The sequence below is a fragment of the Mycobacterium europaeum genome, from assembly GCF_002102155.1.
Taxonomy (GTDB): Bacteria; Actinomycetota; Actinomycetes; order Mycobacteriales; family Mycobacteriaceae; genus Mycobacterium; species Mycobacterium europaeum.
This window is the reverse complement of record NZ_LQOU01000065.1, coordinates 56,520-112,074: the sequence shown is the minus strand read 5'-3', so window position 1 is coordinate 112,074 and position 55,555 is coordinate 56,520. Positions and strand designations below refer to the sequence as shown.

Annotated in this window: 55 protein-coding genes and 1 pseudogene (2 of these 56 only partly in view); 30 read left to right on the top strand and 26 right to left on the bottom strand. The window is 69.8% G+C overall.

Annotation, left to right across the window (positions count from 1 at the left end; genetic code table 11):
• The 12 genes and pseudogenes from nuoD to nuoN all read left to right on the top strand — a co-directional run.
• Positions 1-14, top strand: partial view of an NADH dehydrogenase (quinone) subunit D gene (nuoD, locus tag AWC03_RS25370; protein ID WP_085243446.1) — the 3' end only. It extends 1,324 nt beyond the left edge of the window; the window shows 14 of its 1,338 coding nt (coding positions 1,325-1,338); the start codon falls outside the window, past its left edge; it ends in the stop codon at positions 12-14.
• Positions 11-769: an NADH-quinone oxidoreductase subunit NuoE gene (gene nuoE, locus AWC03_RS25365; RefSeq protein ID WP_085243445.1), complete on the top strand. Its 759-nt coding sequence runs from the start codon at positions 11-13 to the stop codon at positions 767-769. The genes nuoD and nuoE overlap by 4 nt, the downstream gene beginning before the upstream one ends.
• Positions 766-2,106: an NADH-quinone oxidoreductase subunit NuoF gene (nuoF, locus tag AWC03_RS25360; RefSeq protein ID WP_085243444.1), complete on the top strand. Its 1,341-nt coding sequence runs from the start codon at positions 766-768 to the stop codon at positions 2,104-2,106. The genes nuoE and nuoF overlap by 4 nt, the downstream gene beginning before the upstream one ends.
• A gap of 82 nt (positions 2,107-2,188) precedes the next feature.
• The gene (locus tag AWC03_RS25355) at positions 2,189-4,564 is read left to right on the top strand and encodes an NADH-quinone oxidoreductase subunit G (protein ID WP_244275523.1); all 2,376 of its coding nucleotides are present in this window, start codon (positions 2,189-2,191) and stop codon (positions 4,562-4,564) included.
• Positions 4,565-4,575: 11 nt separating this feature from the next.
• Positions 4,576-5,838, top strand: coding sequence for an NADH-quinone oxidoreductase subunit NuoH (gene nuoH, locus AWC03_RS25350; protein WP_167542800.1), 1,263 nt, complete (start codon positions 4,576-4,578; stop codon positions 5,836-5,838).
• The gene (nuoI, locus tag AWC03_RS25345; protein ID WP_085243441.1) at positions 5,831-6,376 is read left to right on the top strand and encodes an NADH-quinone oxidoreductase subunit NuoI; all 546 of its coding nucleotides are present in this window, start codon (positions 5,831-5,833) and stop codon (positions 6,374-6,376) included. The genes nuoH and nuoI overlap by 8 nt, the downstream gene beginning before the upstream one ends.
• Before the next feature lie 20 nt (positions 6,377-6,396).
• Positions 6,397-7,185 (top strand): NADH-quinone oxidoreductase subunit J, encoded by a 789-nt coding sequence (locus tag AWC03_RS25340; RefSeq protein WP_090423420.1) that lies wholly within the window; start codon positions 6,397-6,399, stop codon positions 7,183-7,185.
• Positions 7,182-7,481, top strand: coding sequence for an NADH-quinone oxidoreductase subunit NuoK (nuoK, locus tag AWC03_RS25335; protein WP_007168303.1), 300 nt, complete (start codon positions 7,182-7,184; stop codon positions 7,479-7,481). Before AWC03_RS25340 ends, nuoK begins: the two co-directional genes overlap by 4 nt.
• Before the next feature lie 21 nt (positions 7,482-7,502).
• Positions 7,503-9,389, top strand: coding sequence for an NADH-quinone oxidoreductase subunit L (gene nuoL, locus AWC03_RS25330; protein WP_085243439.1), 1,887 nt, complete (start codon positions 7,503-7,505; stop codon positions 9,387-9,389).
• Positions 9,389-9,466, top strand: a pseudogene (locus AWC03_RS28040) (16S rRNA (guanine(966)-N(2))-methyltransferase RsmD); the annotation flags it as partial. The gene nuoL and the pseudogene AWC03_RS28040, both read left to right, overlap by 1 nt.
• Positions 9,463-11,094, top strand: a complete 1,632-nt coding sequence (locus tag AWC03_RS25325; RefSeq protein WP_085243438.1) for an NADH-quinone oxidoreductase subunit M — start codon at positions 9,463-9,465, stop codon at positions 11,092-11,094. The pseudogene AWC03_RS28040 and the gene AWC03_RS25325, both read left to right, overlap by 4 nt.
• Positions 11,091-12,680, top strand: coding sequence for an NADH-quinone oxidoreductase subunit NuoN (gene nuoN / locus AWC03_RS25320; protein WP_085243437.1), 1,590 nt, complete (start codon positions 11,091-11,093; stop codon positions 12,678-12,680). The genes AWC03_RS25325 and nuoN overlap by 4 nt, the downstream gene beginning before the upstream one ends.
• A gap of 2 nt (positions 12,681-12,682) precedes the next feature.
• Here nuoN and AWC03_RS25315 read toward each other — a convergent pair whose 3' ends face one another.
• The 7 genes from AWC03_RS25315 to AWC03_RS25285 form a co-directional block, all read right to left on the bottom strand.
• Positions 12,683-13,075: a hypothetical protein gene (locus AWC03_RS25315; RefSeq protein WP_244275522.1), complete on the bottom strand. Its 393-nt coding sequence runs from the start codon at positions 13,073-13,075 to the stop codon at positions 12,683-12,685.
• 64 nt (positions 13,076-13,139) lie between these two features.
• Positions 13,140-14,405, bottom strand: a complete 1,266-nt coding sequence (locus tag AWC03_RS25310; protein ID WP_085243435.1) for a DUF58 domain-containing protein — start codon at positions 14,403-14,405, stop codon at positions 13,140-13,142.
• A gap of 7 nt (positions 14,406-14,412) precedes the next feature.
• The gene (locus AWC03_RS25305) at positions 14,413-15,390 is read right to left on the bottom strand and encodes an AAA family ATPase (RefSeq protein WP_085243434.1); all 978 of its coding nucleotides are present in this window, start codon (positions 15,388-15,390) and stop codon (positions 14,413-14,415) included.
• On the bottom strand, positions 15,387-15,869 hold the full coding sequence (locus tag AWC03_RS25300; protein ID WP_085243433.1) for a hypothetical protein: 483 nt from the start codon (positions 15,867-15,869) through the stop codon (positions 15,387-15,389). The genes AWC03_RS25305 and AWC03_RS25300 overlap by 4 nt, the downstream gene beginning before the upstream one ends.
• On the bottom strand, positions 15,866-16,801 hold the full coding sequence (locus AWC03_RS25295) for a DUF4129 domain-containing protein (RefSeq protein WP_085243432.1): 936 nt from the start codon (positions 16,799-16,801) through the stop codon (positions 15,866-15,868). The genes AWC03_RS25300 and AWC03_RS25295 overlap by 4 nt, the downstream gene beginning before the upstream one ends.
• 124 nt (positions 16,802-16,925) lie before the next feature.
• Positions 16,926-17,798, bottom strand: a complete 873-nt coding sequence (locus AWC03_RS25290; RefSeq protein ID WP_085243431.1) for an SDR family NAD(P)-dependent oxidoreductase — start codon at positions 17,796-17,798, stop codon at positions 16,926-16,928.
• A complete protein-coding gene (locus tag AWC03_RS25285) occupies positions 17,795-18,397 on the bottom strand; it encodes a TetR/AcrR family transcriptional regulator (RefSeq protein ID WP_085243430.1) in 603 nt (200 codons plus the stop codon). Before AWC03_RS25285 ends, AWC03_RS25290 begins: the two co-directional genes overlap by 4 nt.
• Positions 18,398-18,454: 57 nt before the next feature.
• Here AWC03_RS25285 and AWC03_RS25280 point away from each other — a divergent pair, with 57 nt between their 5' ends.
• From AWC03_RS25280 to AWC03_RS25270, 3 genes are all read left to right on the top strand, one after another.
• The gene (locus AWC03_RS25280; RefSeq protein WP_085243514.1) at positions 18,455-19,606 is read left to right on the top strand and encodes a phosphotransferase family protein; all 1,152 of its coding nucleotides are present in this window, start codon (positions 18,455-18,457) and stop codon (positions 19,604-19,606) included.
• On the top strand, positions 19,606-20,721 hold the full coding sequence (locus AWC03_RS25275) for an Rv3169 family protein (protein WP_085243429.1): 1,116 nt from the start codon (positions 19,606-19,608) through the stop codon (positions 20,719-20,721). Before AWC03_RS25280 ends, AWC03_RS25275 begins: the two co-directional genes overlap by 1 nt.
• Before the next feature lie 89 nt (positions 20,722-20,810).
• Positions 20,811-22,157: a flavin monoamine oxidase family protein gene (locus AWC03_RS25270; protein WP_085243513.1), complete on the top strand. Its 1,347-nt coding sequence runs from the start codon at positions 20,811-20,813 to the stop codon at positions 22,155-22,157.
• On the opposite strand, the gene AWC03_RS25265 is transcribed toward AWC03_RS25270, so the two are convergent.
• Positions 22,152-23,108 (bottom strand): alpha/beta fold hydrolase, encoded by a 957-nt coding sequence (locus AWC03_RS25265; protein WP_085243428.1) that lies wholly within the window; start codon positions 23,106-23,108, stop codon positions 22,152-22,154. The two genes, AWC03_RS25270 and AWC03_RS25265, sit on opposite strands and share 6 nt — an antisense overlap.
• Before the next feature lie 133 nt (positions 23,109-23,241).
• Between AWC03_RS25265 and AWC03_RS25260 the strand changes: the two genes are divergently transcribed.
• Complete coding sequence (locus AWC03_RS25260) at positions 23,242-24,594, top strand: flavin monoamine oxidase family protein (protein WP_085243512.1); 1,353 nt, start codon at positions 23,242-23,244, stop codon at positions 24,592-24,594.
• Here the strand turns inward: AWC03_RS25260 and AWC03_RS25255 are convergent.
• The 3 genes from AWC03_RS25255 to AWC03_RS25245 all read right to left on the bottom strand — a co-directional run bounded on the left by AWC03_RS25255 (position 24,591) and on the right by AWC03_RS25245 (position 27,723).
• Positions 24,591-24,986, bottom strand: coding sequence for an STAS domain-containing protein (locus tag AWC03_RS25255; protein ID WP_249025970.1), 396 nt, complete (start codon positions 24,984-24,986; stop codon positions 24,591-24,593). The genes AWC03_RS25260 and AWC03_RS25255 overlap by 4 nt on opposite strands.
• Before the next feature lie 424 nt (positions 24,987-25,410).
• Positions 25,411-26,499: a helix-turn-helix transcriptional regulator gene (locus tag AWC03_RS25250; protein WP_085243426.1), complete on the bottom strand. Its 1,089-nt coding sequence runs from the start codon at positions 26,497-26,499 to the stop codon at positions 25,411-25,413.
• Positions 26,500-26,541: 42 nt separating this feature from the next.
• Positions 26,542-27,723 (bottom strand): glycosyltransferase, encoded by a 1,182-nt coding sequence (locus AWC03_RS25245; RefSeq protein WP_085243425.1) that lies wholly within the window; start codon positions 27,721-27,723, stop codon positions 26,542-26,544.
• Positions 27,724-27,907: 184 nt separating this feature from the next.
• Here AWC03_RS25245 and AWC03_RS25240 point away from each other — a divergent pair, with 184 nt between their 5' ends.
• Entirely contained in the window at positions 27,908-28,798 is an 891-nt protein-coding gene (locus tag AWC03_RS25240) for a chemotaxis protein CheB (RefSeq protein WP_085243424.1), read from the top strand.
• 5 nt (positions 28,799-28,803) lie between these two features.
• Here AWC03_RS25240 and AWC03_RS25235 read toward each other — a convergent pair whose 3' ends face one another.
• Genes AWC03_RS25235 through AWC03_RS25225 form a run of 3 tightly spaced genes read right to left on the bottom strand, consistent with a single transcriptional unit; the run spans position 28,804 to position 32,413 of the window.
• A complete protein-coding gene (locus AWC03_RS25235; protein WP_085243423.1) occupies positions 28,804-30,645 on the bottom strand; it encodes a CheR family methyltransferase in 1,842 nt (613 codons plus the stop codon).
• Positions 30,646-30,699: 54 nt separating this feature from the next.
• Positions 30,700-31,458 (bottom strand): STAS domain-containing protein, encoded by a 759-nt coding sequence (locus AWC03_RS25230; protein WP_085243511.1) that lies wholly within the window; start codon positions 31,456-31,458, stop codon positions 30,700-30,702.
• Entirely contained in the window at positions 31,451-32,413 is a 963-nt protein-coding gene (locus AWC03_RS25225; RefSeq protein ID WP_249025969.1) for a chemotaxis protein CheB, read from the bottom strand. The genes AWC03_RS25230 and AWC03_RS25225 overlap by 8 nt, the downstream gene beginning before the upstream one ends.
• A 145-nt stretch (positions 32,414-32,558) precedes the next feature.
• Here AWC03_RS25225 and AWC03_RS25220 point away from each other — a divergent pair, with 145 nt between their 5' ends.
• Positions 32,559-32,816 (top strand): DUF7218 family protein, encoded by a 258-nt coding sequence (locus AWC03_RS25220; protein ID WP_085243509.1) that lies wholly within the window; start codon positions 32,559-32,561, stop codon positions 32,814-32,816.
• Here the strand turns inward: AWC03_RS25220 and AWC03_RS25215 are convergent.
• Positions 32,810-33,415: a nucleotidyltransferase family protein gene (locus AWC03_RS25215; protein WP_085243422.1), complete on the bottom strand. Its 606-nt coding sequence runs from the start codon at positions 33,413-33,415 to the stop codon at positions 32,810-32,812. The two genes, AWC03_RS25220 and AWC03_RS25215, sit on opposite strands and share 7 nt — an antisense overlap.
• 299 nt (positions 33,416-33,714) lie before the next feature.
• Here AWC03_RS25215 and AWC03_RS25210 point away from each other — a divergent pair, with 299 nt between their 5' ends.
• The 3 genes from AWC03_RS25210 to AWC03_RS25200 are packed head-to-tail and all read left to right on the top strand — an operon-like array spanning position 33,715 to position 36,260.
• Entirely contained in the window at positions 33,715-34,656 is a 942-nt protein-coding gene (locus tag AWC03_RS25210) for an acyl-CoA dehydrogenase family protein (RefSeq protein ID WP_085243421.1), read from the top strand.
• 8 nt (positions 34,657-34,664) lie between these two features.
• On the top strand, positions 34,665-35,438 hold the full coding sequence (locus AWC03_RS25205) for a PIG-L deacetylase family protein (RefSeq protein ID WP_085243420.1): 774 nt from the start codon (positions 34,665-34,667) through the stop codon (positions 35,436-35,438).
• A 57-nt stretch (positions 35,439-35,495) separates the two neighbouring features.
• Positions 35,496-36,260 carry an endonuclease/exonuclease/phosphatase family protein gene (locus tag AWC03_RS25200; RefSeq protein ID WP_085243419.1) on the top strand — a complete coding sequence of 255 codons (765 nt, stop codon included), beginning with the start codon at positions 35,496-35,498 and terminating at the stop codon, positions 36,258-36,260.
• Between the two features lie 10 nt (positions 36,261-36,270).
• On the opposite strand, the gene AWC03_RS25195 is transcribed toward AWC03_RS25200, so the two are convergent.
• Both AWC03_RS25195 and mbp1 read right to left on the bottom strand, forming a co-directional pair.
• Entirely contained in the window at positions 36,271-36,567 is a 297-nt protein-coding gene (locus AWC03_RS25195; RefSeq protein ID WP_085243418.1) for a DUF3349 domain-containing protein, read from the bottom strand.
• A 136-nt stretch (positions 36,568-36,703) separates the two neighbouring features.
• Positions 36,704-36,940: a microaggregate-binding protein 1 gene (gene mbp1, locus AWC03_RS25190; RefSeq protein WP_085243417.1), complete on the bottom strand. Its 237-nt coding sequence runs from the start codon at positions 36,938-36,940 to the stop codon at positions 36,704-36,706.
• 150 nt (positions 36,941-37,090) lie between these two features.
• Between mbp1 and AWC03_RS25185 the strand changes: the two genes are divergently transcribed.
• The 5 genes from AWC03_RS25185 to AWC03_RS25165 all read left to right on the top strand — a co-directional run bounded on the left by AWC03_RS25185 (position 37,091) and on the right by AWC03_RS25165 (position 42,550).
• On the top strand, positions 37,091-37,948 hold the full coding sequence (locus AWC03_RS25185; protein WP_085243508.1) for an SDR family oxidoreductase: 858 nt from the start codon (positions 37,091-37,093) through the stop codon (positions 37,946-37,948).
• Between the two features lie 239 nt (positions 37,949-38,187).
• A complete protein-coding gene (locus AWC03_RS25180) occupies positions 38,188-38,595 on the top strand; it encodes an STAS domain-containing protein (RefSeq protein WP_085243416.1) in 408 nt (135 codons plus the stop codon).
• Between the two features lie 279 nt (positions 38,596-38,874).
• Positions 38,875-39,270 carry a heme-binding protein gene (locus tag AWC03_RS25175; RefSeq protein WP_085243415.1) on the top strand — a complete coding sequence of 132 codons (396 nt, stop codon included), beginning with the start codon at positions 38,875-38,877 and terminating at the stop codon, positions 39,268-39,270.
• Positions 39,271-39,389: 119 nt separating this feature from the next.
• Complete coding sequence (locus AWC03_RS25170) at positions 39,390-40,445, top strand: DNA topoisomerase IB (RefSeq protein WP_169716555.1); 1,056 nt, start codon at positions 39,390-39,392, stop codon at positions 40,443-40,445.
• Positions 40,446-40,756: 311 nt separating this feature from the next.
• The gene (locus tag AWC03_RS25165) at positions 40,757-42,550 is read left to right on the top strand and encodes a thiamine pyrophosphate-requiring protein (protein ID WP_085243413.1); all 1,794 of its coding nucleotides are present in this window, start codon (positions 40,757-40,759) and stop codon (positions 42,548-42,550) included.
• A gap of 3 nt (positions 42,551-42,553) precedes the next feature.
• Here the strand turns inward: AWC03_RS25165 and AWC03_RS25160 are convergent, their stop codons facing one another.
• Positions 42,554-43,216, bottom strand: a complete 663-nt coding sequence (locus AWC03_RS25160; RefSeq protein ID WP_085243412.1) for a UdgX family uracil-DNA binding protein — start codon at positions 43,214-43,216, stop codon at positions 42,554-42,556.
• 71 nt (positions 43,217-43,287) lie between these two features.
• Positions 43,288-43,848: a hemerythrin domain-containing protein gene (locus tag AWC03_RS25155; RefSeq protein WP_085243411.1), complete on the bottom strand. Its 561-nt coding sequence runs from the start codon at positions 43,846-43,848 to the stop codon at positions 43,288-43,290.
• A 138-nt stretch (positions 43,849-43,986) separates the two neighbouring features.
• Here AWC03_RS25155 and AWC03_RS25150 point away from each other — a divergent pair, with 138 nt between their 5' ends.
• From AWC03_RS25150 to AWC03_RS25140, 3 genes are read left to right on the top strand one after another with little or no spacing between them, the layout of a single operon-like run.
• On the top strand, positions 43,987-45,024 hold the full coding sequence (locus tag AWC03_RS25150) for a hypothetical protein (RefSeq protein ID WP_085243410.1): 1,038 nt from the start codon (positions 43,987-43,989) through the stop codon (positions 45,022-45,024).
• A 59-nt stretch (positions 45,025-45,083) separates the two neighbouring features.
• Positions 45,084-46,085 carry a sensor domain-containing protein gene (locus AWC03_RS25145; protein WP_085243409.1) on the top strand — a complete coding sequence of 334 codons (1,002 nt, stop codon included), beginning with the start codon at positions 45,084-45,086 and terminating at the stop codon, positions 46,083-46,085.
• A gap of 9 nt (positions 46,086-46,094) precedes the next feature.
• Positions 46,095-47,063 (top strand): aldo/keto reductase, encoded by a 969-nt coding sequence (locus tag AWC03_RS25140; protein WP_085243408.1) that lies wholly within the window; start codon positions 46,095-46,097, stop codon positions 47,061-47,063.
• On the opposite strand, the gene AWC03_RS25135 is transcribed toward AWC03_RS25140, so the two are convergent.
• The 7 genes from AWC03_RS25135 to AWC03_RS25105 form a co-directional block, all read right to left on the bottom strand.
• Positions 47,060-47,827 carry an SDR family oxidoreductase gene (locus tag AWC03_RS25135; protein WP_085243407.1) on the bottom strand — a complete coding sequence of 256 codons (768 nt, stop codon included), beginning with the start codon at positions 47,825-47,827 and terminating at the stop codon, positions 47,060-47,062. The two genes, AWC03_RS25140 and AWC03_RS25135, sit on opposite strands and share 4 nt — an antisense overlap.
• A gap of 91 nt (positions 47,828-47,918) precedes the next feature.
• Positions 47,919-49,673 (bottom strand): sensor domain-containing diguanylate cyclase, encoded by a 1,755-nt coding sequence (locus tag AWC03_RS25130; protein WP_085243406.1) that lies wholly within the window; start codon positions 49,671-49,673, stop codon positions 47,919-47,921.
• Positions 49,674-49,820: 147 nt separating this feature from the next.
• Positions 49,821-51,980 (bottom strand): glycogen debranching protein GlgX, encoded by a 2,160-nt coding sequence (gene glgX / locus AWC03_RS25125; protein WP_085243405.1) that lies wholly within the window; start codon positions 51,978-51,980, stop codon positions 49,821-49,823.
• A 69-nt stretch (positions 51,981-52,049) separates the two neighbouring features.
• A complete protein-coding gene (locus AWC03_RS25120) occupies positions 52,050-53,231 on the bottom strand; it encodes a zinc-dependent alcohol dehydrogenase (RefSeq protein WP_085243404.1) in 1,182 nt (393 codons plus the stop codon).
• 53 nt (positions 53,232-53,284) lie between these two features.
• A complete protein-coding gene (locus AWC03_RS25115) occupies positions 53,285-53,947 on the bottom strand; it encodes a GAF and ANTAR domain-containing protein (RefSeq protein ID WP_085243507.1) in 663 nt (220 codons plus the stop codon).
• A gap of 436 nt (positions 53,948-54,383) precedes the next feature.
• Complete coding sequence (locus AWC03_RS25110) at positions 54,384-54,920, bottom strand: DUF1360 domain-containing protein (protein ID WP_085243403.1); 537 nt, start codon at positions 54,918-54,920, stop codon at positions 54,384-54,386.
• A 79-nt stretch (positions 54,921-54,999) separates the two neighbouring features.
• Complete coding sequence (locus AWC03_RS25105) at positions 55,000-55,383, bottom strand: MerR family transcriptional regulator (protein ID WP_085243402.1); 384 nt, start codon at positions 55,381-55,383, stop codon at positions 55,000-55,002.
• A gap of 146 nt (positions 55,384-55,529) precedes the next feature.
• Between AWC03_RS25105 and AWC03_RS25100 the strand changes: the two genes are divergently transcribed.
• Positions 55,530-55,555, top strand: the 5' portion of a protein-coding gene (locus tag AWC03_RS25100) for an Hsp20/alpha crystallin family protein (RefSeq protein ID WP_085243506.1). It continues 424 nt past the right edge of the window; the window shows 26 of its 450 coding nt (coding positions 1-26); it begins with the start codon at positions 55,530-55,532; its stop codon lies beyond the right edge, outside the window.

The window sequence follows — 55,555 nt, the reverse complement described above, 5'->3', positions numbered from 1 at the left end:
GGGTGGACCGGTGACCGGCCCGCAAGGACAGCCGGTCTTCCTCCGGCTCGGGCCGCCGCCCGAGGAGCCCAACGCCTTCGTCACCGAGGGTGCGCCGCAGACCTATTCGCCGGAGGTGCGGGCGCGGCTCGAGGTCGACGCCAAGGAGATCATGGGCCGCTACCCCAACAAGCGCTCGGCGCTGCTGCCGTTGCTGCACCTGGTGCAGGCCGAGGACTCCTACCTGACCCCCGCGGGATTGGAGTTCTGCGGCGAGCAGCTGGGGCTGACGGGCGCCGAGGTGTCGGCGGTGGCGAGCTTCTACACGATGTACCGCCGCGGACCCACCGGCGACTACCTGGTGGGAGTCTGCACCAACACGCTGTGCGCGATCATGGGCGGCGACGCCGTATTCGACGCCCTCAAAGAGCATTTGGGCATCGGCAACGACGAGACCACCCCCGACGGCTCGGTCACCCTGCAACACATCGAGTGCAACGCCGCCTGCGATTACGCGCCGGTGGTGATGGTCAACTGGGAGTTCTACGACAACCAGACGCCGGAGTCCGCGCGCGAGCTCGTCGACTCGCTGCGCTCCGGGCAGCCGAAGCCGCCCACCCGCGGCGCCCCGCTGTGCGCCTTCCGCGAGACCTCGCGCATCCTGGCCGGCCTGCCCGACCAGCGCCCCGACCAGGGCCAGGGCGGCGCGGGCGAGGCCACCCTGGCGGGCCTGAGGGTGGCCAAGGAACTCGGCATGGCCGCGCCGACCCCCCCGGCGGGCCGGTCATGACCAGCTCGCAGGCCACGCCGCTGACCCCGGTCATCAGCCGATTCTGGGACGACCCGCAGTCGTGGACGCTGGAGACCTACCGGCGCCACGACGGCTACGAGGCGATGAAGAAGGCGCTGGCGATGGCGCCCGACGACGTGATCGCCGCCGTCAAGGACTCCGGGTTGCGCGGGCGTGGCGGCGCCGGCTTCTCGACCGGGACGAAGTGGTCGTTCATCCCGCAGGGCGACACCGGAGCGGCCGCCAAGCCGCACTACCTGGTGGTCAACGCCGACGAGTCGGAACCCGGAACGTGCAAAGACATTCCGCTGATGCTGGCGACGCCGCACGTGCTCGTCGAGGGCGTCATCATCGCCGCCTATGCGATCCGGGCCAGCCACGCGTTCATCTACGTGCGCGGCGAGGTGCTGCCGGTGCTGCGCCGCCTGCAGAACGCGGTGGCCGAGGCCTACGCGGCCGGATACCTGGGCCGCGACATCAACGGCTCGGGCTTCGACCTGGAGCTGGTGGTGCACGCGGGGGCCGGCGCCTATATCTGCGGCGAGGAAACGGCGCTGCTCGATTCGCTGGAAGGCCGGCGCGGCCAGCCGCGGCTGCGGCCGCCGTTCCCCGCGGTGGCCGGGCTCTACGGCTGCCCGACGGTGATCAACAACGTCGAGACGATCGCCAGCGTGCCGTCCATCATCCTCAACGGCGTCGAGTGGTTCCGGTCGATGGGCAGCGAGAAATCCCCTGGCTTCACGCTGTATTCGCTGTCCGGGCACGTCGCCCGGCCCGGTCAGTACGAGGCCCCGCTGGGCATCACGCTGCGCGAGTTGCTCGCCTACGCCGGCGGGGTGCGGGCCGGGCACCGCCTGAAGTTCTGGACGCCCGGCGGGTCGTCCACCCCCCTGCTGACCGACGAGCACCTCGACGTCCCGCTGGACTACGAGGGTGTGGGCGGCGTCGGGTCGATGCTGGGCACCAAGGCGCTGGAGATCTTCGACGAGACCACCTGCGTGGTGCGCGCGGTGCAGCGCTGGACGTACTTCTACAAGCACGAATCGTGCGGCAAGTGCACGCCCTGCCGGGAGGGCACCTTCTGGCTGGACCAGATCTACGAGCGGCTGGAAAGCGGCTCAAAAACCAACCCAGCCACCACCGAGGACATCGACAAGCTGTTGGACATCTCGGATTCGATCTTGGGAAAGGCGTTCTGCGCGTTGGGAGATGGGGCCGCCAGCCCGGTGATGTCGTCGATCAAGTACTTCCGCGACGAATACGTGGCTCACGTCGAAGAAGGCGGCTGCCCGTTCGACCCCCGGGACTCCATGCTGACGCCCAACGGAAAGGCTTGACGCGCCCATGACCCAGGCGGCCAAAACCGAGACCGGCGACCCCAAGGACGGCCCCGAGAAAGACGGGGCGCGTCCGCCGGACATGGTGACGTTGACCATCGACGACAACGAAATCAGCGTGCCCAAGGGCACATTGGTGATCCGCGCGGCCGAGCTGATGGGCATCCAGATCCCCCGGTTCTGCGACCACCCGCTGCTCGAGCCGGTCGGAGCGTGCCGGCAGTGCCTGGTCGAGGTCGAAGGACAGCGCAAGCCGATGGCTTCGTGCACCACCGTCGCCACCGACGACATGGTGGTGCGCACCCAGCTCACGTCGGAGGCCGCCGACAAGGCCCAGCACGGCGTGATGGAGCTGTTGCTCATCAACCACCCGCTGGACTGCCCGATGTGCGACAAGGGCGGCGAGTGCCCGCTGCAGAACCAGGCGATGTCCAACGGCCGAGCCGATACTCGCTTCACCGATGTCAAGCGCACCTTCGCCAAGCCGATCAACATCTCCGCCCAGGTGCTGCTGGATCGCGAACGCTGCATCCTGTGCGCCCGCTGCACGCGGTTCTCCGAGCAGATCGCCGGGGACATCTTCATCGACATGCAGGAGCGCGGTGCCCTGCAGCAGGTCGGCATCTACGCCAATGAGCCGTTCGACTCGTACTTCTCCGGCAATACCGTGCAGATCTGCCCGGTGGGCGCGCTGACCGGAACCGCCTACCGCTTCCGGGCCCGCCCCTTCGACCTGGTGTCCAGCCCCAGTGTCTGCGAGCACTGCGCGTCGGGATGCGCCCAGCGCACCGACCACCGGCGCGGCAAGGTGCTGCGGCGGCTGGCGGGCGACGACCCCGAGGTCAACGAGGAATGGAACTGCGACAAGGGCCGGTGGGCGTTCACCTACGCGACGCAGCAAGACGTCATCACCACTCCCCTGATCCGCGACGCCGACGGCGAGCTGGTGCCCGCCTCGTGGTCGCACGCGATGGCGACGGCGATCCGGGGCCTCGACGCGGCCCGCGGGCGCACGGGAGTGCTGGTCGGCGGCCGCGCCACCCTGGAAGACGCCTACGCCTACTCCAAGTTCGCCCGAATCGTGTTGGACAGCAACGACATCGACTTCCGCGCCCGCCCGAGCTCGGCCGAGGAGGCCGATTTCCTGGCGTCGCGGATCGCCGGCCGGCGTGACGTCAGCTACGCGGATCTGGAAACGGCGCCGGTGGTGTTGCTCGTCGGCTTCGAACCGGAGGACGAGTCGCCCATCGTGTTCCTGCGGCTGCGCAAGGCCGCGCGCAAGCACCGGCTGCCGGTGTACGCGGTCGCGCCGTTCGCCACCCGGGCGCTGGAGAAGATGTCCGGACGGCTCATCCCCACCGCCCCCGGGGCCGAGGCGGCGGCGCTGGACGGGCTGGCCACCGGTGAGGTGGGAGACCTGCTGTGCACCGCCGGCGCGGTCATCATGGTCGGCGAACGCCTGGCCACGGTGCCCGGCGGGTTGTCCGCCGCCGCCCGGCTGGCCGACGCCACCGGGGCGCGGCTGGCCTGGGTGCCGCGGCGGGCCGGCGAGCGCGGCGCGCTGGAGGCCGGCGCGCTGCCCGCGCTGCTGCCGGGCGGCCGCCCGCTCGACGACGAGACCGCCCGCGCCCAGATCGCCGCGGCGTGGAACGTGTCCGAACTGCCCTCGGGCGCCGGGCGGGACGTGGCCGGCATCCTGGCCGCCGCGACAGACGGAACGCTGGGCGCCCTGCTGGTCGGCGGTGTGGAACCCGATGACTTCCCGGACCCCGAAGCCGTGCTGGCCGCGCTCGATGCCGCGGGCTTCGTGGTCAGCCTGGAGCTGCGGCACAGCGCCGTGACCGAGCGCGCCGACGTGGTGTTCCCGGTCGCGCCGACGACGCAGAAGGCCGGGGCCTTCGTCAACTGGGAGGGCCGCTATCGCCCGTTCGGGCCGGCGCTGCACGGCAGCACCCAGCGGGCCGGCCAATCCGACCACCAGGTGCTCGACGCGCTGGCCGACGAGATGGGCGTCTACCTGGGGCTGTCGACCGCCGAAGCGGCCCGCGCCGAACTGTCCTCGCTGGGTACCTGGGACGGCAACTGGGCCGCCGGGCCCGCTGTCCCGACGCCGGAGCCGGCCCAAGCCGGGAACCGGCCCGAAAAGGGACAAGCGGTGCTGGCCGGCTGGCGGATGCTGCTGGACAACGGCCGGATGCAGGACGGCGAGCCGCATCTCGCCGGGACCGCACGCAAGCCGGTGGTGCGGCTGTCGGCCGACACGGCCGCCGAGATCGGCGCCGCCGACGGTGACGCGGTCACCGTCAGCACGCCGCGCGGATCGATCAGCCTGCCGCTGGTCATCACCGACATGCCCGACCGGGTGGTGTGGCTTCCGCTGAACTCGCCGGGCTGTGCCGTGCACCGGCGGCTGGGTGTAACGCTGGGCAGCACAGTGCAAATCGGAGTGGGATCATGACGACGAACTCCTTGACCGCCTTCGGACACGACACCTGGTGGCTGGTGCTGGGCAAGGCGCTCGCCATCTTCGTGTTCCTCATGCTCAACGTGCTGGTCGCGATCCTGCTCGAACGCAAGATCCTGGGCTGGATGCAGCTGCGGCCCGGCCCCAACCGGGCCGGACCGTGGGGCACCCTGCAGAGCCTGGCCGACGGAATCAAGTTGGCGCTCAAGGAAACCATCACCCCGGGCGGCGTCGACAAGTTCGTCTACTTCGCGGCCCCGGTGATCTCCACCATCCCCGCGTTCACCGCCTTCGCCTTCATCCCGTTCGGCCCGGTGGTGTCGGTGTTCGGCCACCGCACACCGCTCCAGCTCACCGACCTCCCCGTCGCGGTCCTGTTCATCCTGGGGCTTTCGGCGATCGGGGTGTACGGCATCGTGCTGGGCGGCTGGGCGTCGGGGTCCACCTATCCGCTGCTGGGCGGCGTCCGCTCCACCGCCCAGGTCATCTCCTACGAGGTGGCGATGGGCCTGTCGTTCGCGGCGGTGTTCCTCTACGCCGGCACCATGTCGACGTCGCAGATCGTCGCCGCCCAGGACCGGGTCTGGTACGTGTTCCTGCTGCTGCCGTCGTTCGTGATCTACCTGATCTCGATGGTCGGCGAAACCAACCGCGCGCCATTCGATTTGCCCGAAGCCGAGGGTGAGCTGGTCGCCGGGTTCCACACCGAGTACTCGTCGCTGAAGTTCGCGATGTTCATGCTGGCCGAATACGTCAACATGATGACGGTGTCGTCCCTGGCGACGGCCCTGTTCTTCGGCGGTTGGCACGCGCCGTGGCCGATCAACATGTGGGCGGGCGCCAACACCGGGTGGTGGCCGGTGCTGTGGTTCACCGCCAAGATGTGGACCTTCCTGTTCATCTACTTCTGGCTGCGCGCCAGCCTGCCGCGGCTGCGCTACGACCAATTCATGGCGCTGGGCTGGAAGCTGCTGATCCCCGCCTCGCTGGTCTGGGTGCTGATCGCGGCGGTGATCCGCACGCTGCAGAACCAGGGGTATGCGCACTGGACCCCGGTGTTGGTGGTCAGCAGCATCGTGTTCGCCACGGCGCTGCTGCTGTTGCTGCGAAAACCGTTCGCGACGCCCGGCATTCGCGCGCTGGAGCGCCAGCTGCGCCGCCAGGCCAAACAGCTGCCGGCCGGACAGGCCTCCACACCGGTATTCCCGACACCGCCGCTGCCGATGAAGTCCCTGGCGGCCGCGAGCAAGGAGAAAGCACATGGCTAGGTTCCTGGACGCCGTGGCCGGATTCGGCGTGACGTTCGGATCGATGTTCAAAAAGAACGTCACCGAGGAGTATCCGGAGAAGCCGGGCCCCGTCGCGCCGCGCTACCACGGCCGCCACCAACTCAACCGCTACCCCGACGGCCTGGAGAAATGCATCGGCTGCGAGTTGTGCGCCTGGGCCTGCCCGGCCGACGCGATCTACGTCGAGGGCGCGGACAACACCGAAGAGCTGCGGTACTCGCCGGGTGAACGCTACGGCCGGGTCTATCAGATCAACTACCTGCGCTGCATCGGCTGCGGCCTGTGCATCGAGGCCTGCCCGACCCGGGCGCTGACGATGACCAACGACTACGAGCTGGCCGACGACAACCGCGCCGACCTGATCTACGAGAAGGACCGGCTGCTGGCGCCCCTGCTCCCCGAGATGACCGCGCCGCCGCACCCCCGGACACCCGGCGCCACCGACAAGGACTACTACCTGGGCAATGTCACCGCCGACGGCCTGCGCGAACACCAGAAGGCCGGAGACTCCCGGTGACCGGGTTCACCGGCCAGCTCCTGGCGTCCAGCCTGGCTTCCGACACCATCGTCCGCACCTCCACCGGCGAAGCGGTGGCGTTCTGGGTGCTGGGCGCGCTGGCGCTGATCGGCGCGATCGGGGTGGTGCTCGCGGTCAACGCCGTCTACTCGGCCATGTTCCTGGCGATGACGATGATCATCCTTGCGGTGTTCTACATGATCCAGGACGCGCTGTTTCTGGGTGTCGTCCAAGTGGTGGTCTACACCGGCGCGGTGATGATGCTGTTCCTGTTCGTGCTGATGCTGATCGGCGTGGACTCCGCGGAATCCCTGAAGGAGACGCTGCACGGGCAGCGCATCGCCGCCGTGCTCGCCGGCGTCGGGTTCGGCGTCCTGCTGATCGCCGCCATCGGCTCCGCCGCGACCGGGGGCTTCGCCGGGCTGACCACCGCCAACGCCAACGGCAACGTGGAAGGCCTTGCGGCGCTGATCTTCTCCCGCTACGTCTGGGCGTTCGAACTCACCAGCGCGCTGCTGATCACCGCGGCCATCGGGGCGATGGTGCTGGCCCACCGCGAGCGCTTCGAGCGCCGCAAGACGCAACGGGAGCTGGCCCAGGAGCGGTTCCAGCCCGGCGGGCACCCGACCCCGATGCCCAGCCCCGGCGTCTACGCGCGCCACAACGCCGTCGACGTGGCCGCGCTGCTGCCCGACGGTTCGTATTCGGAGCTGTCGGTGCCGGCGATCCTGCGCAGCCGCGGCGCCGACGGCAAACAGATTCCCTCCCGTCAGGCCAGCCCGAGCTTGTCACAAGGCGGTAAATCGTGAATCCGGCCAACTACCTTTACCTTTCGGCCCTGCTCTTCACCATCGGCGCCTCGGGTGTGCTGTTGCGGCGCAACGCCATCGTGATGTTCATGTGCGTCGAGCTGATGCTGAACGCGGTCAACCTGGCATTCGTCACGTTCGCGCGGATGCACGGGCACCTGGACGGGCAGATGATCGCGTTCTTCACGATGGTGGTGGCCGCGTGCGAGGTCGTCGTCGGCCTGGCGATCATCATGACGATTTTCCGTGCTCGCAAATCGGCCTCGGTCGACGACGCGAACCTACTCAAAGGCTGACATCGCCAATATGGGGCCAACATGACTCACTACACCTGGCTGCTGGTGGCGCTGCCGCTGGCGGGTGCCGCGATCCTGCTGTTCGGCGGACGGCGCACCGATGCGTGGGGCCACTGGCTGGGGTGCGCCACCGCCCTCGCGGCGTTCGGCGTGGGCCTGAGCCTGCTCAACGAGCTGCTCGGCCGCGCCGCCGACGACCGGGTCATCCACCAGAAGGTGTTCAGCTGGATCCCCGTCGGCCAGCTCCAGGTGGACCTCGGCCTGCAGATCGACCAGCTGTCGGTGTGCTTCGTGCTGCTGATCACCGGGGTCGGGTCGCTGATTCACATCTATTCGGTCGCCTACATGGCCGAAGACCCGGACCGCCGGCGGTTTTTCGGCTACCTCAACCTGTTCCTGGCCTCGATGCTGCTCCTGGTGGTCGCCGACAACTACGTGGTGCTCTACGTCGGCTGGGAAGGCGTCGGCCTGGCGTCCTACCTGCTGATCGGCTTCTGGTACCACAAGCCCACGGCGGCCACGGCGGCCAAGAAGGCGTTCGTGATGAACCGCGTCGGGGACGCCGGACTCGCGCTGGGAATGTTCCTGATGTTCAGCACCTTCGGGACGCTCTCCTACGCCGGGGTGTTCGCCGGGGCACCCGCCGCCGGCCGGGGCGCGCTGACCGCCATGGGGTTGTTGCTGCTGCTGGGTGCGTGCGCCAAGTCCGCGCAGGTCCCGCTGCAGGCCTGGCTTGGTGACGCCATGGAGGGCCCCACCCCGGTGTCGGCGCTCATCCACGCCGCCACCATGGTGACCGCCGGTGTGTACCTGATCGTGCGGTCCAACCCGCTCTACAACCTGGCTCCGGATGCGCGGACCGCGGTGGTCGTGGTCGGCGCCGTCACGCTGCTGCTCGGCGCGTTCATCGGCTGCGCCAAGGACGACATCAAGCGCGCGCTCGCGGCGTCGACGATGAGCCAGATCGGCTACATGGTGCTGGCCGCCGGCCTCGGCCCGGCGGGCTACGCGTTCGCCATCATGCATCTGCTCACCCACGGCTTCTTCAAGGCGGGCCTGTTCCTGGGCTCCGGCGCGGTGATCCACGCGATGCACGAGGAACAGGACATGCGCCGCTACGGCGGCCTGCGCGCCGCGCTGCCGATCACCTTCGCCACCTTCGGGCTGGGGTATCTGGCGATCATCGGCGTGCCGCCGTTCGCGGGCTTCTTCTCCAAGGACGCCATCATCGAGGCCGCGCTGGGCGCCGGCGACATCCGCGGCTATGTGCTGGCCGGGGCCGCGCTGCTGGGCGCGGGCGTCACCGCGTTCTACATGACGCGCGTGATGCTGATGACCTTCTTCGGCCAGAAGCGTTGGGCGCCGGGCACGCATCCGCACGAGGCGCCCGGCCTGATGACCTGGCCGATGATCCTGCTCGCCTTCGGCTCGGTGTTCTCCGGTGGGCTGCTGGCGTGGGGCGGCACCCTGCAGCGCTGGCTCGAGCCGGTGGTCGGGAAACACGAAGAGGTGACGCACGCGTTTCCCGCCTGGGTGAGCACCGCCCTGGCGCTGGGCGTCGTCGCCATCGGCATCGCGGTCGCCTACCGGCTGTACGCCACCGCGGAGATCCCCAGGGTGGCCCCGCTTTCGGTGTCACCGGTGACGACGGCCGCCCGCCGGGACTTCTACGGCGACGCCTTCAACGAGGGGGTGTTCATGCGCCCCGGCGCCGAGCTGACCCAAGCGCTCGTCGACGTCGACAACGCGGGCGTGGACGGCTCGGTCAACGCGCTGGCCGCGCTGGTGGGCCGCACTTCGAATGGCTTGCGCGGGCTGCAGACCGGCTTCGCCCGCAACTACGCATTGTCGATGCTGACGGGCGCGGTCCTGGTGGTCGCGCTGATCCTGGCGGTGAAACTGTGGTGAATCGCGCCAGCGACGATGCAGTGGGGGCACCACCCGCTTGCGGGGGACGGAGCGATGAGGAGGAGTGGCGCCAATGAACACCGTTCCGTGGCTGAGCATCCTGTGGTTGGTGCCGCTGGCCGGCTCGGTGCTCGTCATCCTGCTGCCCCCGGGGTTGCGCCGGCTCGCCAAGTGGACCGGCCTGGTCTTCGGCGTCGCGACGCTGGCGATCGCGATCGTCGTCACCCTGGGCTTCAAGACCGGCGGCAGCAATTACCAGTTCGTTGAAAGCCATTCCTGGATACCGGCGTTCGGCGCCACCTACTCCCTGGGCGTGGACGGCATCGCCGTGGTGCTGGTGCTGCTGACCGCCGTGCTGATCCCGGTGCTGCAGGTGGCCGGCTGGAACGATGGTGGCGATGCTGACGACCCGCTGCGCCCGGCTCCGCCGCGCTTGCGGTCGTCAGGTGGCGAAGAACGCAACCGCGGTGTGCACGCCTACGTCGCGCTGACGCTGGCCATCGAGTCGATGGTGCTGATCTCGGTGGTCGCGCTGGACGTGTTGCTGTTCTACGTCTTCTTCGAGGCCATGCTCATCCCGATGTACTTCCTGATCGGGGGCTTCGGCGGCGGGCCGGGCCGGTCCCGCGCCGCGGTGAAGTTCCTGCTGTACAACCTGTTCGGCGGGCTGATCATGCTGGCCGCGGTGATCGGGCTCTACGTGGTGACCGCCGAGCACGGTTCGGGCACGTTCGACTTCCGCGAGATCGTCGCCGGCGTCGCCTCCGGTCGCTACGGCGCCGACTCCGCGGTGTTCAAGGCGCTGTTCCTGGGCTTCATGTTCGCGTTCGCCATCAAGGCGCCGCTGTGGCCGTTCCACCGCTGGCTGCCCGACGCCGCGGTGGAGGCCACCCCGGCGACCGCGGTGCTGATGATGGCGGTGATGGACAAGGTCGGCACCTTCGGCATGCTGCGCTACTGCCTGCAGCTGTTCCCCGGCGCCTCAACGTATTTCCGCCCCCTGATCGTCGTGCTGGCCGTCATCGGCGTCATCTACGGGGCGATCGTGGCCATCGGGCAGACCGACATCATGCGCCTGATCGCCTACACCTCCATCTCGCACTTCGGGTTCATCATCCTGGGCATCTTCGTGATGACGAGCCAGGGCCAGAGCGGGTCGACGCTGTACATGCTCAACCACGGCCTGTCCACAGCGGCGGTGTTCCTGATCGCGGGATTCCTGATATCCCGGCACGGCAGCCGGGCGATCGCCGATTACGGCGGCGTGCAGAAGGTGGCGCCCATCCTGGCCGGAACGTTCCTCGTCTCGGCCATGGCCACCCTGTCGCTGCCCGGCCTGGCGCCGTTCATCAGCGAATTCCTGGTCCTGCTGGGCACTTTCAACCGGTACTGGCTGGCCGCCGCGTTCGGTGTCACCGCGCTGGTGCTGTCCGCCATCTACATGCTGTGGCTCTACCAGCGCGTCATGACCGGGCCCGTGGCCGCCGGCAACGAGAAGATCGGCGACCTGCGGGCGCGCGAATTGCTGGTCGTTGCACCGTTGATCGCGCTGTTGCTCGTTCTCGGCGTCTACCCCAAGCCGGTGCTGGACATCATCAACCCGGCCGTCGAGAACACCATGACCACCATCGGTCAGCACGATCCCGCACCGAGCGTGCCGGCAGTCAACCGCGTACCCCGGACAGCCGAAGGACCGCGCCCATGACCCTCCCCACCCCCAGCATCGAGTACTTCCTGCTCTGCCCGACGCTGATCGTCTTCGGTGTCGCCGTGGTCGGCGTCCTCGCGGAGGCGTTCCTGCCCAGGCGAATCCGCTACGGCGCCCAGGTGACGCTCGCCCTGGCCGGCCTGGTCGCGGCATTCCTGGCGACCGTGGAAGTGGCCGAGTCGCTCCCGGCCTCCGGCCGCGCGGCGGTGCTGGGCGCGATGGCCATCGACCGCCCGACCCTGTACCTGCAGGGCACCGTGCTGCTGGTTGCGGTGCTCGCCGTCATCTTCATGGCCGAACGCACGCAAACCAAAGCGGAGACCAAGGTCGCCGCGGGGGTTGGCGCCGCCGGATCGGCCGGCCTGGACTCCTTCACCCCGCAGGCGTCCGCGGTGCCCGGCAGCGACGCCGAGCGGGACGCCGAGCGGGCCGGGGCCGCGCAGACGGAGCTGTTCCCGCTGGCCATGCTGTCGGTCGGCGGCATGATGGTCTTCCCCGCCTCCAACGACCTGCTGACGATGTTCGTTGCGCTGGAAGTCCTTTCGCTGCCGCTGTACCTGATGTGCGGGCTGGCCCGGCACCGGCGCCTGCTGTCGCAGGAAGCCGCGATGAAGTACTTCCTGCTGGGCGCGTTCTCGTCGGCGTTCTTCCTGTACGGAGTGGCGCTGCTGTACGGCGCGACCGGCACGCTGCTGCTGACCGGCATCCGCGACGCGCTGGCGGCGCACGGAGACACCTCGATGGCGCTCGTGGGCGTGGCGCTGCTGTCGGTCGGCCTGCTGTTCAAAGTGGGTGCGGTGCCGTTCCATTCGTGGATCCCGGACGTCTACCAGGGCGCGCCCACCCCCGTCACCGGGTTCATGGCCGCGGCCACCAAGGTCGCCGCCTTCGGCGCCCTGCTGCGGGTGGTCTACGTCGCGCTGCCACCCCTGCACGATCAATGGCGGCCGGTGCTGTGGACCATCTCGATTCTCACCATGGCGGTGGGCACCATCACCGCGGTGAACCAGACCGACGTCAAGCGCATGCTGGCCTACTCGTCGGTCGCCCACGTCGGGTTCATCCTCACCGGCGTCATCGCCGACAACCAGGCCGGCCTGTCGTCCACGCTGTTCTACCTGCTCGCCTACAGCTTCAGCACCGTCGGCGCGTTCGCCATCGTGAGCCTGATCCGCGACGCCGACGGCGTCGAAGACGCCACCCTGGCCCATTGGGCGGGGCTCGGGCAGCGTTCACCCATTGTGGGCGTGATGTTTTCGATGTTCCTGCTGGCCTTCGCCGGCATCCCACTGACCAGTGGTTTCGTCAGCAAGCTCGCCGTGTTCAAGGCCGCGGCCCAGGGCGGCGCGGCACCCCTGGTGATCATCGGTGTGGTCGCCAGCGGAATCGCCGCCTACTTCTACGTGCGGGTGATCGTGTCGATGTTCTTCACCGAGGCCACCGACGACACCCCGCACGTGGTGGCGCCCGGCATCTTGAGCAAGGCCGCGATCGCGGTCTGCGCCTTGGTCACCGTGCTTTTGGGCATCTTCCCGCAGCCGCTGCTCGACCTCGCCGACCACGCCGCCCAGCTGCTGCACTGACCTCAGCTCAGGAACGGCCGCACGGCCAGCACGTAGGCGGCCAGCGCCGCCAGCGGCGCGGCCAACGGCAACCACGGCAACTGCAGCGGGAACGACGCCGCGACCCACCCCGCGAGGGTGAAGCCCACGGCCCCAACGACGGTCGGCACGCTGCCCAGCACCGCACCGGCCCCCGCCCCGGCCGCGTGCCGGCAGACCAGGTACGCGGTGGCGCACAGCCCGGAGAGCGCGACGAACGCGAGCGGCGGGTCGGACAGCACGATGGTGATCACCGACAGCAACACGGCAAGCGTCGCCGCGGGGCGAAATGCCACTCCCCCGACCACCGCGATCAGGGCCGCCGCCCAAGCCGCCACCGCGGGTCCGTGCGAGCCGTCGGCGACCAGGCCCACCATCAGCAGCCCGAACGCGACGGAGAACACCGGGGCCCACAGCCGCGGCAGTGCCGCCCCGCCGCCGCTAGCCACGGAGCCGCCCCCGCACCCGCCGGCGGCGGTCCGGCAGCACACCCATGGACTGCTCCAGCCCGCTGTCCCCTTCCCACGACACGATGTCGACGCCGACGGTGGCCATGTCGCGATACATAGCCGAGCGCTGCAGCGACCACATCCGGTCCACCAGGGGATCCAGGCGGCCCGCGAACGGCGAGCTGTCGAGGACGTCGACGGCGATGACGACGTGGCCGCGCCTGCGCAGGTCGATCAGCGCGAGCGCGAACTCGGTGTCGAGCAGCGTGGAGAACGCGATGACGATCGCACCCGCGGGCATGGCCGCCCGCGGCGCCAAAGTCCCCGTCGTGCCTTCGAATCGATCGCCGGCGGCGAGCACCGTGTCCAGCACGCGATAGAACTGCCGCTGCCCGATGTCGGCGCCCAGCCAGCGCGGGTGGTTGCCGCCGAGGGCGACGATCCCGGCGCGGTCGCCGTGCCGCAACGCGGTCTGCACGACTTGCGCGGCACCGCGGACGACGCGCTCGGTGGCCTCGGTCGCCGGGCCCGCCGGTTGCCGATAGGTGTCGATCAGCACCACCACGTCGGCGGCGCGGTCGGTGAGGCGCTGCGTGACGTGCAGCTGGCCGCGACGCGCGCTCACCGGCCAATTCACCACGCGCAGTTGGTCTCCGGGGACGTAGGCGCGGATGTCAGCGTATTCCACGCCGGGACCGACGTGCCGGGTCAGGTGCGCGCCCAGCCGGTCGAGCAGCTCGGTCTGCGGGATGGGCGTCGACTGCGGGGGCGTCAGGGGAAACACGATCACCTCGGCGGCGTCCACGGTGGCCGTCCCCGACAGCAGCCCACCGCGCGCGATCACATCGACGCGCGCCCCGATGAAGTACCGGCCCCACCGTTGCGCCGTCGCCGCAACGGTTTTGGCGTGCGGCGACGCCGAGTCCAGGATTTCGAGCGCCATCCCCTCGACGGCCGGCACCGTGAGCTCTGCCGCCGAAAACCCGGTCGCCCCGCCCTCTTCCGTCATCCAGATGCGCAGCCGCGCCCGGTCGTTCTCGAAGCACCGCTGCGCGTCGGGATCGCCGTGCACGCGGATCGCCGGCACGGGGCGTTGCCAGCTGATCGAGCAGAGCACACCGAGCAGGGGCGCGGCGAAGGCGATCAACTGCCACCGCACGGCGATCACCGCGACCGCCACCGCCAGCCCCGCGCAGGTCGCGACGGCACGCGTCAAGTGCGATGCGCGCCAGCAGAACTCGGCCTCACGCCCGGTCACACCGGCCTCATCCGCCGCTCGGGTGGCCCTCGCCGGTTCGCGGCACCGGCAGGCGGCGCAACAACTCCCCGACGACGTCGGCGCCTTGGATCTTGCGCACCCACATCTCCGGGCGCAGGGTGATCCGGTGCGCGACGGCCGGGACGGCGAGCGCCTTGACGTCTTCGGGGATCACGTAGTCCCGGCCGAGCAACAGCGCGCGGGCGCGGGCCAGTTGCACCAGGTCGAGCTCGGCCCGGGGGCTGGCGCCGACGGCGACCTGCGGATGATGCCGCGTGGCGTTGGCCAGCGAAACCACGTAGCGCAAGACGTCTTCGTGCACGGTCACCTGCTCGACCGATTCCCGCATCGCGAGCAGGTCGTGCGCATCCACCACCTGGTTGACGGCCGGCTCGACCGACCCGCGTTCGAGCCGCCGGCGCAGCATCGCGGCCTCGTCGCGCTCGGAGAGGTAGCGCAGCTCGAGGCGGATCGCGAACCGGTCGAGCTGCGCTTCCGGCAGCGGGTAAGTGCCCTCGTACTCGATCGGATTGTCGGTCGCCAGGACGATGAAAGGTTGTGGCAGCTGGTGGGTTTCGCCGTCGATGCTCACCTGGCCCTCGGCCATCGCCTCGAGCAGCGCCGCCTGCGTCTTGGGCGGCGTGCGGTTGATCTCGTCGGCCATCAGCAGGTTGGTGAAGATGGGCCCGGGCCGGAAGGCGAAACGACCCGATTGCATGTCGTAGATCGTCGAGCCGAGCAAGTCAGCGGGCAGCAGGTCGGGGGTGAACTGCACACGGGTGAATTGCAGCCCCAGCGCGGCGGCGAACGATCTGGCGATGAGCGTCTTACCCAGGCCGGGCAGGTCCTCGATCAGGACGTGGCCGCGCGCGAGCACCGCGATGAGGATGAGGGTGAGCGCGGAACGCTTACCCACCACCACGCGTTCGATCTCGTCGAGCACCGCCTCGCAGTGCGCTGTGGTTGTTGCCGCCGGCAGCGTCATACCTGTTCCAACTTTCGCAGAATCTCTTCCAGCGCGGCACGGCCGGGACCGGGCCGCCGGTCACCGGTCCGTGCGACGTTGTTGGGATTGACCCATTCCCACAGTTCGGTCCCGAAGAGCATCTGGCCGCTCGCCTGATACGCCACGGGGTCTTTGGATCGTCTTTGGCCGGTGGCCATCTCGTATCGGCGCGCAAGCATGGGGCGCAGGTGGCGGTCCCAGTCCACCCGGGTTGACTCCGACCACCGGATCGTCGTCTCGGTGCTGGACAGCCAGCGACGCAATGAATCCCCGAGATCGTCGGGCTCCGCGTCCGCCTCGGGTTGCATTCCCCGCCCGAGCACGCGACGGACAGTGAACAGCACCAGGGTCAGTGCGCCGCCGGAGGCGGCCAACACGAGGCGGCGATCGTGCTGGAGCAGTGCGAGCAGCTCGATGCCGACGATGAAGCAGACGCCCAGGGCCAGTGTCTTTTTCATGCGGCACTCCTGGTGCCCAGCTCGTCGAGCACCAACTGCAGAACACGCACCGCCACGTCGCGGTGACCCTCGTTCATCACGTGCGGGCTGAACCGCGCCTCGGCGAACAGGTTCACCAACTGCACGGCGTTGTCGGCATGCAGCGCGCGGTGTTCCACCGCGCGGGCCAACACCTCGGTCGGGGTGTCGAAGTCCTGCGGGACGGCGCCGGGCACGTGGGCCAGCTCGCGTTCCATCGCCGCGTAGCAGGCGATGATCGCCTCGCGAGGTTCACGGCTGAGGTCGGCCATCTCGGCCAGCCCGCGTTCGGCCGCCCGCGCCAAGGATTCCGAACGTGACGGCGGCGCCGGGGGTTCGGCGTGATCGTCCGCGACGGCGCCGGGCGCGGCCGCGCGCCACCGCCGCCGCGACATGACGACCGTCCCGGTGACGATCACCAACAGCATCGGGACGGTGGCCGCGAGCAGGATGCCGAACACGTCGCCGTTGCGCGCGTGCGGTTGCGGCGGCGGGGCGTTCGCCTGCTCCGGTGACGCGGCACCGGTCGCCGGAGCGGGCGGCGCCTGACCGACGTGATGGGGGGCCAGCAGGTGGGTGGCCACCCACACGATCAGCAGCCACGACCCGATGACCGCCAGCCCGATCAGCAACACCCGCCAGCTCGGCCGGCCCCTGCCGGTGCCGAGCATCTCGGACAGCTGACCGGCTCGGGGCGCCGCCGCCCGCGGGTCCCGCAACCGCGCGATGACCGCGATCGTCACCAGCGCGAGCGTGACCCCGAGGGTCGCCACCACGAAGACCAACGCCGCCGGCCCGCCGGTTTCCTCCCCGCGCGCGGCGGGGTGGGGGGACGGCAGGTAGCCGCGCAGCGCGGCGGAGAGGACGAGCAGCAGCGCGATCAGGGCGACGGCCCGCCCCGTGGGCTTGTCCATACCGGGCATCGGCATACCACTCGACCGGTTGTTGCGGCACTGCTTTGCCTCATCCTGGCACGTCAGCCGTGAGGTTATCCACAGTCGGCGATTCATCCACCAATCGCGACCCGGACGACCGCGCCTAGTCGGGCTCGAAGGGCCGGAAGGTGCCGTCGAGCACCTGCAGGTGACCGATCGTGCGACCGGTGACCTTTTCGGGATCGACCAGCGTCAATTCGACTGCGGCCCGGGCGAATTCGTCGGCCGCGGCGGTCTCGTCGAACTCCCGGGCATAGTAGGCCAGCCCGGGGGTGAGGATCGGTTTCGACGGCGACAGGGCATTCACCGCGATGTGGTGATCGGCGAGGTCGAACGCCGCGCACTGGGTCAGGTGCTCGAGCGCCGCCTTGGATCCGCCGTACCCGGGCAGCACGCTGCCGCTGCGGTCCGGATACGGACCGTTGCCGGGGATCCTCGATGCCACCGAGCTGACGTTGATGATCGACCCGCGGCCCGCCTCGATCATGTCGGGGCATACCAGCTGCATCAGCTCGTAGGCGGCAAAGACGGCGATGTCGAAATGCCGGCGATAGGCGGCCAGCGGGATGCTGACGAAACCCGGCCACCCGGGCTTGGCGACCCCGGCCGCCGGCTTCGCGGACTGGGCGCGCGGCTCGGACCCGGGCGCCCGGGGACGGCCGGGCGCGGTGAAGGCCGCATTGTTCACCAGAATCGTGATGGGCCCCAGGGCTTCTCGCGCCGAGACCACCAACCGGGCGATGTCCTCGCGTTCGGTCAGGTCGGCGCGGATGGCCACCGCGCGCCCGCCCGCCGCCTCGATGTCGGTGACCGTCTCGCCGATGGTTCCCGGCAACCGCTCGTCCCACACCTGTTCGGTGCGCCCCGCCACCGCCACGGCGGCGCCCTCGGCCGCCAGCGCCAGCGCGATCGCCCGGCCCAGCCCCCGGCTGCCCCCGGTGACGATCGCGGCCCGCCCGGCCAGCCGGGCCGTCATCGCGTCACCCCGTGCACCACGATGGCGGTGGTCTGCTCCACCCACCCGTCGTCGAGTTCGTCCTCCGGGCGCAGCAGCATGCGCAGCATCGTGGCTCCCCCAATCAATTCGATCAACCGGTCCGGGTCCACGTCGGGATGCGCCTCGCCGCGGTCGACGGCGTCACTCAACCGCACCCGCACGGTCGCGAACAAATCCGCAAACCGGGACATCACCCGGGCGTTGAGGGCGGGATCGGCGGTCATGTCGGCCACCAGGCCGGGCAGGGCGGCGCGGACGACGGGCGTGGTGAACACGTCGCGGGTGGCCTCGATCATCATGCGGACGTCGGCGGCGAAGTCCCCGGCGGGCGCCTGAAGCGCGGTGGGCGCCACCGGGAAGGCCGCCTCGTGGACCAATTCGGCCTTGCTGGACCACCGGCGGTACAGCGCCGATTTGGTGGTTCCCGCGCGCTCGGCGACCGCCGCCAGGCTGAGATTGGAATAGCCCATTTGGACAAGCAGTTCCGCGGTGGCCGATAGGATGGCCGAGTCGATGCGCGGGTCCCGCGGGCGGCCGGCACCGGGGGCCTTGTCAATGGCGGATGGGTCTGCTTTCATAACGCTACCTACCGTATCGTAATTGCCGCGAAGAAGTCTCGAAGAATGGAGGCACCCGTGGCCAATGAACCCGTGCTCGACAGGGTCGACCGGCTTCAGCGGTCCAGCAGAGACATCACGACGCTACCCGCGGTGATGTCGAATTGGCTGTCGACCGTGCTACCCGCCGGGGCGGCGCCGGAGGTCACCGTCGAAAGCGGCGTCGACTCGACGGGGATGTCGTCGGAAACCATCATCCTGACGGCCCGGTGGCAGCAGGACGGCAAGCCCACCGAGCAGAAGCTGGTGACCAGGGTGGCGCCGGCCGCCGAGGACGTGCAGGTGTTCCCCACCTATCGGCTGGACCACCAATTCGAGGTCATCCGCAAGGTCGGCGAACTCACCGACGTCCCCGTCCCGCCCGTGCGCTGGCTCGAGCCCACCGGCGACGTGCTGGGCACCCCCTTCTTCGTGATGGACTACGTCGACGGCGTGGTGCCGCCGGACGTGATGCCCTACACGTTCGGCAACAACTGGTTCGCCGATGCCCCGGCCGAGCGGCAGCGCGAGCTGCAGGACGCAACCGTCGGCGTGCTCGCCAGGTTGCATTCGATCCCCAACGCGGAGAAGACGTTCGGCTTCCTGTCCGACGGCCAGCAGGGTGACACCGCGCTGCGCCGGCACGTCAACTGGGTGCGGTCCTGGTACGACTTCGCGGTGCCCGACATCGGGCGCTCACCGCTGCTGGAACGGACCTTCACCTGGCTCGAGGACCATTGGCCGGCCGAGGCCGCCGCGCGGGAACCCGTGCTGCTGTGGGGCGACGCGCGTGTGGGCAACGTGTTGTACCGCGACTTCGCGCCGGTGGCGGTGCTGGACTGGGAGATGGTCACCCTGGGCCCACGCGAACTCGACGTGGCGTGGATGATCTACGCGCACATGGTGTTTCAGGAGCTGACCGGCCTGGCGGGGCTGCCGGGCCTGCCCGCGGTGATGCGCGAGGACGACGTCCGCGCCACCTATGAACGGCTGACCGGCGTTGAAGTCGGCGACCTGCGCTGGTTCTACGTCTACTCGGGCGTCATGTGGGCCTGCGTGTTCATGCGCACCGGCGCGCGCCGGGTGCACTTCGGGGAAACCGAGAAACCCGAGGACGTCGAGTCGCTGTTCTACCACGCCGGGTTGATGCGAAGCCTGATCGGCGAGGGCCCCACGGGAGAGGACCACTGATGCTCGGACCGCTCGACGAGTTCCCGGTTCACCAGATTCCGCAGCCGATCGCGTGGCCGGGATCCTCGGACCGCAACTTCTACGATCGCTCCTACTTCAACGCACACGACCGCACCGGAGACATCTTCGTCATCAGCGGCATCGGCTACTACCCCAACCTGGGCGTCAAGGACGCGTTCTTCCTGGTGCGGCGCGGGGACACCCAGACCGCGGTGCACCTGTGCGACGCGATCGACTCCGACCGGCTCAACCAGCACGTCAACGGCTACCGGATCGAGGTGATCGAGCCGCTGCGCAAGCTGCGGTTGGTCCTCGACGAAACCGAAGGCATCGCAGCCGATCTCACCTGGCGGGGCCTGTTCGACGTCGTGCAGGAACAGCCGCACGTCCTGCGGTCGGGCAACCGGGTGACGCTGGACGCCCAGCGGTTCGCCCAGCTCGGCAGCTGGAGCGGCCGCATCTCCGTCGACGGCGAGGAGATCGCCGTCGACCCCGCGATCTGGCTCGGCAGCCGCGACCGGTCGTGGGGCATCCGGCCGATCGGCGAGCCCGAGCCCGCCGGGCGGCCCGCCGACCCGCCCTTCGAGGGCATGTGGTGGCTGTATGTGCCGATGGCGTTCGACGAATTCGCCATCGTGCTGATCATCCAGGAGGAACCCAACGGCTTCCGCTCGCTCAACGACTGCACCCGGATCTGGCGCGACGGACGCGTCGAGCAGCTGGGCTGGCCCCGGGTCAAGATCCACTACCGTTCCGGCACCCGTATCCCCACCGGGGCGACCATCGACGCCACCGCCCCCGACGGGACGCCGGTGCGCTTCGACGTGGAGTCCAAGCTGCCGGTGCCCATCCACGTCGGCGGCGGCTACGGCGGCGACTCGGACTGGCTGCACGGCATGTGGAAGGGCGAGAAGTTCGTCGAACGCCTGACCTACGACATGACCGACCCGGCGATCGTCGCGCGGTCCGGATTCGGGGTCATCGACCACGTCGGGCGCGCGGTGTGCCGCGACGGCGACGGGGAGCCCAAAGAGGGCTGGGGCCTCTACGAGCACGGCGCGCTGGGCCGCCACGACCCGTCCGGGTTCGCCGACTGGCTCACCGTCGCCCCCTAGGCGGCCCGCGAACGTCGGCCCCCTTCCGAGATGAAACCGGGGCGGCGTTTGGCGCACGAAACCGCGAAAATTGGGGTTGACTGGTGCGCGTGCCAAACCCGCCGTGGATTGTCGACGTTGTCGTGGTCGGCGCAGGCTTTGCCGGACTTGCCGCGGCGCGCGAGCTGGCCCGCCAGGGCCACGACGTGGTGGTCTTCGAGGGCCGCGACCGCGTCGGGGGCCGCTCCTTCACCGGCAGCGTGGCGGGTTTGCCCGCCGATCTCGGCGGCACCTTCGTCGGCCCCACCCAGGACGCGGTCCTGGCGCTCGCCGCCGAACTCGACGTGCCGACCATCCCCACCCACCACGACGGCAAGAACGTCATCCACTGGCGCGGCTGGACGCACTCCTACCGGGGCACCATCCCCAAGCTCTCGCTGACCGGGCTGCTCGACATCGGCCGGCTGCGTTGGCAATTCGACCGGCTCGCCCGCAGCGTCCCGCTGTCGGCGCCGTGGGAGGCGCGCCGTGCGCGCGAGCTCGACGACGTGTCGCTCGGCGGCTGGCTGCGGTCCGTGCGCGCCACCGCCTCGTCGCGCGACCTGCTGGCGATCGTGGCGCGGGTGACCTGGGGATGCGAACCCGACGACGTGTCGATGCTGCACGCGGCCCGCTACACGCACGCGGCCGGTGGCCTGGACCGGCTGCTCGACGTCGAAAACGGCGCCCAACAGGACCGTTTTCCGGGCGGCACGCAGCAGATCGCCGAGGCCGCGGCCGCCGAGCTGGGCACGCGCGTCGTGCTGGGCGCGCCGGTCCGGCGCATCGACCGGCACGGCGCCGGGGTGACGGTCACCACCGACGTCGGCCAGGCGGAGGCGGGGTTCGTAGTCGTCGCGGTGCCGCCCGCCCATCGGGCGTCGATCGAGTTCGCGCCTCCGCTGCCCGCCGAATACCACCAACTGGCCCAGCACTGGCCGCAGGGCCGGCTCAGCAAGGCCTACGCCGCGTATTCCACGCCCTTTTGGCGGACCAACGGCTTCTCGGGTCAGGCCCTCTCCGACAGCGGGCCGGTTTTCATCACCTTCGACGTCAGCCCGCACGCCGACGGGCCCGGTGTCCTGATGGGGTTCGTCGACGCGCGCGCGTTCGACTCGCTCTCCCCGGAGCAGCGCCGCGACGACACCCTGCGCTGCTTTGCGACGCTGTTCGGCGACGACGCGCTCAAACCGCTCGACTATGTCGACCATTGTTGGGGCGCGGAGGAATTCGCGCCCGGCGGACCCACCGCCGCGGTCCCGCCGAGGTCGTGGACCCGGTTCGGGCCGTGGCTGCGCGAGCCGGTCGGCCCCATCCACTGGGCCGGCACCGAGACCGCGGACGAATGGACCGGGTTCCTCGACGGGGCCGTGCGGTCCGGCCAGCGCGCGGCCGCCGAGATCACCGCCCTGCTATGAACTGATCCGCACGTCCTTGGTCACCGATTCGGCGAGCGCCCTCAGGTGGCGGTTGACCTCGCGCGGGTGTTCCAGCATCGAGCAGTGGCCGCCGGGCAGCTCGACCAGACCGACCACGTTGGGCGCGGTGCCCGCGATGCGGCGGGCCTGGCTGATCGGGGTGAGCCGGTCGCGTTCGCTGCCGATGACCAGGGTCGGCACCGTCAAACCGTCCAGCTCCAGGTGCCGCGACCCCAGCGCGGCGACCAGCATCCGCGCGCAGCCGGCGCGCCCCGCGGGTGAGGTCTGTTCGAAGAACCGGTGGACGATCCTGGCCACGTCCGGGTCGGCGTCCCGGCCCACCGCCAGCATTCCGACGATGTAGCGGCTCGGGATGCGGGCCGCACTCGGGATCGGGAACCCACCGAACGCGTGGATCAGCGCGCGGGCGGCGGCCACCCGGGCCGGGGACAGCCCGCGTGGCACCGACAGCAGTTGCACCTCGCGGACCAGGTCCCCGGTCGTGGTGTTGATCAGCGCGACCGCGTCGGCGCGCCGGGGCACCATGTGCCGGTACCGCGCAGACCACGCGGCGATGGTGATGCCGCCCATCGAATGTCCGGCCAGCACCGCGCGCTCGTGCGGCGCCAACGTCGCATCCAGCACCGAATTCAGGTCGGAAGCAAGGTGTTTCAGGCTGTATTCGTTGCGCCGGGGCATGTCGCTGCGCCCGTGGCCGCGGTGATCGAAGGCGATCACCCGGTAATCGTTGGCCAGGTCGGCGATCTGGTAGGCCCAGGCCCGGATGGCGCACGTGATGCCGTGCGTCAGGACGATCGGGTAGCCGTCGGGCGGCCCGAAGACCTCGGCGTGCAACCGGGTGCCGTCGGTCGCCCGGACCGCGACGGTCTGACTGGGCGGCAAAACGTCGGGGTAGGGGTCGACCGCGCGAGCCGATCGTCGAGCGCTCATGACCGCACCCCCCCTCCAAACCCGGCCCCGTCGCCGCAGTTAAGGACTTTGGGAAGTTTATCCGCAAGATCCGTTCGGATTCGGTAAATCCGGCAAACGATTCTGATGTGAGACGCTAACACCCGTGTACCCGATGTCCCGTCGGGAATTCATCGCGGCCACCACGGGTTTGGCCGGTGGCGGGTTGATGGCCGCCTGCGCCCACCGCCCGCCGGCGCAACGGTCGCGGCCGGACACCCGGTCGGTCCTGGTCATCGGCGCGGGGATGGCGGGTCTGTCCGCCGCGCGCAGCCTCGCCGACGCCGGATGGCCGGTTCGGGTGATCGAAGCCCGCGACCGCGTCGGCGGCCGGGTCCACACCGACCGCGACTGGGGCGCCCCGCTGGAAATGGGCGCGTCGTGGATCCACGGAACGGCCGGCAACCCGCTGGCGGCGCTGGCGCGGCAAGCCCGGGCGGAGCTGGTCACCACCGACTATTACAGCTGGACCAGGCTCGTGATCGATCCCGACCTTGTGCCGCTCGACTACGACCCGACGCTATGGCGCGCCTTTGTGGAGCGGGCGCGTTACCAAGCCGGCGGCGGCAGCCTGGCCGCCGCCGTCAGCGCCGCGGTCGGCGGCGCAGCACTGTCCACCTCCGACCGCGCCCAGCTGGCCTTCTACCTCACCACCGAGATCGAGGACGAGTTCGCCGCCGACGCGGATCAGTTGTCGGCCATCACCTTTGACGAGGGCGACTACACCGGCGGCGATCAGGTTGTCATCACCAACGGCTACGACGCCCTGCCGAGGCTGCTGGCCAACGGCCTTCGGATCGAGCTGAATACGCCGGTGACCGCGATCGCGCAGCGGGACGACTCCGTCGTCGTGCGGGCAAAGAATCGGTCGTTGCGGGGATCCGCCGCCATCGTCACGGTGCCGCTCGGCGTGCTCAAAGCCGGGGCGATCGCGTTCGATCCGCCCCTGCCCGACCACCACGGCCGCGCGGTGGAAGCCCTGGGATTCGGGGTGCTGTCCAAGAGTTTCTTCCGGTTCGACCGGCGCGGCTGGACGGCGGACAACGCCTTCTACCAATACCTCGCGGCCGACGGCGGCCGGTGGGCCCAGTGGTTCACCATGCCGGCCGCGGCGGGCCCGATCGTGTTGGCGCTCAACGCCGGTCACCGCGGCCGCGCCGCCGAGGCCGCGCCGCCGCACGAGCTGATGGCCACCGCGCTGCCCGTCGCTCGCCGGCTGTTCGGCGACGTCTCGCCGGTGGCGGTCAAGACGTCGAACTGGAGCGCCGACCCGTATGCGCGCGGCGCCTACTCTTTTCACGCTCCGGGCTCGGGCCTCGACGACCGCCGCCGGCTGCAGGACCCCGTCAGCGACCGGCTCTACCTGGCGGGCGAGGCGGTCGGTGTCGACAATCCGGGCACCGTGCACGGCGCCCTGGCCAGCGGCCGGTACGCCGCCGAGCAGTTGATGCACCGGTTGGGCCCCTAGGACGCCAGTCCCCGAAGCCGCGCCGACGTGTCGCGCTGCGGCTCGTGTTGGCGGGCCGGGTCCGAAACCAGCCGACGCCGGGCCGCCGTCGCGCCCTCGATGTGCGCAAGGGCCGCGGCGACCGAATGGGCGATCGGCAGGCCGTGATCGGTCACGACGCGGGTGAGCCGGCGCAACGCCGGTCCGCTGACGACGCTGGACCGCAGCTGTGCCCGGCGGTGTTCCTCGTTGAGGACCAGCAGCGCGCGCAGGCCCGAGCCGGCAAGGAAGTCCAGGCCACTGAGGTCGAGCACCAGCGGGGCCTTCAGCCGCGAAAACCGGCGAATCGCCTCGGTGATCAGCTCGGCGTTGGATGCATCGACTTCACCGTCGATGCGCAAGACGGTGGCCACGCTGCGGGCGTGGACATGGATTTGCGCTGCGGCGCAATCGATTCGGTAGCGGCTGCGCGGTTGGCCGAGCAGCTCGGGGGCAGGTGCCCGGGGTGTACATAGGTCGGGTGAAGCAGTCATGGGTTGTGCGCCCTTCAGGCTTGATAGTGAGCAGGGCGAGCGACGACGGTGTCCGAGTGGCGCCCGTTGATAACGGCAGCTGGGGACTCAACCTGACCAAAGCTTACCGGCTACGGCGGCCGCCGGCGCACCTCGGCGCCGGCTGGCAACTTCCGTTCTACCCGTAATCGGCGGCCGACCAGGGGTTACCCCGACGACACGGGGTGGGAAAAAACAACTTTCGGCGTGTTCGCGTCGCGGCCGTGGCGCGAAGGTGACGCACGGTGAACGCGACGTTGCTGACCTGCGGCGGGGCGGCGTGTCGCTACGACTGCGGGGTCATGTGCCGCAGGGTGGTGTGCGGGCTCTGGCCGTACGTCTGCCGATACAGCACCGCGAACCTTCCGGTGTGCGCGAACCCCCACCGCTGGGCGATTTCGGTGACGGTGGTTTCGGACGGCGCCCCCGCCAGCAGCTCTTGATGGGCGCGGCTGAGGCGCACGCGGCGAATGTATTCCGTTGGCGTGGTGGCGAGCTGGCGGCGGAAGAGGTACTGCACCGCCCTGGGCGTCAGATGCACCGTGGCCGCGACGTCGTTGATGCTGACGTCGGCGGCGGCGTGACGATGGATGAAAGACACTGCTTCCTTGAGCGTTTCGGGCAACGCCGGCTCGTCGACCAGATCCTGTTCGGTGACGTTGGACGGGAAACATTCCAGCAGCGCGCCGGCCAGCAGCGGAGCCAGCCCCGCCACGATCAGCGGCTGGTGGGCGGTGTCCGGCGCGTCCAACATCCCCACCACATAGTCCAGCGCCCGATGCCACGCCCGCACGGCGGCGCGCGAGCGCGGGCGCCAGTCCCGGAAGTGGATCTGCTGGGGTAACGGCGCGCGCCAATCCGCGGCGACCCTGTGCAGCACCTCGGCGGGGATGCTCACCACATCGAACCGCGACTCGTTGCACTGCAACACGCACGGCATCTCGGGAGCGACCAGCACCGGGAAGTCCACCGCCGCGAGGGGGCCGCCGGCAACGCTCGTCGACCCCGCGCGGGGCTGGATCACGACGACGCCCTCGGAGGCCGGAATCTCCAGCGCGACGCGCCCCTGGATCGTCACGTCGTCCACCGTCATGGAGCCGGCTTCGCAACGGCGATGGGAGACGGCCGAGCGGCCCATCAGCCCCGTGATGCGCCAACCGGGGGTGTAGACGCCGGCAAAGAATCGCCGCGCGGCCTGCGCGTCGACGGTGCGGAACTGGTCGAACCGAACCGCCCAGTCTGCAACGCCTGCCCGTAGTCCGGCATCACCGGCAGCAGGCGGGGGGTCGGGTTGGCCCGGCCCGGGCCGTCGACCGGTGGCACCGGTGACCCCGCCGGGGCCGGTGCTGTCCGTGGTGCTCGTCATCGCGGTCATAGTCTGCGGCCCCTCCAAGGGTTTCGCGCTGTCATCATTGCATCACCGGACACCGGATGACTGCAAGCGCGCCGGCGTCCGGCGTGGGGCCGCGACCTGTCGGTAGATGTTGAGCGTGTCAAGCGCGATCCGGTCCCAGGCGTAGCGCGACACGGCGCGACTGCGGCCCGCCGCGCCCATGCTCTCACATTGAAAACTTTGCGGCAGAATGCTTCTCAACGCGGCGGATAATCCGACGGACGATTCCGGCGACACCAGCAGGCCGGTGACGTTGTCCACCACGGCGTCTTTGAGCACCCCGGCCCTGAACGCCGCCACCACCACGCCGCTGGCCATCGCCTGCAGCACCGCTGTGGCACGCGGTGGCCGCCGGGGCGTGCACGCGACCACGTCGGCGGATCTCAGCAGCATCGGCAGCTCGTCACCGGCGACGGTGCCCGCGAAGCGAACCCGGTCGTCGACCCCCAGCCTGGCGGCCAGGTGGTGCAGCCGGGCCCGCGCGTCGTCGTGCGCCCGGTTGGTGGCGGCGGTCTCGGCCACCACCAGTTCGGTGGCGGGAACCCTGCGCAGGGCGTCGATGGCGATGTCGAAGCCGTTGTGCGGCAGCGGGTTCGGCGCCAGGCAAAGGACACGCTGCAGGTCGGTTCGGGCCGGCGCCGGCCCGCTCGAGTTGAATCGCTCGACGTCGACACCGCTGGTCAAGGCCGACACCCGGGCGCGGCCCCGGCGCAGCCGGCTCAGCGCTTCGACGTCATCGGAACTCTCGCCGGTCACCCACGTCGCGCTGCGCGCCAGCAGCGGTTCGATGCGAAGCCGTTCGCCCTCCTCCTGCGGCGCTCCCCCGGCGGCGTCGGCCCGGTTGGGGGCGGCCAGTCCCAGGAAGGTCTGGACGGTGGGCACGGCTTGCCGCCGCGCGGCCAGTTGCGCGGCCAGACCGCCGAGCCACCCGTAGGCGTGCACGACGTCGGGCGGCTCGGCCGCCCACTGGCCGGCGAGTGCGGCCGCCCAGTCACCGACGTAGGGCAGCACGTCCGGGACGGACTTTGCCGCCCGGGGGCCCGCGCCGACCGATACCGTGCGACCGTCCGCGCTGGTCCCCGCAGCCCGGCGGCCATTGTGCCGGACGAACCGGGTGACCTCGTGGCCCCGGGCGGTGAGCGCGGCGGACAGTTGCTGTGGGTCGTCACCGACGATGTCGTCGCCGCTGACGATCGCAATCCTCACCGTCGAACCCCTTTCGTCGCCGTTGACGTGGGGCGTACCCGGCCCGGTATGGGCAAAAACTCGGCGGCGCGGCCGCTTCGCCTGAGGCGTGGCCATTTCGCATAGCGGACAACCCTTCGGGGCCCGGCCCGAACGGATCGCTCGCGGGACTGTGCCGCGTCCGCCGATTTGGAAGACTGGACGGGTGGCGAGCGACGCGCACCGGCCCGTCGTCGAGCTGGTAATCCTGCTGGCGTCGGCGGGTGGCCTGGACGCGCTGTCACGAGTTTTGGCGGACCTGCCGGCGGAGCTTCCGCCCGCGATCGTGGTGCAGCAGCACCTCGGCGACCACGACAGCGTGCTGCCGACGATTCTTCGCCGGCAGAGCGCGCGGCGAGTCAGCTGGGCGCGCGACGGGCAGGCCCTGGCGGCGGGACACGTGGTCGTCTGCCCGCCAAGGATGTCCCTCGAGCTGACGCCGGGCGGCCGTTGTCGCCTGCGGGCCGCGAACACCGTGGGGGTGCGGCGCTTCGACGCGCTGCTGCGGTCGGTCGCCGAGTCCTACGGGCCGCGCAGCGTGGCGGCGGTGTTGTCGGGCTCCGGGCAGGACGGGGCCGCGGGCACCGCGGCGATGAAGCGCGCCGGCGCCATCGTCATCGCGGAGAGCCCGGAGACCGCCCTGTATTCGTCGATGCCGCTGGCGGCGGCGCGGGCCGGGGCCGACCTGGTGTTGCCGATCCAGCAGATCGGCCGCATGCTCGCGGACACCGTCGAGGGGGCGCCGCTGCCCGCGCGGCTGTCCCACGGCGGCGGGGTGTGCTGGGGATCGTCAACGCAGGACGCCGGCGCGGACACGCCGGAGCCGGGAGTCGCGGGGCTGGTGCGCGACGAGGTCGTCAACAGCGCGGCGGGCCGCGCCGAAATCGCCGCCTCGCGCGCCGCCGAGCTCCGCCGCAGGCGCCGGGACCTGTCCGCGGGATTCGGCGCCACCGCAGAATCGGTGGCGACGGCGCGGCGCAGGGCCGCCGAGTCGCGGCGCCGCGCGCAGCTGGCCCACCAGGCGGCCGAGGAAGCGGCCGCGCGGTGGGGGCACTGAGGCGGCTAGACCAGCGCCTCCATCAGCAGCAGCGCGCCCCGGACCGTCCCCTCGCCCGACCGGAACGGTGTGCACATGACGCGCACCCGGGTGGGCCGCCCCCGCCGGTTGACCGCGTCCACTTCCGTCTCGCCCGAGCTGTCCGCGTCCACGAACGCGTTGCCGATCAACGGCCGCACGGTCTCCAACGACAGCCCGATGTCCAAGTCGGTCAGCCTCGTTCCAATCGTCTCCTCGGGGCGCAGCCCCCACAGCTCCTCACAGCCGCGGTTCCACAGGATCACCTTCATCTCGCGGTCCACCACCACCATTCCCATGCGAACGGAGTCGACCAGCGAATCCAGGAAGCTCTTCGCCTCGTCCAACTCCAGGCTGCGCTCCCGCAGCATGTCGTTGATGGTGTGCAGCTCGTCATTGGTGGACTGCAGCTCCTCGTTCATGGTCTCGAGTTCTTCGTTGGTGGATTGCAGCTCCTCGTTCGTGGTCTCCAGTTCCTCCACGGTGGACTGCAGTTCCTCGTTGGTGGTCTCGAGTTCCTCGTTGGTGGACTGCAGCTCCTCGTAGGCCGCTTCCAGCTGGCGGTTGGTCTGAACGACCTTGTCCAGCAGGGCGCGCGTCGCGCTGACGTCGAAGAACACGATCGACACGCCGAGCAGCCCGTTCTCGGCGTCGACCAGCGGGTTGACGTGGATCTCGAACCACACCGTCTCGGCGCCGGGCCGCTGCCATTTGACGTCCTGGATCCGCGCCGACCGGCGCTCCACCTTGGCCTGCTCCAGATAGGCCCGCAGCTCCACCGGACGGTAGGACACCTCGAGGTCGCGCAGCAGCCGGCCGATGTCGCGCGCCGAGAGCCCGAACAAGGTCTCGGCCTGTTGATTGATCATCGCCACGGTGTCCTCGCCCGTGACCACGATCTGAGCCACCGGGCTGGCACGAAAAGCCAAGTCCCGCACCGTCGTCAGGCCCGCCAGGTCGACATTGCTTTCGTAGAACGCCCCGGCGGGGTCGTAGCGCTCGAAGCCGAGGTGGCTGCCGATCGCCTTGCGGAAGATCCGGTATTTCAGGTTCAGCGGGGTGAACCGATCGCCGTGGCTGAGCAGCATCTCGGCGTGCCCGAGGAACAGCGTCCCCTGCGGCGCAAGCGCGAAATGTAAGCGGCTCAGGACGTTTCGTTGCGTCTCGGCGTTGAGGTACATCAGGGTGTTGCGGCACACCAGCAGATCGACGCGGGAGATGGGCGCATCCTTGACCAGGTCGTTGCGGCCGAAGATCACCGCGCGGCGCAGATCCTTGTGAAAGACGTAGCGGCCGTTGACCTGTTCGAAATAGCGCGACAGCAAGTCAGCGGGCACCGACTCGACGGCCTTGGCGTCGTAGGACGCGGCACGCGCCTCGGTCAGCGCGTCCTCGTCGATGTCGGTCGCGTAGATCTTGACGCGCTGGCGGAACGCCTCGGGCCCCAGCGCCTCGGCCAGCAGCATGGCCAGCGTGTAGGCCTCCTCCCCGGACGCGCACCCCGCGCTCCACACCCGGATCGGGTCGCCCGGACCGCGCTCGGCCAGCATCCGGGGAATGACGTCGGCGGCAATGTATTCCCAGGCGTCGGGGTCGCGGAAGAACGCGGTGACGTTGATCAGGATGGTGTTGAAGAGCGCCGCGAATTCGTCGGAACTAGCCTGCAGGAAGTCGAGGTATTCCTCGAAGGAGGTGTAGCCCGCCTGCTCCATCCGATGACGCACCCGGCGCATCAGGGATGTGCGCTTGTAGCCGGTGAAGTCGAAGCCGCGCGAGTCCCGCATGTAGCGCAGCAGGGCCTCGAAAGCCTCGTCAGTGGTGCCGTCCATCCCAGTCCCGTTCGCCTCGAGCGTGGCCGAAGGACTTGAACACTACTCGCGTGATCAGAGTCGATTCTCAAGACCGACCAGCGCCCACACCGTCTTGCCCGACGACGTTGGGATGCTGCCCCAGACCCGGCACAGGGCGGAAACAATGGCCAGGCCGGACACGATCTCGGCGCCGCGTTCGGCGTCTTCATGGCGACCCGGCAACCGGTCGCTGCAATCCTCCACCGCGACCGTGACGGCGTGCTCAAAGCTCTCGACGATCAGCACCGGCGCGCTGTCGGTGTGGTCGAGCACGTTCTCGACGAGCACGGTGGTCACCGTCGCGGCGACGGGAACCACCTCTCGGCTGCCCCATTCGGTCAGCCAATCGCTGACGACCCCGCGGGCCAGGCCGAGGCTGCCGCGCGAGCGCGGAAGCTCGGTGCGAGCCCGTCTGCGTACCCGCAACGACCGGCTGCGGAGGGCGCTCAGCGCCGACTCCCGGGTGGGGTGAACCGGCACATACCGGGACACGCCACCGGCGGCGATCGCCCGCCGCGTGTCCGGTTCCGAGCACACCAGCAGGATCGGGACGTCCGGCCAGACGCTGACATGCCAGCGCGCGCTCGTGAAGACCGTCCAGGCCGAGGCCGTCGGCACGGCGAGCCGGTTGACGTCGACGATCACCGCCCGGGGCTCGTCCAGGGCCGCCTTGATGACCGCATCGCGGAGACCGCGGTACGTGGAGCTGTCCAGCAAGCCCTCGACCACCAGCACCGGCACCTCATGCTGCGCGTCGGTATCGATGCGCACGGCGGAGCGCGGTTCAGCCACCGGCCCCACCGCCACGCGGAGCATTGTTCGACAACCGCTCGCCGAGGACCTTCAGCGCCCGTTCGGTTTGCTCGGTGAGGTCGGTGTAGCGCCGGTTGAGCAGACCGGTCTCGGCCCGGTCGGCCAGTTGTCCGACTTCGTCGTCGCGCGCGGCCAGCAACGCGTCGGCCGTCCACGCGTGACCCACCCGGCAGCGGAAGTTGCCCTCGCTGATGGAAACCAGGGAGCCGTTGCAGTCCGGGCAGGTGTATCCCGACGGCGCACCCAGCTGCCGGGTGTCGAAGTCGGTCGAGAATCGCGACGTCACGGCGATGTGGTTCTCCAATTCCATTGCGGCGTCGGGCTCCATCTCGGGATCCTCTCGCTCTTGGTGCGACAGCTCTTTGAGCAGGGCGCCGATGTCGGCGGCCGCCGCCTGGTGATCCAGCAGGCCGGCGTCGCGCGCGTTGGTCGGCATCGCGGGGAACAGCGCGTCATCGGGTGACTGACCGATGGTGACGCCGCCGCGCGAGCGGATCGCCGCCAGTCCCAGGACGCCGTCGTCGAGCACGCCGGAGAGCAGGACGCCCACCGCGCGCGGGCCGAACGCGAGGGCGATCGAGCGAAACAGCGCGTTGATCGCGGGGCGATGCCCGTTCTCGGTGGACCCCGGCGACAGCACCACGCGGTGGTCGGCGACCAACAGGTGGTGGTCGGGACGGGCGACGTAGATGCGCCCCGGTTCGAGCTTCGCGCCGTCTTCGGCCGCGACCGCCGGCAGCGGGCCGGAGCGGTCGACGATCCGGGCCAGCACGCTGGGCGCACCGGCCCGGACGTGCAGGGTGATCGCGTAGGCGTAGGGGACGTCGGGCGACAGTCCCGCGGCCAGCTTCGACAGCGCTTCCACTCCCCCGGCGGAGGCACCTATAGCCACCACACCGCGCAATTCGCCGTTGTCGCCGATCGACCCGATCACCACCCTCGACTACCCGCATCAATGCTAGGTAACCCAGGCGGCGAGGGATAGTTGCGCATCGGCCGCTGCGGCCTCGCGGGCAGGCGTTTTCACCCCGGCCGGGGCGGGCATCCTGACTTCGACGCTTCGGACGGAAGGATGGATGATGCCGAATTCGTCGATCAAGAACGAGAAGTTGTACAAGGACCTCCGCAAGCAGGGCGACTCCAAGGAGAAAGCGGCCCGCATTTCCAACGCGGCCGCCGCCCGGGGCAAGTCCTCGGTCGGCCGCAAGGGCGGCAAATCGGGCTCGTATCAGGACTGGACCGTCCCGCAGCTGAAGAAGCGCGCGAAAGAGCTTGGCATTTCCGGGTATTCGAGCCTGACGAAGGACAAGCTGGTAGCCAAGCTGCGCAATCACTGACCGTCGCGACCACCGGTGAGGCCGAGCCGCTCGACCAACACCAGGAAGGCGACCGCGTAGTCGTTATCGGCGGTGTGCGTCCTGATCCGATCCCAGTCCAGCCGTTCGCGAACCGCGCGCACGGCGGGCAACAGCCTGGCGAAGTCACAGTAATGCTCGCCCAGTGACCGCAGTTGCTGGATCAACACCATGGTGGGCGGCAGCACGGGCATCCTGACGGCCAGCACGTCGTGCTGCTCGGCACAGTCCAGGGTCGGCGTTTCCACCCGCACGCCGTTGAGGCGATGCAGGACGTCGACGACCGTGTCGCCGGTGCGCGCCTTGAACAGCCAGTCCTCGGGCGGCCGTTCGACGGCGAAGCCCGCCCTGCTGAGGGTCGCCACGGCGTCGTCCACGTCCGACTCGGCCACCACCAGGTCCACGTCGTGGGTGGGCTCGGGCGCCCCGTAGGCCCACAACGCATAGCTGCCGGCCAACGCGAAACGGGGCCCGTTCTCCTTGAGCGCCGAGGCCGCACTCCGCAGCGCCTCCCGCAGCGGCGTGCTGGACGCGGACGGGTCGACATGGGTCTCGTGGGCTGTCGTCTCATGGGCGGTCATCGTGCCTAGGTCATACCCCGCCCGCGGCGGGTGGAACCTGCGCGGACGCGGCGCCGGGGAGGGTAAGCCGTTTAAGTTGCGGCCGTTTGGGCAAATCTTATGGTTATGTCAGCCTCCTGGCTCCATGCGCGTGACGCCGCAGCCACTCCGATCTCCGCCCGCATCCAGTGGGCGGGCCACCAGTTTCACCGCGTCACCGAATCGTTTGTCATCACGTCGGCGCGAACCCGGGCTCGGGCGCCACACGGGTTCGCTGACCGCCTCAGGCAACTGGGGGGATCGGTGGCGGGTGATTGCGCGTGACGGCGGGTTTGGTCAGGCATTGGCTGGACGCCGGTCGGCTCGAGCTGCCGCTGCCCGCCTCCGGACGCACCGCCGAACGCTGGCAGCGCCTGGCGTCGCTGGCCGAAGAGAACATCGTGGCGGCCAGGGTCGCCGAAGCCCACGCGGACGCCGTCGCGATCCTGCACGAACTGGGCGGTAAACCCCCGGAATCCGGCCAACTGTGGGGCGTCTGGACTGCCGAGTCGCCCGATGCGGTGTTGACGGCCACCGACGTCAACGGCGCGTTCACCCTCACGGGCACGAAGGTGTGGTGCTCGGGCGCCGGGTTTTGCACCCACGCGCTGGTGACCGCCCGGCTCGAAGACGGAACGCCGGGCCTGTTCGCCGTTCAGGTGACGGATCCGGGGGTCAAACCCCTGCCCAGCACCTGGTGGAACGCGGGAATGGCGGGCAGCGACACCCGGCCGGTGCAGTTCACGAATACCCACGCGGTCGCCGTCGGCGATCCCGGCGACTATCTGAACCGGCCCGGGTTCTGGCACGCGGCGATCGGCGTGGCCGCCTGCTGGCTCGGTGGCGCGCGCAGGGTTGCCGATCCCCTGTATCGTTGCGCCGCAAGCGAATCCGCCGACGCCTACTCGTTGGCGCACCTCGGCGCCGTGGACGCCGCGTTGGCCGCCGGCGACGCGATCCTGGCCGTCGCGGCGACCCAGGTCGATTCCGATCCGTTCGACCGGGCGGGGACCGCGCAGCTGCTGGCCCGCCGCGTCCGCACGGTGGTGGAACACGCGGTCGACGAAGCCATCACCCGCACCGGCCGCGCGCTGGGACCCGGCCCGCTCTGCCAGGACGGGCGGCACGCCCAGCGGGTCGCGGACCTGAGCATCTACATCCGGCAAAGCCACGCCGAGCGGGACCTCGCCGAGCTCGGGCAGCTGGCCGGCCGGCGGCCCTGAGGCGCGCCATGCGAGCCGCATCGACCAGCAACCGCGACCGGTTTGCCGCCAAGCCCCTCACCCACGGCGGGACCCCGGCGCCCTTGTGGCTGGCCGCTTTCGAGCGCAGCCCCGTGCCGCCGCTCGACCTGAGCGAGTGCCCGCGCCTGATCGTCGTCACCCCCCACCCCGACGACGAAACCCTCGGCCTGGGCGCGACGATCGCCCAACTGGTCGCCTCGCATGTCGACGTCCGGGTGGTCTCGGTCAGCGACGGAGGCACGGCCCAACCCGGCGCCACGCGGTCCGGCCGGATTCGTCTGGCGACCACGCGTCGATACGAATTGCGCAGGGCCAGCCACGTTTTGGGAGTCAGTCCACCCGTTTCGCTGGGCCTGCCCGGCGGCGAGCTGGCCGACCACGAGGACGCGATCGCCGAGTCGCTCGCCGGCATCCTGGCGGCCGCCGGCCCCGACACCTGGTGCGCGGCGACCTGGCGGGGAGACGGACACCCCGATCATGAGGCCGTGGGACGGGCGGCGGCCGCGGCGTCTGCGCACACCGGCGTCGCGCTGCTCGAATATCCGATATGGATGTGGCACTGGGCCGCTCCCGCCGATCCGACGGTGCCGTGGGACCGCGCCCGCTCGGTGCCCGCATCCGGCTGGGCCGTTAACCGCAAACGCCTTGCGGCGCAATGCTATCGGAGCAGGTTGGGGCCCAGCCGTGCCGGACGGACGACCGTCCTGCCGCCATTCGTCCTGCAGCGGCTGCTCGCCGTGGGAGAGGTCGTGTTCCGGTGAGGGCGCATCCTTCGCGGTCATGACTGCCCGCCCGGGAAAGTGGGTAGGAGAGACCCTATGCGCGTGGCGACCTTCAACATCCTGCACGGCCGCACCGTCGGCGACGGGGTGGAGTTGCAGCGGCTGCGTGACTGCGTGCGCCGCCTCGATCCCGACGTGTTGAGCCTGCAAGAGGTCGACTGCGATCAGCCCCGGTCCGACCGCGCCGACCTCACGGCGGTGGCGGCCGAAGCCATGGGGGCCGTCGAACACCGGTTCGTGGCAGCGATTTCCGGCACCCCGGGGGCGACGTGGATGGCCGCCACGGGTCACGAGCAGCCCGGGACGGCGGCCTACGGAATCGCATTGCTGTCGCGCTACCCGGTGGCCAGCTGGCAGGTGGTGCGGCTGCCCCGCATTCCGATGCGTTTTCCCATGTACCTGCCGGGGCCCAACCGGGTGATGATCGTCGACGAGGAGCCGAGGGCGGCGGTCATCGCGCAGCTGCACACCCCGATGGGCGGGCTGACGGTGGCCAACACGCACCTGTCGTTCGTGCCCGGCTGGAATCGGCGCCAGCTGCGCAGGCTGGTGCACGACCTGCGCGGCTTCCCGGGGCCGCGGCTGCTGACCGGCGACCTGAACATGACTCCCGAAACGGTGCGGCGCTGGTCGGGCATGCGGGCGTTGGCCTCGGCCGCGACGTTCCCGGCGGAGGCCCCCGACCGCCAGCTCGATCACATCTTGACCGACGACCGCGGCCTGCGCGGCAGCGCCGTCGAGGCCGAGCCCATGGGAATCTCCGACCATCGGCCGCTGGTCGTCGACCTCGCACACGGGTGAATCGCGGCGCTCAGGCCCCGGGGCGCCCCACCCATCCCAGCGCGTTCAGCCGGTGGCGGACCCGCTCGATCTCATCGACGGAGGGCAGCTCGTCGGTAACCCGGGTGATCGCCACGCCGACGTCAACGTTGGTGATCGAAGGAGGTTTCGGCGCGGCCAATTTCGTCGCGATGGTGGTGACCTCGTCGTCGGACACCCGGCGCGGCAGCAGCGCCAGCAGCGGCGCGTATCCGAGCGCCGGCGCCCCGCTCGGGTAACCCGCGCGCAGGAACGCGAGAAGGCTCGAGACCCGTTCGGTCAAGCGCATCTTCCACCTCGCTAATCCACCGCACGCTACCCCGGCGATCGGTTCTAGCCAGGGATAACCCCGCCCCGGGGTTTGAACCGCGGGGCGGACAGGAGGGGCCCGGCCCTCAGCGGGACCGGACCCCTTCGCCGGCGACTTACTGGTTTTCCTTCTCGCGCTGCTCGGCGGCCTCCGCACCGGCCCGCGCGGACTCGGCTTCGGCCTCCTTCTTGCCCGCGTCGCGCTGGGCGTCGGCCTTGTCCTGCTGGGCCTGCCCCTCCTTGACCATGTCATCGCGGCCGAGCACGGCCCCGCCGACCTCCTTGACCTTGCCCTTGACGCCCTCGACGGCGCCCTGGACGGCTTCCTGCGGCCCGCTCTTGTCGTCCCCCATGGACTGACCTCCCTTTGGTTAACTGAGCAACTCGTCCCTACGGCGTTCCCACCGGCCGACCCGCCAAACGCCGCCGCCGGTGTGCGGGCGATCACGGGGTTGGGGCCGCGGCCCAATCGGGCCGTTTCAACCGCAATCGAGTGGGTAAAGCTGAGCGACCAACGAAAGAGGGGGAGGCTTCTGACCACCATCGCCGTGATCGGGGCGACCGGCACCGCCGGGTCCCGCGTCGTCGCCAGGCTCAGGGCCCGGGAGGTCGCCGTCGTCGAGATCTCCCGCGCGCATGGCATCGACCTGCTCAGCGGGGAGGGCCTGTACCGGGCGTTCAAGGGAGTCGACGTCGCGATCGACGTCTCCAACCCCGCGCCGCGCGATGGGCAGCCCACCGTCGTCGAGGCTCTGGTCACCGCCGCGCGCAACATCATGGGTGTGTGCGCAGCCCGCGACGTCCAGCGACTGGTCGTCTCGACCATGGCCGGCATCGACGACCCGGCTTTCGGCGGCGCACCCTATTTCGAGGCCAAACGGGCGGCGAAGGAGATCCTGCTCGACGGCCCCGTCCCGACCACGGTGGTGAAGTCGACCCCATGGTACGAATCCGCCACCGGCCCGCCGGGGCCGGTGCACGGTGACGGCGACCAGGTGATCGTCGAGGACTGGCTGATTCAGCCCATCGCCGCCGACACCGTCGCCGACGTGCTCGTCGAGACGGCCCTGGGCCAGACGCCGACGCCGCGCACCATCACCGGCCCGGAGACCATCCGCCTGCCCGAGCTGACCTCGAAAGTGCTTGCCCGTCAAGGCGATAGCCGTACCGTGCGGCCGGTGAAGCCCGCCGTTCCCGCGCTCGCCGCGGGGGCGCTGCTGGCCACCGAACGGGCGGTGGTGGTCGGGCCCGACGTCGAGACCTGGCTGCGGTCGCTGCCCCCGGCCGGTGCCGACGGCCACGCGCAGGACGGCGACGGTGCCCACGCACTGTCGCACCGACCGGACTTGTCCCGGATGTGAGCGGGTCTCCCGAAGCCAGGAAACGAAGAATTCTCGGCCCGCCTCGGCGCGGCCGGCCCGAACCCGCTGGTTGACGGGGCTTTTCGGAGCAGTACACCGCGGGGCGAAGTCATTCCCGTATCCCGGCGGCCGCATTGACGCTATGGTCATCTCAGGTTGAATCCACAGCTGCCCTCATTCGAGCGGCCGCGCGGACACCGGGTCGCTCGCCACCATCACGACATCCGACGGGCGACGACATGACTGCTCAACCGTATCGAGTCGAAGAACGACTCCACTGCTATGAAATCGATTGCGCCGGCGCGCGACTGCGCGTGCAGGCGCACCGCCTCGCCACCGTGCTGCGCATCACCGGCGAGATCGACGCGTCCAACGCCGATCTGGTCGCCGCGGCGATCCGCCGTTTCCTGCGGCTGCGGGCCCCGCTGGTCCTCGACCTCGGCCGGGTGGATTACCTGGGCAGCGCGGCCCTGAACGTGCTGCTGCTGGTCGGCGACGAATGTCAGCTCGCCGGCGTGCCCTACGGGGTGGTCAGCGGCGTCGCACTGCGCCGGCTCACCCGGTTGGTCACCGGCCTCGGCTTGCCCCTGGCGGATTCGGTCACCGACGCGCTTCGACGGATCCAGGGCGCCGTGCGCACCCCGTGAAGGCTGCAAAGGCGCCGATTTCAGGTCACGATTCCGTCACGATGTCGATCACGGTTCCTTAAGAACCACCCTGGGGTCCTTAAGAATTCTCAACGTTGCCGTCAGGAATTGATGATTCGCTTAGTGAACGCATACGTTCACTGGCCGCATTGATGGATTTCCGCTCCCCCGCTCGGCGCGAGCGAACTCGACCCATTTCGACTTCCGCTACTTTGGTTTTCGAGGATCGGGAGCCTCTGTCGAGAATCGATTGCAATTTCTGTAAGGACACACTGAACCATGAAAATCAGCAGTATTGTCGCGCGCCGGCGACTGGCCGGCATCAGTGCCGGTTGCTTGCTCGGGGGAATCACCATGGGCGTTGTCGCGCCCTCCGCGGCCGCCGCACCCGACTGCAGCCCGGGCGGGGTGCACGCCACCGTCTCGTCCGTGCAGGGCTCGGCCGAGCAGTACCTGTCGGCACACCCGGGCGCCAACCAGGTGGTCACGGCCGCCTACGGCCAGCCGCGCCCGGAGGCCGCGGCCAACCTGCGGAGCTACTTCACGGCGCATCCGCAGGAGTACTACGACCTGCGCGGCATCCTGGCGCCGATCGGCGACACCGAACGGCAGTGCAACGTCCAGGCCCTGCCGCCGACCCTGGAGTCGGCCTATCAGGAGTTCATGGCCGGCTGATAGCGCGCGATAGGCCGAACGACCCGCCACGACGCTGTGGCGGGTCGTTTCCTTGCAACGTGTGAACGGCCATCGCGACGGGTAATTGTCCGGTCAGCGAACGTCACTGGAGGGAAATGATGCGGCTGCGTCGCAGCGTTCTCAGCAAGCCGGGCATCACGCGCAAGCGTCGCGGGAAAGGGTTCGCGTATTACGGGCCCGGCGGCGACCTGCTGTCCGACCCGCAAACCCTGCAGCGCATCAAGGATCTGGTGATTCCGCCGGCCTGGAAAAAGGTGTGGATCTCACCGCATCCCAACGGCCACATCCAGGCCGTCGGCGTGGATGCCGCCGGCCGCCGCCAGTACCTCTACCACACCGCGTGGCAACAGGAACGCGCCGAGGAGAAGTTCGACCGCGTCCTGGAGCTGTCCACCCGGTTGCCCCAGTGGCGTGCCGCCATCGCGAAAGACCTGGCGCGCAACGGGTTAACCCGCAAGCGGGTGTTGGCGCTGGCCCTGCGCCTGCTGGACCGCGGCTACTTCCGCGCCGGCGGGGAGCAGTACGCCGAGGAGCACGAGTCGTACGGCCTGGCGACCCTGCTGTGCGAGCACGTGGTGGTCCGGCGCGGCGCGGTCGAGTTCGACTTCCCCGCCAAGAGCGGCGTGCGCCGCACCGTGGAGATCGAGGACCCCGAAGTGGTCCGCGCGGTGCGCGCGCTGACGCGCCGGCCCGAGCGCAGCGAACGACTGCTGGTGTGCCGCACCGCGTCCGGCTGGGTCGAGGTGCGGTCCGACGACCTCAACGCCCGATTCAAGGAGCTCGTCGGCGACGAGTACACGGTCAAGGACCTGCGGACCTGGCACGGCACGGTGTTGGCGGCCACCGCGTTCGCCGACGCCGACCCGGCCGTTTCCCGGCGGGTGGCCAAACGCGTGGAATCCGCCGTCATGAAGGAGGTCGCCGAGGAGCTGGGCAACACCCCGGCGGTGGCCCGCGGCTCCTACGTCGACCCGCGCGTGGTGACCGGCTACGAGCAGGGGCTGACCGTCGCCGCGGCCACGCGGCGCGCCGAACGGGCCCGTGACCCCGACGCGGCCCAGGAGATCCTGGACAAGGCCACCCGCATGCTGATCCGGCGGGTGGCCAAGGGCCACAGCGCGTCCGGGTCATCCGAGCTGGCCAGGACCGCGTGACCCAAGCCGGGTAGGTCCCGGCGAAACCGCTCCGGCAAACCGCCTCTCACCCCTACCTCCTCGCGTCCACGGCCCGCACCCTCGACCGGCACCCGAAGCGCCGTTGGCTTGGATGTAAAACCGACGAATAACGGCGGCGATCCGGGGTATGCCCCGACGTGTGGGATGCGCGCTAGCCGCCCATTCGCGCCAGACTGCGGTCGAAACAGACGGCCGCGGCCCTCGCAGCAAACCACGCGCGTCGCCGTGGCTCCCGCGTCGGCCGGCGTACGCAGCGACATCATCGAACCGTCTGTCGAGGAGGGACATCAATGGCCAAGCAAGAGGTCTCCGACTATCTGCTGGATCGATTGCGGGCGTGGGGCGTCGAGCACGTGTTCGGCTACCCCGGCGACGGCATCAACGGGCTACTCGCCGCGTGGGGCCGTGCGGACAACAAGCCGAAATTCATCCAGTCGCGCCATGAGGAGATGAGCGCATTCGAGGCGGTCGGCTACGCGAAGTTCACCGGCCGGGTCGGGGTCTGCGCGGCCACGTCGGGGCCCGGGGCCGTCCACCTGCTCAACGGCCTCTACGACGCCAAACTCGACCACGTCCCGGTGGTGGCCATCGTCGGGCAGACCAACCGCACCGCGATGGGCGGCAACTACCAGCAGGAGATCGACCTGCTGGCCCTGTTCAAGGACGTCGCCAGCGACTACGTCCAGATGGTCACCGTCCCCGAACAACTGCCCAACGTGCTCGACCGCGCGATCCGGATCGCGATGACCCAGCGGGCGCCGACGGCCTTGATCATCCCCAGCGACGTGCAGGAGTTGCCGTACTCGCCGCCCGGGCACGCGTTCAAGATGGTGCCCTCCAGCCTGGGCATCGAGTACCCGGAGATCTCCCCCGACGACGCGGCCATCGCGCGCGCGGCCGAGGTGCTCAACGCGGGCAAGAAGGTCGCCATGCTGGTGGGCACGGGCGCCCGCGGGGCGCACGAGGAGCTGAGCCAGGTGGCCGACCTGTTGGGCGCCGGCTCGGCCAAGGCGCTGCTGGGCAAGGACGTGCTCTCCGACGAATTGCCCTGGGTCACCGGCTCTATCGGCCTGTTGGGGACGCGGCCGAGCTACGAGCTGATGCGGGACTGCGACACGCTGCTCACGGTCGGGTCCAGCTTCCCCTACACGCAGTTCCTGCCCGATTTCGGGCAGGCCCGCGCGGTGCAGATCGATGTCGACGGCCGGCTCATCGGGATGCGCTACCCCTACGAGGTCAACCTGGTGGCCGACGCGAAAACCGCGCTGCGGGCGCTGATTCCGCACCTGCGCCGCAAGGAGGACCGGTCGTGGCGGGAGACCATCGAGAAGAACGTGGCGCGCTGGTGGGAGACGATGGACAAGGAAGCGAACGTCAGCACCGACCCGATCAACCCGATGCGGCTGTACTCCGAGCTGTCCCCGATGCTGCCCGACGACGCCATCGTGACGGCCGACTCCGGGTCGGCGGCCAACTGGTATGCCCGCAACCTGCGTTTCCGCGGCAACATGCGGGGCTCGCTGTCTGGCACGCTGGCCACGATGGGACCCGGTGTGCCATACGCGATCGGCGCCAAGTTCGGCCAGCCGCGCCGGCCCGTCATCGCGTTCGTCGGCGACGGCGCGATGCAGATGAACGGCATGGCCGAGCTCATCACGATCAAGCGCTACTGGCAGGAGTGGGAGGACCCCCGGCTGATCGTCGCGATCCTGCACAACAACGACCTCAACCAGGTCACGTGGGAGATGCGGGCCATGGCGGGCGCACCGAAATTCCATGAGTCTCAAGCACTTCCCGACGTCGACTTCGCCGCGTTCGCCGCGAGCCTGGGCCTGAACGCGATGGCCATCAAGGACCCGAATGAACTCGGGGGCGCGTGGCGCCGCGCCTTGTCGGCCGACCGCCCCACCGTGCTCGACGTGTTCACCGATCCCGACATGCCGCCGATCCCGCCGCACGCCACCTGGGAACAGTTCAAGTCGTCGGCCACCGCGGTGCTATCCGGCGACGAGGACCGGGTGGGCTTCATCAAGGTCGGCCTCAAGACCAAGGCGCAGGAGTTCATGCCGCACAAGAAGGGATGAGCGTCAGCGGGTAGCCACGACTCCTGAACGCGCGCTGCGCAAATCGTCGACGAAGAGCCGGTAGGACTCGTCGTGCCGCTCGCTGCGATCGCGCAACACCGCCGACGGGTGGACGGTCGCCACCACGACCGGCTCAGGCTCGAGGTCGACGAGCGAGGCGGGCAGCAACACCCGCCGGCCGCGTTCGGCGGACACCCGGAAGGCCGCTCCCAGAAGGGATTGCGCGGCAGTCGCGCCGAGGCACACGATGACCTGCGGCCGCACCGCCTCGATCTCGGCGATGAGCCAGGGCCGGCAGGCGACCACCTCGGTGCGGCCCGGCTTCTGGTGGATGCGTCGCTTGCCACTCTTGCGGGTGAACTTGAAGTGCTTGACCGCGTTGGTCTCATACGTCGACGCCCGATCGACGCCGGCGTCCTCGAGGGCCCGGGCGAGCAGCCGCCCCGCGGGCCCCACGAACGGCTCGCCCACGCGATCCTCCTGGTCGCCCGGCTGCTCGCCCACCAGCATGATCGACGCGCCGGGATGTCCGCGGCCGAACACCGTTTGGGTGGCATCGGCGAAAAGCGGGCAGCCGCGGCAACATTGCGCCGCCGCCCGCAGCGCGTCCAGCCCGTGTTCGGCGGGCAGATACCGGGCGGCGCCGGGCGCCTTAGCGGCGGTCATGGCGTTTCCCCTCAGCGCGGGCCGGGGTGTCCCCACTCCCCCTCGAGTGGGGACACCCCGTAAGTGTGGTGCTAGCCCTTGCCGACGATGGCGTCGCGGGCGCGGTCCAGCATCGCCGCGAACGGTCCCGCGGCGAGGTTGGCCGCCTGCGACTCCACACCGGCGTGCGGCCGGGTCGGGGCGATCGCCTCGGCGAGCTTGGCCGCGCGGCCCATCCGTTCGAGCTCGTCGTCGCTCAGTTCCTGGCCGAGCTTGGAGAACTCGTCGTGCTCCTCGTGCTCGGCGTGCTCGACGACCGCGTCACGCAGCTGCGTCAACATGCTGGTGAACTCCGCGCTGTCGACGTCGAGCTTCTCCAGCTTCTGCAAGACGGTCTTGGCCTCGTGCTCTTCGTGGAGCCGCTCGTCGACCACCGCGGCGCCGCCGGACAGCTTCCGCTTGGCGCGCGGGTGCACGATCTCCTCTTCGGCCGTCTCGTGGACGGCCAGCAATCGGCGGAGTTCGACGAACGCCTTCTCACGTTCTTTCCCCGAAGCCGCCAGCGTCGCGGCGAACAACGTCTTGATCTGCTGGTGTTGACTGACGAGAAAGTCGACCACATCGGTGGGCGACTTGATGGCACTCTGAGCCATGGTGTCCTTCCCAACTCTGATTCGGCGCGCGGGCTGTTGCGCGCTCCCTTTCGGCTACCCGACGAAATCCGGCACCAAACGGGTACGGGCGCCCACCAGTGGGTAGTTCCTCACCAAGTCGCGAGAGGGAGGTCGCTCATGGCCGGCCGTGTCCGCACCCGGGCGGCGATGCTGGGCGCGCTCGTCGTCACGGCGGGCTGTGCCGCGCCCGGCGCGTCGTTGGAAAGCGCCCCCGACGTCGTGCTGTGGTCGGTCGCGACGCCCCTGCGCGCGCCGATGTGGTCGTATCACGCGCACGCCCTCGTCGGGCTCACCGGCGATAGCCGGGTTGCCGAGGTGACCGCCGGTGACCGCCCAGGCGACGCGCACACCCAGTTCTCGGCGCCGATGGCGGCCGGACGCAATCTCCAGATCAGCCAGAAGAACGATCGTGTCGTGTTCGTGCCGCAGCCCGAGCGGGGCCGGGTGGCCGAGGTCGACCTCGAAAGCCTGCGCCAAGTCGGCGATTTCGATGCCGGACCCGCCCCGGCTTACTTGTCCGAGGACGCCGGATTGCGGACGCTGCTGGCGCTGTCGTCGGACGGGACGTCGGTGACGCCGGTGGACCAGTACGGCTTGCGGAAGCTGCCCACCGCCCGAATCACCGGTGATCCCGCGGACAGCATCGACGGCGCCAACCGCGGCCGCGAGATCGAGTACCACGCCTACGCGCCGTCGGGAATCCGCCATTACCAAGGGCCGTCGTCGCCCGCTCAGGAGCGCGGGTCGCTGCGCATGAACGTGGCCGTCTCGGCGGGCGACGGCGCGGCCGTGACGCGCAGCTACGTGGCCGGGCGTGACGACGCCACGCTGTACGCCGTGGACTCACGCCGGGGTGGTGAGGGCCTGACCGTGCTCGCGAGCACCCGGCTGCCGTCCCCGATCCGCGAACTGGGCACCGACGACACCCGGATCTACGCCGCCACCGACCGCGAGGTGGTGGTGCTCGAGACGGCCAGTTTCACCGGCTTCCCGAGCCGGACGATCCCCGTCATCCGCGTCATCGGCTACCGGGCGGGGCTGCCGCCGGCGGCGCAGTCGGCGGCGCTGTCCGGCATGGCGATCGGGCCGCACCGGGTGTACCTGACGTTGGCCGGCCGGCCCTACGTGGTCAGCGTGGCCAAACCGCGCCTGTGACGCTCGGTCGCTTCGTCGGCTACATTGCGGGCAGGTTTGGCCGGTAAGGAGGCGCTGGCGTGACCGACCCGCAGGACCGGTATTGGCAGAACCCGTACACCTACGACCCGCTGGGCCGGGTGCCGCCGGCCCCGCGCCCGCTGGAGCCGCCGCCACTGACGCCCCCGCCCGCGCCGCCCTACCGACCGCCGGTCAACGTGCTGGCGACGCTGTCGCTGGTGTTCGCGTTCGTGTTCGCGCCGGTCGGGGCCATCCTGGGACATGCAGGGCTGGCGCAGATCCGCCGCACCGGCGAGCTCGGCCGGGACCGCGCCCGGGCGGGGCTGGCGCTGTCGTATGCGTTCATCGCCGTCGGTGTCGTCGCCCTGGTCGCGTGGGCCACCCTGGGCGGCGCGCCGCCGCCGCAGACCGCCGCGCCGGCCACCACCTCCGCGGGCCCGGCGACCCCGGCGGGCCCGGGCCCGGTCGCGCCGGACGCGCTGGCCGCGCTGCTGCCCGGCGCCGACGCCCTGAAGAACATCACGGCCGACCAGAACCTCGAGGCCGGCCAGACGTGGGACAACCCGGGCCGCCCGGGCGCGGCGGGAGCCATCGACCGGCCGGAATGCTGGGGCAGCGTCGCCCCCGGCACTCCGGACGCCTACACCGGCGACCTGGCCGGATACCACGCGGCGGAGTACCGCGACACACACAGCTTCCTCAAGTCGACGCAGGTCATCCAGGCGGTCGTGGCCTTCCGCGACCCGGCGGCGGCCCAGTCACAGTTGGCGGCGCTGCTGTCGGGATGGCGTCGATGCGGTGGGCTGACCGTGACGCTGACACCACCGCGCGGGGAAGCGCTGCCCTTCGAGGTGGGCGCGCCGGCCGATGCCGGCAACGGCATCACCACGCTGGATCTGACGCCCCGGGGTCTGCAGATCCGGTCGGCCCGGGCGATCGCGGCCAAGGCCAACGTCATCGTCGACCTGGAGGTCTCCTGCAGCGGCACCACCGACCCCGGCCAGCCGCGGCTGGCCGCGGTGGGCATCGCCGGCTACGTGCTGGGCAAGATCCCTGGCTAGGGTGGGCGCATGAAGTATCTCGACGTCGAGGGAGTGGGCCGGGTCAGCCGGATCGGCCTGGGCACCTGGCAGTTCGGGTCCAGGGAATGGGGCTACGGCGAGGGCTACGCCTCGGGCGCCGCGCGTGACATCGTGCGCCGCGCCCTGGCGCTGGGGGTGACGCTGTTCGACACCGCCGAGGTGTACGGGCTGGGCAAGAGCGAGCGGATCCTCGGTGCGGCGCTGGGCGACCAGCGCGCCGACGTCGCGGTGGCCAGCAAGATCATGCCCGTCGCGCCGTTCCCCGCGGTGGTCAAGCAGCGCGAAGGCGCCAGCGCGCGGCGGCTGGGCCTGGACCGCATCCCGCTCTACCAGATTCACCAGTCCAATCCGCTGGTGCCCGACACCGTGATCATGCCGGGCATGCGCGACCTGCTCGACAGCGGCAAGATCGGCGCGGTCGGCGTCTCCAACTACTCCCTGCAGCGCTGGCGCAAGGCCGACGCGGCGCTCGGCCGGCCGGTCGTCAGCAATCAGGTCCACTTCTCCCTGGCCCACGCCGGGCCGCTGGAGGACCTGGTGCCCTTCGCCGAGCGGGAGAACCGCATCGTGATCGCCTACAGCCCGCTCGAGCAGGGGCTGCTGGGCGGCAAGTACGGCCTGGACAACCGCCCCGGTGGGGTCCGGGCGCTGAACTCGTTGTTCGGCACGGAGAACCTGCGCCGCGTCGAGCCGCTGCTGCAGACGCTGCGCGACGTGGCGACCACCGTCGGCGCCAAACCGGCCCAGGTGGCGCTGGCATGGCTGATCAGTTATCCGGGGGTGGTCGCCATCCCCGGCGCGTCCAGCGTCGAGCAGCTCGAATTCAACGTCGCCGCCGCCGACATCGAACTGCCGCCGGACGCCCGCGAGGCGCTCACCGGCGCGGCCCGCGCCTTCCGCCCGGTGTCGGCCGGGCGGTTCCTGACCGACCTGGTCCGCGAGAAGCTGGGCCGCTAGGACTGCGCGGAATCCGCGAACGCCGCGGGGCTGGCGGGCGCGCCCCTGGCCACCACCACCGGCATCGACGTCGCGGGGTTGGTCCGCAGGATGGTGTGCACCACGTCGATGAGGTCCTCGACCGGCATCAGCTTGCCGGGCATGCAGCCGCGGGAGGCCCACAGCGGCACGGCCTTCATCGCGAGGTCCATGTCCCAGCCGATGTTCATTCCCGTCGCCGCGTCCCCCTCGCCGCCCGGGCATTCGCCGACGATCAGGGTGGTGAAGCCGATGTCGGGGTGTTCGGCGCGCCAGGCGTCGACCATCCGCTCGAGCGCCGCCTTGCTGACGCCGTACGCGCCCAGGCCCGGCCACGGCGGCCCGAACGTGCCGGCGTCGGAGGACAGGTAGACCGCCTTGCCCGCGGAGACCGTCAGGTGGGGCACCGCGGCGGCGGTCACCAGCGCCGCGCCGACGACGTTGGTGTCGAAGATGCGCCGCCAGGTGGCGGCGTCGGTGTCGACCATGCGAACCAGTGGCCCGACGGCGGGGGTGTAGACGATGTTGTCGATACCGCCCAGGGCGTCGGCGGCGGCGGCGATCGCCGCCCGGCACGACGCCTCGTCGGTGACGTCGCATTCGATGGCGATCGCGCCCGGGCCGGCGTCCTTGGCCGCCGCCTCGATGCGTTCGCGGCGCCGGGCCAACAGGGCGACCTGGTCGCCGCGCTGGGCGAGACCGACGCCGATGCAGCGACCGAGTCCACTCGAGGCGCCCACCACCACTGTCCTTGACATATTTGCCCTCTCTTGTAACGAGCTGCCGTCGGCAAGAACCTACCGGATATCGCCCGTCAGGTGGTGAGGGTTGGGCTGCTCAACTCGCGACGACGGTGTTGCGCTCCCCGAACTTGGCCTGGTACATGGCCGCATCCGCCCGGGCCGTGACCGTGTCGACGGAGTCACCCGGGAGGGCGAGGGTGGCGCCGATGCTCAGCGTCGCGGACAACGTCCTGCCGGAGACGTGGATGGGTTCGGCGGCGCGGCAGCGAATCTTCTCGGCGATCTGGGTGAGCTCGTCGATGCTGCGAACGCCGGGCAACAGGACGAGCATTTCGTCGCCCCCCGTCCGGCCGACGGTGTCCCCCCGGCGCACGCTGCCCCGGACCCGTGCGGCCAGTGTTGCGAGCACGAAGTCGCCGATGCCGTGTCCGCACGTGTCGTTGATTTCCTTGAAACGGTCGACGTCGCAGAACAAGACGCCGACAAACGTTCCCACCGGCTGCGGGTCCTCGAGCGCGAAGGCGAGCCGGTCGATCGCCTCGGCCCGGTTCACCAGGCCGGTCAGCGTGTCGAACCGGGCCAGCCGTTCGAGTCGCTGCTCGGCCTGGACCTGATCGTCGACGATGCGCAGCGCCGCGATCAGTCCGTCGGTCCTGCCGTCGGCGTCGACGTACGGTTTTCCGTGGCCCTCGAACCAGTGGTAATCGCCGCCGGCGGAGCGGATCCGGAACCGTTGCAGGACCGATTCGCCGGCGGCGACCTTCCCCAGCGCGGCGATGACCGTGTCGAGGTCGTGCGGGTGGATGTGGCGATACAGGTCCGAGCCGGTCCAGTCCTGGGGTGGCCGGCCCAACGTGGCCTGCACGGACGGCGAGACCCACGCAATCTCGCCGTCGCGCAGGTGCACGACGATGTCGACCGCGTTGTCCGCGAGGATGCGATAGCGCATCTCGGCGTCGGCGCGTTCCTTGCTGACCAGCTCCTTCTCGATCAGCAGTTTCTGCTCACGCTGGATGAAGTAGAACGTGATCGCCCCGACGACGGCGGTGCCCAGCAGTATCGAAAAGGTCCAGTCCGCGTGCTCGCCCAGCCGAAGCCGCAGGAAGAAGGGCCGCGACAGAGCGACGACGACCGGAAGCGCGGCGAGCAGGACCGCCAACCGCAGCAGCGTCTTCTTGTCGGGTCGGGCGAGCAGCCAGGCGACCGGTGACCGGTCGGGGCGTGCCAGCGTCGTAGCGGCGGCCAGCAGCAGCAACGCCACGGCCGTCATGAGCGCCTGGCCGGTCGAAGGCGAGAAACCCACCAACGCCAAAGCGCCGAACAGGTAGGCCCCGACGGTGATGAACGGGATGGCCCCCCCGGCCACCATGCACGCGGGCCAGACCACGCGGGTCCCCCGATCCACGCGGATCAGCGCCGTGGCGGCCGCCAGGGGCAGGACCGACGACGCCGTCTGCGCACTGGGACGGCCCGGCCACGTCGGTTGCGACGTGCGCACCGCCTCGGAGAACCACACCAGGTCCAGGCCGGTCGACGGCCCACCGGCGGCGAACTCCACGAGGGTGATGGCCGCGAGGGCGCCTACCGCCAGGGCGAAGCCCCGCCCGGCCCACACCCGCCCGCGCGACGGGCGACCCGACTGGAGCAGGATCGCCGCAGCCAGCCCTAGCAGCCACAACGCGGTCCACGGCATCATCTGCGGCCAGGCCGGATCGATCCGGGTCAGCCAGTCGATACCGGCCGCCCAGCCCACAAACGTCGTAACGGCAAGGGCGAAGACCACCAGCAAGGCGATCCGCCTGCACCAGGCCACGTCGTTCAGGCACGAGTCGGGGCTCGTACTCTCCATCGGCTGCCCCTTTTCTCCATCGTGGCGGCGCAACCGACAGTGTGCGCGAACGGGCAACCGTTGGCCGAGGGCACAAGGTAACCAATCCCTGGGCGAAGGTCACCGAGGGCGCTCGATCGCCGCGGCGCGACGCGACGCGGGTGAGGGTCAGCCCGCATCGGGGGCCTGCAACACCACGGCGGTGTGCGCGTCCACGGTGAGCGTGCCGCCCCCGGGCACCTCCTCCGCGGGCGTTTCCTCCTCGGGGCCGGTGAACACCACGAGCTGCCATGCGGCACCGAATTCCTTTGCCGGCAAAGTAAATTCAATCGGCTCGTAGTGGGCGTTGAAGCACAGCAGGAAGGAGTCATCGAGCACCCGCTGCCCGCGCGGGTCCCGGTCGGGGATGCCGTGCCCGTTGAGGAACACCGCGACGGACTTCGCGAATCCCGCGCCCCAGTCCTCCTCGGTCATCTCGGTTCCCTCCGGGGTGAACCAGGCGATGTCGGGCAGGCCGTCCTGGCCACCAATGCCTCTGCGGCCCAGCGGCTTGCCGGAGAAGAACCGCCGCCTGCGAAAGACCGGATGGTTGGCGCGCAGCGCCGACACCATGCGGGTGAATTCCAGCAAACCGTTGTCCGCTTTTGCCCAGTCGATCCAGGTGAGTTCGTTGTCCTGGCAGTAGCCGTTGTTGTTGCCGTGCTGCGTGCGGCCGAGCTCGTCGCCGTGGCAGATCATCGGCACACCCTGCGACAGCAGCAGCGTGGTCAGGAAGTTGCGCTGCTGGCGGGCGCGCAGCGCGTTGACGTCCGGGTCGTCCGTCGGCCCCTCGGCGCCGCAGTTCCACGACCGGTTGTGGCTCTCGCCGTCGTTGTTGCCCTCGCCGTTGGCCTCGTTGTGTTTCTCGTTGTAGCACACCAGGTCACGAAGCGTGAAGCCGTCGTGGGCGATGACGAAGTTGATCGAGGCCACCGGCCGGCGCGCGGTGTGTTCGTAGAGGTCGGCGGAACCGGACAGCCGGTAGGCGAACTCGTCGAGCGTGGACGGCTCGCCGCGCCAGAAGTCGCGGACGGCATCGCGGTACTTGCCGTTCCATTCGGTCCATTGCGGCGGGAAATTGCCGACCTGGTAGCCGCCCGGCCCGACGTCCCACGGCTCGGCGATGAGCTTGACCTGGCTGATCGTCGGATCCTGTTGCACCAGCTCGAAGAACGTCGCCAGGCGGTCCACGTCGTAGAATTCGCGGGCCAGCGTTGCGGCCAGGTCGAACCGGAAGCCGTCGACGTGCATCTCGAGAACCCAGTAGCGCAGCGAGTCCATGATCAGCTGCAGCGCGTGCGGGTGCCCGACGTTGAGGCTGTTGCCGGTGCCGGTGTAGTCCATGTAGTAGCGCTTGTCGTCGTCGGCCAGGCGGTAGTAGGCGGCGTTGTCGATGCCCCGCATCGACAGCGTCGGACCCATGTGGTTGCCCTCGGCCGTGTGGTTGTAGACGACGTCCAGGATGACCTCGATGCCGGCCTCGTGCAGCGCGCGCACCATCGCCTTGAACTCCTGCACCTGCCCACCCGCGGACGTGGCGCTGGAGTACTTGAAGTCGGGAGCGAAGAACCCGATCGTGTTGTAGCCCCAGTAATTCGAGAGGCCCTTGTCCACCAGGGTGGAGTCGTTGGCGAAGTGGTGCACCGGCATCAGCTCGATGGCGGTGACGCCGAGGTTCTTGAGGTGGTCGATGATCACCGGGTGCGCCACGGCCGAATAGGTGCCGCGCAGCTGTTCGGGGATGTCCGGGTGGGTCTGCGTCAGGCCCTTGACATGTGCCTCGTAGATGACGGTGTCGGCGTACTGGTGGTCCGGCGGCCGATCGTTGCCCCAGTCGAAGTAGGGGTTGATCACCACCGATTTGGGCATGAAGGCGGCCGAGTCGTCGTCGTTGCGGCTGTCCGGGTCGCCGAAGTTGTAGCTGAACAGGGCCTGGTTCCACTCGAAGCTGCCGTCGATGGCCTTCGAGTACGGGTCCACCAGCAGCTTGTTCGGGTTGCACCGCAAACCGTTCTGCGGGTCGTACGGGCCGTGGACTCGGTAGCCGTAGCGCTGGCCGGGCTCGATGTTGGGAATGTAGGCGTGCCAGACGAATCCGTCGACCTCGGGCAGCGTGACCCGGCTCTCGGTGCCGTCGGCGTCGAACAGGCACAACTCCACGCGTTCGGCCACCTCGCTGAACACGGCGAAATTTGTGCCCGCGCCGTCGTAGGTCGCGCCCAGCGGGTAGGCCCGGCCCGGCCACACCTCTCCGGTGGGCGTGGGGGCGGGTGTTTCTGCGGAGGTCATGGCGAAATCAATACCCTACCGGCGCCACCCCCAAACGGATGGCCGGACGGCCTTGTGGCACAGCGGTTTTCAGGGTCTTAACATGACCTTAACCGCACCATCCTGCTTCTTCTGGAAGATCTCGTAGGCGTGCGGTGCCGCGTCGAGGGGCAGCACGTGGGAGGCGAAGGTGTCGACGCCGAGGGGGTCGTCGTCGGTGAGCAGCGGCATGATGTCGTCCACCCACCTCTTCACGTTCGCCTGGCCCATCCGCAGCGTCACCTGCTTGTCGAACAGGGTGAGCATCGGCAGCGGGTCCGCCATCCCGCCGTACACCCCGATCAGCGATATCGTGCCACCGCGGCGCACGATGTCGATCGCGGAATACAGCGCGCTGAGCCGGTCCACCCCGGCGGTCTGCATGAGCCGCTTGGCGAAGACGTCGGGCAACATGCCGGTGGCCTGCTGGGCCAGCCGGGCCGCGGGGGAACCGTGCGCTTCCATGCCGACCGCGTCGATCACCGAGTCGGAGCCCCGCCCGTCGGTCAGCTCCCGGATCGCATCGCCCAGCGAGCAATCCAGCCGCCCCAGATCGATGGTGTGGATGCCGCGTTGCGCGGCTCGCCCCAGGCGTTCGGCCACCAGGTCGACGGCGAACACCCGGTAGCCCAGGTGTTGCGCGATGCGCGCGGCCATGTCGCCGATGGGCCCCAGGCCGAGCACGGTCACCGTGCCGCCGTCCGGGATGTCGGCGTAGGCCACCGCCTGCCACGCGGTCGGCAGCACGTCGGACAGATAGACGAAGCGCGAATCCGGCGGCCCCACAGGAACTTTGATGTGGGTGAACTGTGCCTGAGGGACGCGCAGCAGCTCGGCTTGACCGCCGGGGATCTCGCCGTAGAGCTCCGAATAGCCGAACAACGCGGCGCCCATGCCCTGCTCGCGCACCTGGGTCGTCTCGCATTGGGTGTAGAGCTGGTGGTCGCACATGTAGCAACTGCCGCAAGAGATTTGGAAGGGGATGACGACGCGGTCGCCAACGCGCAGGTCGCCCGTTTCGCCGCCGACCTCGCGCACGATACCCATGGGTTCGTGCCCCAGGATGTCACCGGGCTTCATGAAGGCCCCGAGAATCTCGTACAGATGCAGGTCGGATCCGCAGATGTTGGTCGATGTGACTTCGATGACGGCGTCGGTCGGCTTCTCGATCTTCGGGTCGGGCACCGACTCCACCCGCACGTCGCGCTTGCCGTGCCACGTGACAGCTTTCATGTGGATGGCACATACCCCGCTGGGCACGTGCGAAACGCCGGCCGGCGGGGCCGTTAGCGACGGCGCTTGAGTGGATGCTCGCTGTCGATGAGCCCTCGGGCGATGTCGATGAGCCTGGTGTTGGACTGTTGCGAGAGGCGGGTGAGCAATTCGAACGCCTCGACGGCGTCGAGATTGAAGCGCTCCATGATGATTCCCTTGGCCTGACCGATCATGTCCCGGGAGGCCAGGGCGCTGCGGAACTGATCCTGGCGGCGCAACATCGACCACGCCAACGCGATGTGCGCGGCGTAGACGGCACCGAGCTCCACCGCGTCGTCGGGGAACGCGTGCGGGGATTCGGCATAGAAGTTGAGCGCGGCCATGCTGCCGCTATCGACGAACAACTCAAACGACAGGATGGATCGGATGGGGGTCTGCTCCAGCACGTACCGCCGGTACCGCGGCCACCGCCCCTCTGCGCCGAGGTCCTCGACGTGCATCACGTGGTGCCGCCAGGCCGCCTCCACGCACGGCCCCTCACCGTACTGATTCTGGATCTCGTCCAACACTATCGGGTATTGGTGCGTGGCGGCCACGTTGGTGACGGACTTGCTGCGCTCGGCGAGGGTGATCCCCGCGTACTGCGAGCCCGCCACGTGCAGAACGCCATTGCCGATGAGTTCGTTCAGCCCCGCCACGGTGTCGGTCTCCCGGCGGTCGAGGTTCGACACCATCTCGGCGAGCTGGGCGACGACCACCGCACACCCGTTTTGCACAGCATCCCCCTTCGAAGCTCTGCCACCCTGGGCGGGACATCAGGCACACTTCGGCTTCAGGCACACTTATTCTCGAGAGCCACGCCTCGCAGTTCGATCGTTGAAAATGTGAATTTGGTGTGTCAACCCCACCCAGCGAAGTCTATAAGCCAATAAGCGAAACGTAACCTCCCGGAGCCGAGCGCTCCGCTCGGCTCCGCTGCCACCAGTGCATACACGCAATGCCCTGGCAATAAACACTTTTCGCGTCCACCGCGGCGGTTCGCCCGTCGACGCCGTCGGCCCCGCGCCCCGGCAGCGGCCGTCCTGCACTCGGATTGGTGGCTTCCATAGTGATCGTGGGCAGCGGCTTCAAGCGAGGGCATCGCGATGCCGAAGACCGGTTGAGCGGCGCTCAGCCTTCGGCCGACTGCTGGGCCATCGCGTAGGCCAGCTGCAGGAAGTCGGCGCCGGCCAGCACCGTGAAGACGCCCGCGACCAGGCGGGTGAACCGCGGCGCGAACACCAGGCCGATGGCGAAGCCGGTCGCCACCCACATGTCCAGGCAGAACGGGCAGGTCAGCAGCTCGCCCAGGCTGTGCCGCAGCTGGCTCTCGTTCCTGACCTCCTCGTGCACCTCCGCCGGGCCGCCGGTGCCCGCGTAGCGGGTGAACGGCGCGCGCAGCGGGCTCGTCACCGCATCCTTGGTCAGCGTCCGCGAGAGCTTGTGGGTGCCCAGGGTGACGGTGACCAGGTCCTGGATTCGCCAGCGGTCCGGCAGCGTGCGCCCGCTGAGCAGCGCGGCCGCGGTCGCGGCGGCCACCACGGCGCTGTAGATCACCAGCACCGCCACGTAGCCGCCCAGCGGCCGGGGCGCCTCGCCACGATATGCGTCCGCTTCGCGCCGTGCGCCTTCGACCACCTGGGCCTTGGCCTCCGCCACCTCTGCCATTGCATCTCCTTCAACTCAGGGGCACAGCAGGCTGGATACCCGTTGGCGGTGAGCGCAATCGGGCGACCGTGGGCGGCGGTCAGGCGTCCTGATCGCCGGACCCGCTGGCCGCGTCGGCGAACTTCGCGGTTCTGGCGGCCTTGCGCAGGGTCCGGTTGGTGGAGCGCAGGTCGGTGTTGGCCGCCGAGAGCGACGCGTTGTGGTCCTCGAGGTCGAGGATGCGGGCGACCCCGGCCAGGTTGACGCCGGCGTCGATGAGCTCGCTGATGCGCTTGAGCCGGGCCAGGTCGTCGGCGCTGTAGCGCCTCGTGCCGCCATCGCTGCGCGCCGGCGTGACCAGTCCATGACGTTCGTACAGGCGCAACGACTGCACCGCGATGCCCGAAAGCTCGGCGGCCACCGAGATGCCGTACACGCCGTGATCGGGCGCCGGGGCGCCGGAATCGCCGCGTTGGTCGGTCATCACGCGTCTCCTCGAAGCTAGCTGGCTCAGAAAATCTATTTATCACACTTGCGCGACTGTGTCGACGGTGCTATACAAAATCTATGTCATTCGACATAGGTATTTGCCAGACCACAGCCTAGATTGGAGTGAGAGAGGTGACCACCATGCTGATGCGTAGCGACCCCTTCCG

Excerpts from the sequence above, each read along its gene's own strand:
- AWC03_RS25110 (WP_085243403.1), bottom strand. The coding sequence starts at position 54,920 with ATGGCAGAGGTGGCGGAGGCCAAGGCCCAGGTGGTCGAAGGCGCACGG.
- AWC03_RS25215 (WP_085243422.1), bottom strand. The coding sequence starts at position 33,415 with ATGACCGCCCATGAGACGACAGCCCACGAGACCCATGTCGACCCGTCC.
- AWC03_RS25275 (WP_085243429.1), top strand. The coding sequence starts at position 19,606 with ATGCTCGGACCGCTCGACGAGTTCCCGGTTCACCAGATTCCGCAGCCG.
- nuoI (WP_085243441.1), top strand. The coding sequence starts at position 5,831 with ATGGCTAGGTTCCTGGACGCCGTGGCCGGATTCGGCGTGACGTTCGGA.
- nuoN (WP_085243437.1), top strand. The coding sequence starts at position 11,091 with ATGACCCTCCCCACCCCCAGCATCGAGTACTTCCTGCTCTGCCCGACG.
- AWC03_RS25150 (WP_085243410.1), top strand. The coding sequence starts at position 43,987 with ATGGCCGGCCGTGTCCGCACCCGGGCGGCGATGCTGGGCGCGCTCGTC.
- AWC03_RS25300 (WP_085243433.1), bottom strand. The coding sequence starts at position 15,869 with ATGAAAAAGACACTGGCCCTGGGCGTCTGCTTCATCGTCGGCATCGAG.
- AWC03_RS25305 (WP_085243434.1), bottom strand. The coding sequence starts at position 15,390 with ATGACGCTGCCGGCGGCAACAACCACAGCGCACTGCGAGGCGGTGCTC.
- AWC03_RS25355 (WP_244275523.1), top strand. The coding sequence starts at position 2,189 with ATGGTGACGTTGACCATCGACGACAACGAAATCAGCGTGCCCAAGGGC.
- AWC03_RS25205 (WP_085243420.1), top strand. The coding sequence starts at position 34,665 with ATGCGAGCCGCATCGACCAGCAACCGCGACCGGTTTGCCGCCAAGCCC.
- AWC03_RS25105 (WP_085243402.1), bottom strand. The coding sequence starts at position 55,383 with ATGACCGACCAACGCGGCGATTCCGGCGCCCCGGCGCCCGATCACGGC.
- AWC03_RS25160 (WP_085243412.1), bottom strand. The coding sequence starts at position 43,216 with ATGACCGCCGCTAAGGCGCCCGGCGCCGCCCGGTATCTGCCCGCCGAA.
- AWC03_RS25315 (WP_244275522.1), bottom strand. The coding sequence starts at position 13,075 with ATGGTGGGCCTGGTCGCCGACGGCTCGCACGGACCCGCGGTGGCGGCT.
- nuoF (WP_085243444.1), top strand. The coding sequence starts at position 766 with ATGACCAGCTCGCAGGCCACGCCGCTGACCCCGGTCATCAGCCGATTC.
- AWC03_RS25115 (WP_085243507.1), bottom strand. The coding sequence starts at position 53,947 with ATGGTGTCGAACCTCGACCGCCGGGAGACCGACACCGTGGCGGGGCTG.
- AWC03_RS25295 (WP_085243432.1), bottom strand. The coding sequence starts at position 16,801 with ATGGACAAGCCCACGGGGCGGGCCGTCGCCCTGATCGCGCTGCTGCTC.
- AWC03_RS25260 (WP_085243512.1), top strand. The coding sequence starts at position 23,242 with ATGTCCCGTCGGGAATTCATCGCGGCCACCACGGGTTTGGCCGGTGGC.
- glgX (WP_085243405.1), bottom strand. The coding sequence starts at position 51,980 with ATGACCTCCGCAGAAACACCCGCCCCCACGCCCACCGGAGAGGTGTGG.
- AWC03_RS25165 (WP_085243413.1), top strand. The coding sequence starts at position 40,757 with ATGGCCAAGCAAGAGGTCTCCGACTATCTGCTGGATCGATTGCGGGCG.
- AWC03_RS25155 (WP_085243411.1), bottom strand. The coding sequence starts at position 43,848 with ATGGCTCAGAGTGCCATCAAGTCGCCCACCGATGTGGTCGACTTTCTC.
- AWC03_RS25195 (WP_085243418.1), bottom strand. The coding sequence starts at position 36,567 with ATGCGCTTGACCGAACGGGTCTCGAGCCTTCTCGCGTTCCTGCGCGCG.
- AWC03_RS25250 (WP_085243426.1), bottom strand. The coding sequence starts at position 26,499 with ATGACCGCGATGACGAGCACCACGGACAGCACCGGCCCCGGCGGGGTC.
- AWC03_RS25180 (WP_085243416.1), top strand. The coding sequence starts at position 38,188 with ATGACTGCTCAACCGTATCGAGTCGAAGAACGACTCCACTGCTATGAA.
- AWC03_RS25175 (WP_085243415.1), top strand. The coding sequence starts at position 38,875 with ATGAAAATCAGCAGTATTGTCGCGCGCCGGCGACTGGCCGGCATCAGT.
- AWC03_RS25235 (WP_085243423.1), bottom strand. The coding sequence starts at position 30,645 with ATGGACGGCACCACTGACGAGGCTTTCGAGGCCCTGCTGCGCTACATG.
- AWC03_RS25130 (WP_085243406.1), bottom strand. The coding sequence starts at position 49,673 with ATGGAGAGTACGAGCCCCGACTCGTGCCTGAACGACGTGGCCTGGTGC.
- AWC03_RS25140 (WP_085243408.1), top strand. The coding sequence starts at position 46,095 with ATGAAGTATCTCGACGTCGAGGGAGTGGGCCGGGTCAGCCGGATCGGC.
- AWC03_RS25285 (WP_085243430.1), bottom strand. The coding sequence starts at position 18,397 with ATGAAAGCAGACCCATCCGCCATTGACAAGGCCCCCGGTGCCGGCCGC.
- AWC03_RS25290 (WP_085243431.1), bottom strand. The coding sequence starts at position 17,798 with ATGACGGCCCGGCTGGCCGGGCGGGCCGCGATCGTCACCGGGGGCAGC.
- AWC03_RS25265 (WP_085243428.1), bottom strand. The coding sequence starts at position 23,108 with ATGAGCGCTCGACGATCGGCTCGCGCGGTCGACCCCTACCCCGACGTT.
- AWC03_RS25170 (WP_169716555.1), top strand. The coding sequence starts at position 39,390 with ATGCGGCTGCGTCGCAGCGTTCTCAGCAAGCCGGGCATCACGCGCAAG.
- AWC03_RS25120 (WP_085243404.1), bottom strand. The coding sequence starts at position 53,231 with ATGAAAGCTGTCACGTGGCACGGCAAGCGCGACGTGCGGGTGGAGTCG.
- nuoL (WP_085243439.1), top strand. The coding sequence starts at position 7,503 with ATGACTCACTACACCTGGCTGCTGGTGGCGCTGCCGCTGGCGGGTGCC.
- mbp1 (WP_085243417.1), bottom strand. The coding sequence starts at position 36,940 with ATGGGGGACGACAAGAGCGGGCCGCAGGAAGCCGTCCAGGGCGCCGTC.
- AWC03_RS25200 (WP_085243419.1), top strand. The coding sequence starts at position 35,496 with ATGCGCGTGGCGACCTTCAACATCCTGCACGGCCGCACCGTCGGCGAC.
- AWC03_RS25325 (WP_085243438.1), top strand. The coding sequence starts at position 9,463 with ATGAACACCGTTCCGTGGCTGAGCATCCTGTGGTTGGTGCCGCTGGCC.
- AWC03_RS25220 (WP_085243509.1), top strand. The coding sequence starts at position 32,559 with ATGCCGAATTCGTCGATCAAGAACGAGAAGTTGTACAAGGACCTCCGC.